The 57,671-nt window shown below is 38.1% G+C and carries 55 protein-coding genes, 2 pseudogenes and 1 CRISPR repeat array (2 of these 58 cut by a window edge); of the genes and pseudogenes, 44 read left to right on the forward strand and 13 right to left on the reverse strand.

What is annotated here, in order from left to right; all coding sequences use genetic code 11:
- On the reverse strand, positions 1 to 16 hold the 5' end (the start) of the coding sequence (locus tag OSO01_RS04505) for an RrF2 family transcriptional regulator (RefSeq protein WP_147209117.1). It extends 425 nt beyond the left edge of the window; only the first 16 of its 441 coding nucleotides appear in the window; its start codon is at positions 14 to 16; its stop codon lies off the left edge, out of view.
- Between the two features lie 158 nt (positions 17 to 174).
- Between OSO01_RS04505 and hmpA the strand changes: the two genes are divergently transcribed.
- Positions 175 to 1,392, forward strand: coding sequence for an NO-inducible flavohemoprotein (hmpA, locus tag OSO01_RS04510; protein WP_147209119.1), 1,218 nt, complete (start codon positions 175 to 177; stop codon positions 1,390 to 1,392).
- Between the two features lie 149 nt (positions 1,393 to 1,541).
- On the opposite strand, the gene OSO01_RS04515 is transcribed toward hmpA, so the two are convergent.
- Entirely contained in the window at positions 1,542 to 2,147 is a 606-nt protein-coding gene (locus OSO01_RS04515) for a TetR/AcrR family transcriptional regulator (protein WP_147209121.1), read from the reverse strand.
- A 216-nt stretch (positions 2,148 to 2,363) separates the two neighbouring features.
- On the opposite strand from OSO01_RS04515, the gene OSO01_RS04520 reads away from it, so the two are divergent.
- Positions 2,364 to 3,095, forward strand: coding sequence for an SDR family NAD(P)-dependent oxidoreductase (locus OSO01_RS04520; RefSeq protein WP_147209123.1), 732 nt, complete (start codon positions 2,364 to 2,366; stop codon positions 3,093 to 3,095).
- A gap of 23 nt (positions 3,096 to 3,118) precedes the next feature.
- Positions 3,119 to 3,892 (forward strand): SDR family NAD(P)-dependent oxidoreductase, encoded by a 774-nt coding sequence (locus OSO01_RS04525; RefSeq protein WP_147209125.1) that lies wholly within the window; start codon positions 3,119 to 3,121, stop codon positions 3,890 to 3,892.
- Between the two features lie 119 nt (positions 3,893 to 4,011).
- Here OSO01_RS04525 and OSO01_RS23245 read toward each other — a convergent pair whose 3' ends face one another.
- Positions 4,012 to 4,158, reverse strand: coding sequence for a hypothetical protein (locus OSO01_RS23245; RefSeq protein WP_186813555.1), 147 nt, complete (start codon positions 4,156 to 4,158; stop codon positions 4,012 to 4,014).
- Between the two features lie 104 nt (positions 4,159 to 4,262).
- On the opposite strand from OSO01_RS23245, the pseudogene OSO01_RS04530 reads away from it, so the two are divergent.
- The 4 genes and pseudogenes from OSO01_RS04530 to OSO01_RS04545 all read left to right on the forward strand — a co-directional run bounded on the left by OSO01_RS04530 (position 4,263) and on the right by OSO01_RS04545 (position 9,969).
- Positions 4,263 to 5,740, forward strand: a pseudogene (locus tag OSO01_RS04530) (UDP-N-acetylmuramoyl-L-alanyl-D-glutamate--2,6-diaminopimelate ligase).
- Positions 5,741 to 5,897: 157 nt separating this feature from the next.
- Complete coding sequence (locus OSO01_RS04535; protein WP_147209127.1) at positions 5,898 to 7,649, forward strand: sensor histidine kinase; 1,752 nt, start codon at positions 5,898 to 5,900, stop codon at positions 7,647 to 7,649.
- Complete coding sequence (locus OSO01_RS04540; RefSeq protein ID WP_147209129.1) at positions 7,637 to 8,368, forward strand: LytR/AlgR family response regulator transcription factor; 732 nt, start codon at positions 7,637 to 7,639, stop codon at positions 8,366 to 8,368. The genes OSO01_RS04535 and OSO01_RS04540 overlap by 13 nt, the downstream gene beginning before the upstream one ends.
- Positions 8,369 to 8,517: 149 nt before the next feature.
- Complete coding sequence (locus OSO01_RS04545) at positions 8,518 to 9,969, forward strand: carbon starvation CstA family protein (protein ID WP_147209131.1); 1,452 nt, start codon at positions 8,518 to 8,520, stop codon at positions 9,967 to 9,969.
- Between the two features lie 651 nt (positions 9,970 to 10,620).
- Here OSO01_RS04545 and OSO01_RS04550 read toward each other — a convergent pair.
- A complete protein-coding gene (locus tag OSO01_RS04550) occupies positions 10,621 to 10,836 on the reverse strand; it encodes a hypothetical protein (RefSeq protein ID WP_147209133.1) in 216 nt (71 codons plus the stop codon).
- Positions 10,837 to 11,048: 212 nt separating this feature from the next.
- On the opposite strand from OSO01_RS04550, the gene OSO01_RS04555 reads away from it, so the two are divergent.
- Positions 11,049 to 11,360: a YrhK family protein gene (locus OSO01_RS04555; RefSeq protein ID WP_147209135.1), complete on the forward strand. Its 312-nt coding sequence runs from the start codon at positions 11,049 to 11,051 to the stop codon at positions 11,358 to 11,360.
- Between the two features lie 46 nt (positions 11,361 to 11,406).
- Here OSO01_RS04555 and OSO01_RS04560 read toward each other — a convergent pair whose 3' ends face one another.
- The 4 genes from OSO01_RS04560 to corA form a co-directional block, all read right to left on the reverse strand.
- Positions 11,407 to 12,216, reverse strand: coding sequence for a creatininase family protein (locus OSO01_RS04560; RefSeq protein WP_147209137.1), 810 nt, complete (start codon positions 12,214 to 12,216; stop codon positions 11,407 to 11,409).
- On the reverse strand, positions 12,217 to 13,623 hold the full coding sequence (locus OSO01_RS04565; RefSeq protein WP_186813556.1) for an APC family permease: 1,407 nt from the start codon (positions 13,621 to 13,623) through the stop codon (positions 12,217 to 12,219).
- An 87-nt stretch (positions 13,624 to 13,710) separates the two neighbouring features.
- A complete protein-coding gene (locus OSO01_RS04570; protein WP_147209141.1) occupies positions 13,711 to 14,478 on the reverse strand; it encodes an IclR family transcriptional regulator in 768 nt (255 codons plus the stop codon).
- Between the two features lie 126 nt (positions 14,479 to 14,604).
- Positions 14,605 to 15,555, reverse strand: a complete 951-nt coding sequence (gene corA, locus OSO01_RS04575; protein ID WP_147209143.1) for a magnesium/cobalt transporter CorA — start codon at positions 15,553 to 15,555, stop codon at positions 14,605 to 14,607.
- 235 nt (positions 15,556 to 15,790) lie between these two features.
- Between corA and OSO01_RS04580 the strand changes: the two genes are divergently transcribed.
- The 19 genes from OSO01_RS04580 (at position 15,791) to OSO01_RS04665 (ending at position 37,209) form a co-directional block, all read left to right on the forward strand.
- The gene (locus tag OSO01_RS04580) at positions 15,791 to 16,969 is read left to right on the forward strand and encodes a M20 metallopeptidase family protein (protein ID WP_147209144.1); all 1,179 of its coding nucleotides are present in this window, start codon (positions 15,791 to 15,793) and stop codon (positions 16,967 to 16,969) included.
- Positions 16,969 to 18,252: an amidohydrolase gene (locus OSO01_RS04585; RefSeq protein WP_186813557.1), complete on the forward strand. Its 1,284-nt coding sequence runs from the start codon at positions 16,969 to 16,971 to the stop codon at positions 18,250 to 18,252. The genes OSO01_RS04580 and OSO01_RS04585 overlap by 1 nt, the downstream gene beginning before the upstream one ends.
- 9 nt (positions 18,253 to 18,261) lie before the next feature.
- Positions 18,262 to 19,800, forward strand: coding sequence for an AbgT family transporter (locus tag OSO01_RS04590; protein ID WP_147209148.1), 1,539 nt, complete (start codon positions 18,262 to 18,264; stop codon positions 19,798 to 19,800).
- Positions 19,801 to 20,074: 274 nt separating this feature from the next.
- A complete protein-coding gene (locus OSO01_RS04595) occupies positions 20,075 to 20,944 on the forward strand; it encodes a MurR/RpiR family transcriptional regulator (protein ID WP_147209150.1) in 870 nt (289 codons plus the stop codon).
- A 6-nt stretch (positions 20,945 to 20,950) separates the two neighbouring features.
- A complete protein-coding gene (locus tag OSO01_RS04600) occupies positions 20,951 to 21,937 on the forward strand; it encodes an N-acetylglucosamine kinase (protein WP_147209152.1) in 987 nt (328 codons plus the stop codon).
- A complete protein-coding gene (locus tag OSO01_RS04605; protein WP_147209154.1) occupies positions 21,938 to 22,963 on the forward strand; it encodes a serine hydrolase domain-containing protein in 1,026 nt (341 codons plus the stop codon).
- Between the two features lie 38 nt (positions 22,964 to 23,001).
- Entirely contained in the window at positions 23,002 to 23,889 is an 888-nt protein-coding gene (gene murQ, locus OSO01_RS04610) for an N-acetylmuramic acid 6-phosphate etherase (protein ID WP_246145049.1), read from the forward strand.
- Positions 23,890 to 23,973: 84 nt separating this feature from the next.
- Positions 23,974 to 25,269: an ABC transporter substrate-binding protein gene (locus tag OSO01_RS04615; RefSeq protein ID WP_147209158.1), complete on the forward strand. Its 1,296-nt coding sequence runs from the start codon at positions 23,974 to 23,976 to the stop codon at positions 25,267 to 25,269.
- 159 nt (positions 25,270 to 25,428) lie between these two features.
- A complete protein-coding gene (locus OSO01_RS04620; protein ID WP_147209160.1) occupies positions 25,429 to 26,724 on the forward strand; it encodes an ABC transporter substrate-binding protein in 1,296 nt (431 codons plus the stop codon).
- Between the two features lie 373 nt (positions 26,725 to 27,097).
- Positions 27,098 to 28,021, forward strand: a complete 924-nt coding sequence (locus OSO01_RS04625) for a carbohydrate ABC transporter permease (protein WP_147209162.1) — start codon at positions 27,098 to 27,100, stop codon at positions 28,019 to 28,021.
- 21 nt (positions 28,022 to 28,042) lie between these two features.
- Positions 28,043 to 28,867 carry a carbohydrate ABC transporter permease gene (locus OSO01_RS04630; protein WP_147209164.1) on the forward strand — a complete coding sequence of 275 codons (825 nt, stop codon included), beginning with the start codon at positions 28,043 to 28,045 and terminating at the stop codon, positions 28,865 to 28,867.
- Positions 28,868 to 29,653: an HAD family hydrolase gene (locus OSO01_RS04635; protein WP_147209167.1), complete on the forward strand. Its 786-nt coding sequence runs from the start codon at positions 28,868 to 28,870 to the stop codon at positions 29,651 to 29,653.
- Between the two features lie 378 nt (positions 29,654 to 30,031).
- Positions 30,032 to 31,261, forward strand: coding sequence for a helix-turn-helix domain-containing protein (locus OSO01_RS04640; protein WP_186813558.1), 1,230 nt, complete (start codon positions 30,032 to 30,034; stop codon positions 31,259 to 31,261).
- Positions 31,261 to 31,389: a hypothetical protein gene (locus OSO01_RS23900; RefSeq protein ID WP_281289820.1), complete on the forward strand. Its 129-nt coding sequence runs from the start codon at positions 31,261 to 31,263 to the stop codon at positions 31,387 to 31,389. Before OSO01_RS04640 ends, OSO01_RS23900 begins: the two co-directional genes overlap by 1 nt.
- Before the next feature lie 253 nt (positions 31,390 to 31,642).
- Positions 31,643 to 32,002 (forward strand): hypothetical protein, encoded by a 360-nt coding sequence (locus OSO01_RS04645; RefSeq protein WP_147209171.1) that lies wholly within the window; start codon positions 31,643 to 31,645, stop codon positions 32,000 to 32,002.
- 159 nt (positions 32,003 to 32,161) lie between these two features.
- Positions 32,162 to 33,322, forward strand: a complete 1,161-nt coding sequence (locus OSO01_RS04650; RefSeq protein ID WP_147209173.1) for an FAD/NAD(P)-binding protein — start codon at positions 32,162 to 32,164, stop codon at positions 33,320 to 33,322.
- Between the two features lie 182 nt (positions 33,323 to 33,504).
- Positions 33,505 to 33,998: direct repeats of the CRISPR family, unit length 32 nt; unit sequence ATTTCAATCCACGCACCCACATAAGATGCGAA.
- Between the two features lie 641 nt (positions 33,999 to 34,639).
- Positions 34,640 to 35,308, forward strand: a complete 669-nt coding sequence (locus OSO01_RS04655; protein ID WP_147209175.1) for a response regulator transcription factor — start codon at positions 34,640 to 34,642, stop codon at positions 35,306 to 35,308.
- Positions 35,305 to 36,672, forward strand: a complete 1,368-nt coding sequence (locus OSO01_RS04660; protein WP_147209177.1) for a sensor histidine kinase — start codon at positions 35,305 to 35,307, stop codon at positions 36,670 to 36,672. The genes OSO01_RS04655 and OSO01_RS04660 overlap by 4 nt, the downstream gene beginning before the upstream one ends.
- A gap of 45 nt (positions 36,673 to 36,717) precedes the next feature.
- Positions 36,718 to 37,209, forward strand: a complete 492-nt coding sequence (locus OSO01_RS04665) for an NUDIX hydrolase (RefSeq protein WP_147209179.1) — start codon at positions 36,718 to 36,720, stop codon at positions 37,207 to 37,209.
- Between the two features lie 107 nt (positions 37,210 to 37,316).
- Here the strand turns inward: OSO01_RS04665 and OSO01_RS04670 are convergent, their stop codons facing one another.
- Complete coding sequence (locus OSO01_RS04670; RefSeq protein ID WP_147209181.1) at positions 37,317 to 38,387, reverse strand: DUF4179 domain-containing protein; 1,071 nt, start codon at positions 38,385 to 38,387, stop codon at positions 37,317 to 37,319.
- On the reverse strand, positions 38,371 to 38,913 hold the full coding sequence (locus OSO01_RS04675) for a sigma-70 family RNA polymerase sigma factor (protein WP_246145050.1): 543 nt from the start codon (positions 38,911 to 38,913) through the stop codon (positions 38,371 to 38,373). Before OSO01_RS04675 ends, OSO01_RS04670 begins: the two co-directional genes overlap by 17 nt.
- A gap of 177 nt (positions 38,914 to 39,090) precedes the next feature.
- Here OSO01_RS04675 and OSO01_RS04680 point away from each other — a divergent pair, with 177 nt between their 5' ends.
- The 15 genes from OSO01_RS04680 to OSO01_RS04750 all read left to right on the forward strand — a co-directional run bounded on the left by OSO01_RS04680 (position 39,091) and on the right by OSO01_RS04750 (position 53,789).
- Entirely contained in the window at positions 39,091 to 40,002 is a 912-nt protein-coding gene (locus OSO01_RS04680; protein ID WP_147209185.1) for an ABC transporter ATP-binding protein, read from the forward strand.
- Positions 39,999 to 40,709, forward strand: coding sequence for an ABC transporter permease (locus OSO01_RS04685; protein WP_147209187.1), 711 nt, complete (start codon positions 39,999 to 40,001; stop codon positions 40,707 to 40,709). Before OSO01_RS04680 ends, OSO01_RS04685 begins: the two co-directional genes overlap by 4 nt.
- Positions 40,710 to 41,438: an ABC transporter permease gene (locus tag OSO01_RS04690; protein WP_147209189.1), complete on the forward strand. Its 729-nt coding sequence runs from the start codon at positions 40,710 to 40,712 to the stop codon at positions 41,436 to 41,438.
- 108 nt (positions 41,439 to 41,546) lie between these two features.
- Complete coding sequence (locus OSO01_RS04695) at positions 41,547 to 42,527, forward strand: zinc-dependent alcohol dehydrogenase family protein (RefSeq protein WP_147209191.1); 981 nt, start codon at positions 41,547 to 41,549, stop codon at positions 42,525 to 42,527.
- A 91-nt stretch (positions 42,528 to 42,618) separates the two neighbouring features.
- Complete coding sequence (locus OSO01_RS04700) at positions 42,619 to 43,512, forward strand: AraC family transcriptional regulator (protein ID WP_147209193.1); 894 nt, start codon at positions 42,619 to 42,621, stop codon at positions 43,510 to 43,512.
- 680 nt (positions 43,513 to 44,192) lie between these two features.
- On the forward strand, positions 44,193 to 44,492 hold the full coding sequence (locus OSO01_RS04705) for a Dabb family protein (protein WP_147209195.1): 300 nt from the start codon (positions 44,193 to 44,195) through the stop codon (positions 44,490 to 44,492).
- A gap of 102 nt (positions 44,493 to 44,594) precedes the next feature.
- Complete coding sequence (locus tag OSO01_RS04710) at positions 44,595 to 45,212, forward strand: NUDIX hydrolase (RefSeq protein WP_147209197.1); 618 nt, start codon at positions 44,595 to 44,597, stop codon at positions 45,210 to 45,212.
- A gap of 207 nt (positions 45,213 to 45,419) precedes the next feature.
- Positions 45,420 to 46,190, forward strand: coding sequence for an HAAS domain-containing protein (locus OSO01_RS04715; RefSeq protein ID WP_147209199.1), 771 nt, complete (start codon positions 45,420 to 45,422; stop codon positions 46,188 to 46,190).
- 88 nt (positions 46,191 to 46,278) lie between these two features.
- Positions 46,279 to 46,767 (forward strand): nucleoside 2-deoxyribosyltransferase, encoded by a 489-nt coding sequence (locus OSO01_RS04720; RefSeq protein ID WP_147209201.1) that lies wholly within the window; start codon positions 46,279 to 46,281, stop codon positions 46,765 to 46,767.
- A 176-nt stretch (positions 46,768 to 46,943) separates the two neighbouring features.
- Positions 46,944 to 47,423: a GNAT family N-acetyltransferase gene (locus tag OSO01_RS04725; protein ID WP_147209203.1), complete on the forward strand. Its 480-nt coding sequence runs from the start codon at positions 46,944 to 46,946 to the stop codon at positions 47,421 to 47,423.
- A gap of 16 nt (positions 47,424 to 47,439) precedes the next feature.
- The gene (locus tag OSO01_RS04730; protein ID WP_147209204.1) at positions 47,440 to 47,892 is read left to right on the forward strand and encodes a DinB family protein; all 453 of its coding nucleotides are present in this window, start codon (positions 47,440 to 47,442) and stop codon (positions 47,890 to 47,892) included.
- 156 nt (positions 47,893 to 48,048) lie between these two features.
- Positions 48,049 to 49,041 carry a LacI family DNA-binding transcriptional regulator gene (locus tag OSO01_RS04735; protein ID WP_147209206.1) on the forward strand — a complete coding sequence of 331 codons (993 nt, stop codon included), beginning with the start codon at positions 48,049 to 48,051 and terminating at the stop codon, positions 49,039 to 49,041.
- A 101-nt stretch (positions 49,042 to 49,142) separates the two neighbouring features.
- Positions 49,143 to 50,798, forward strand: a complete 1,656-nt coding sequence (locus OSO01_RS04740) for a glycoside hydrolase family 13 protein (RefSeq protein ID WP_147209207.1) — start codon at positions 49,143 to 49,145, stop codon at positions 50,796 to 50,798.
- Between the two features lie 16 nt (positions 50,799 to 50,814).
- Positions 50,815 to 52,260, forward strand: a complete 1,446-nt coding sequence (locus OSO01_RS04745; protein WP_147209209.1) for a PTS transporter subunit EIIC — start codon at positions 50,815 to 50,817, stop codon at positions 52,258 to 52,260.
- A gap of 53 nt (positions 52,261 to 52,313) precedes the next feature.
- Positions 52,314 to 53,789 carry a glycoside hydrolase family 32 protein gene (locus OSO01_RS04750; protein WP_147209211.1) on the forward strand — a complete coding sequence of 492 codons (1,476 nt, stop codon included), beginning with the start codon at positions 52,314 to 52,316 and terminating at the stop codon, positions 53,787 to 53,789.
- Positions 53,790 to 53,878: 89 nt separating this feature from the next.
- On the opposite strand, the pseudogene OSO01_RS04755 reads toward OSO01_RS04750, so the two are convergent.
- The 3 genes and pseudogenes from OSO01_RS04755 to OSO01_RS04765 all read right to left on the reverse strand — a co-directional run bounded on the left by OSO01_RS04755 (position 53,879) and on the right by OSO01_RS04765 (position 56,209).
- A pseudogene (locus tag OSO01_RS04755) lies at positions 53,879 to 54,232 on the reverse strand (NIPSNAP family protein).
- 92 nt (positions 54,233 to 54,324) lie between these two features.
- The gene (locus OSO01_RS04760) at positions 54,325 to 55,128 is read right to left on the reverse strand and encodes a GNAT family N-acetyltransferase (RefSeq protein ID WP_186813560.1); all 804 of its coding nucleotides are present in this window, start codon (positions 55,126 to 55,128) and stop codon (positions 54,325 to 54,327) included.
- A 106-nt stretch (positions 55,129 to 55,234) separates the two neighbouring features.
- Positions 55,235 to 56,209: a glycine betaine ABC transporter substrate-binding protein gene (locus OSO01_RS04765; RefSeq protein WP_147209214.1), complete on the reverse strand. Its 975-nt coding sequence runs from the start codon at positions 56,207 to 56,209 to the stop codon at positions 55,235 to 55,237.
- Between the two features lie 352 nt (positions 56,210 to 56,561).
- Here OSO01_RS04765 and copZ point away from each other — a divergent pair, with 352 nt between their 5' ends.
- Together copZ and OSO01_RS04775 are read left to right on the forward strand one after the other, a co-directional pair.
- On the forward strand, positions 56,562 to 56,768 hold the full coding sequence (gene copZ / locus OSO01_RS04770; RefSeq protein ID WP_147209215.1) for a copper chaperone CopZ: 207 nt from the start codon (positions 56,562 to 56,564) through the stop codon (positions 56,766 to 56,768).
- Between the two features lie 123 nt (positions 56,769 to 56,891).
- On the forward strand, positions 56,892 to 57,671 hold the 5' portion of the coding sequence (locus OSO01_RS04775; protein ID WP_147209217.1) for a heavy metal translocating P-type ATPase. The gene runs 1,647 nt beyond the window's last position; the window shows 780 of its 2,427 coding nt (coding positions 1–780); its start codon is at positions 56,892 to 56,894; its stop codon lies beyond the right edge, outside the window.

Consider the following 57,671-nt stretch of genomic DNA (forward strand, 5'->3'; position numbering starts at 1 on the left):
ATTTTTTTAAGTTCATAGTATCTCTCCATTTGTTAATTATTTCACATAATTGTAACATAAAATTGTCTTTGACACATTGAATTCACATTTTAACAGGAATAGAATAAAAGATGTATTTTAAATACATGTTTTATTTATTAGTATTAATAATATATAACAAAGGAGCGTTTTTAAATGAGTACTGCAGTTGGATTAGATCAAAAAACAATTGAAATTATTAAATCGACTGTTCCTGTATTACAGGAGCACGGGGAAGCTATTACAAAACACTTTTATAAAATTATGTTAGAGAATGAACCAGAATTAAAGAATGTCTTTAATCAGACAAATCAGAGGAAAGGAGCACAGTCAAAAGCATTAGCTGGGGCAGTATATGCAGCGGCAGCAAATATCGAACATTTGGAGAATATCCTGCCTAATGTGAAGCAAATAGCGCATAAACATACGAGCTTAAATATAAAGCCGGAACAATATCCTATTGTAGGGAAATACCTGTTAATAGCGATTAAGGAAGTACTTGGAGACGCTGCCACAGATGAAATTATCGAGGCATGGGGAAAAGCTTACGGCGTTATTGCAGATGTTTTTATCAGTGTGGAAAAAGAAATGTATGACGAAAAGCAAAATGCTTCTGGGGACTGGGTTGGATTTCGTGATTTTACAGTCGCTGAAAAAATCCCGGAAAGTGAAGTTATTACTTCCTTTTATTTAAAACCTGCAGATAATGGAGAAATTCCATCTTATCGACCAGGTCAATACATCACTATAAAAGCACAAATTGATGGTGAGCCTTATGATCATCTACGCCAATATAGTTTATCTGCAGCGCCTGGTCAGAATTTCTTACGGATCAGTGTGAAGCGGGAAAATGAACATAATCCTGAAGGCATTGTATCGAACTATTTACACAATCAGGTACAAGAAGGATCTGTAGTTTCGATCAGTTCGCCATCTGGAGATTTTGTATTGAATGATGCAGAGCAAAGATCGTTAGTGTTAATTAGTGGAGGGGTCGGCTTAACCCCATTAGTAAGTATGCTGGAAACTGTTGTAAAAGAGCAGCCTGAAAGAAAAGTTATCTTTATTCATGCGACAAGATCACGGGCTTATCATGCAATGAAAGACAGAGTAGCATCTATTGCAGAAGCAAATGAGCAAGTGACCCATTATACAGTTTATGAGGATAATTCCAACGCCGATGCGTGTGATAAACAAGGATTTATCGATTATGATTGGTTAAAAACAGTTATTCCAACTACAGACGCATCCTTTTATATGTGTGGGCCTAAAGGATTTATGAGTGCAATAAATGGCCTTTTAAGAAAATTGAATGTTGCGGATGATGATATTCATTTTGAATTCTTTGGACCTATGGATGAGCTTGCGAATTAAATAATAAGACTGATGAGACTGGCTTATGAAGAGAGTCTATTTTAAGAGTTATGGTTAACTTTTGAGTAGGCAAATATCTTCTTAGGCTGGTCTTTTTTTATGGCTTTGTTTTAAAATAAAAATAACAGAAATGCAGGACATCCGCTTATCTAATAATTATTTAGTTTGTATTTTGAAACTGGATGATAATTTAAGATTTTAATTAATTGATTTGTCATATCCTCCACTGGTATCTGGAAGTCACTTTTTATCCAATTTATAATTAATCCCCAAACACCGTAAGCACGATAAGTAATGAACAATTCATCATCCATATCCAACTCTTGATTTGCGTAGTTAGAGATGTCATTTTTGTGCAGCTGGATTAGTGTATTGATAAATTGTGACTGGAATCCGGGGATACCTTCTGAATCTTTCCATAGCTGATAGAAATTAATATTATCCAGTATGTGATAAAAAATAATTACATTGGAAGAGGATAAACTATCTACCGTAAGCCATTTCTTATTTTTGTAGGGAAAACGGAAGGATTCAGTTAAATCTTCCAAGATAGAATGGATTAAATCATGGACTAATGTTTCTTTATCTTGATAATGTCGATAGAATGTTGTTCGATTATAATCCGCAGATGTTACGATATCTGTTACTGTAATACGGTGATAATCTTTTTCATTCAATAACAAAATGAATGCATTTTGCATGTTCTTTTTAGTTCTTCGAATCCGTCGATCTTCTGCTTCACTGTCTGTAACCATAAATATATCCTCCTTAATGATAGATTGGCAGTGCAACAGTATTTCTAAATATGTTGACTAACCATACAGATTTCTTTTTTTTAATGATTGAATATGTGAAGTGAGCATTTATACTTAAGTTAAGATTAATATTGTAAGCGTTTGCTAATATTTATTCTACACGTATTCATTGAGTTACTCAATTTACAGACATATTAATTAGGGAGGTAATAACGTATGGACAGATTGAAGGGGAAAGTAGTAATTGTTACAGGTGGTGCAAGAGGAATGGGAGCTCAGCATGTTAGAAGAATGGTGGAAGAAGGAGCAAAAGTCGCGGTTACAGATATATTGGGGGAGGATGGGAGAAAATTAAAACAGGAACTAGGTAGTAATGTTCTCTTTATAAAACATGATGTTACCAAAGCAGAAGATTGGGAAAAGGTGGTGCGGGAAACAGAAGAAGCCTTCGGACCAATCAATGTTTTGATTAATAACGCGGGGATTGATATTTCTGAAATTGATTTAGAAGACTACCCTGAAGAAACATACCGAAAAGTGATTGATGTGAATCAGGTTTCTGTATTCTTGGGAATGAAGCATGCTGCTCCATCGATGAAAAAAACTAAGGAAGGATCCATTGTTAATATATCCTCATTGGCCGGAATTATTGGAGCATATAAAAAAGGTGCGTATACAGCCTCAAAGTTTGCTGTAAGAGGTATGACAAAATCGGCAGCACTGGAATTAGGCGAATTTGGAATTCGGGTGAATTCAGTCCATCCGGGATTTATAAGGACGCCAATGACAGAGCATCTGATTAACGATGAATTGGTTAGTATGTTTCCTTTAAGAAGAGCTGGAGAACCGGAAGAGGTAACCAATCTGGTCATCTTTTTGGCATCGGATGAGTCAAGTTATATGACGGGATCAGAATTAGTAATTGATGGCGGTCTAAGTGCGCAATAAAAAACGGGATGGAGATGAGTTAGATGGACAGATTAGCTGGAAAAGTAGCTATTATCACAGGAGCTGCAAGTGGAATGGGGCTGGCTGGTGCACAATTATTTTCTGAACAAGGAGCAAAGGTAGTCGCTACAGATGTGGAAGTAGATTTATTAGAGAAAAAGGTAGACGAAATTGTTAAAGGCGGCGGAGATGCTATTGCCTTAAGGTTGGATGTATCGGACCAGAAATCATGGGATTATGTGATTGACAGAACAATGGAGCAATACGGGAAAATAGATGTATTAGTAAACAATGCAGGTATTCATATGGCAAAAGGAATTCTCGAAGCTGAGCTGGATGATTGGAATAAGGTAATGGCGATAAATACCACTGGAGTGTGGTTAGGGATGAAAGCTGTGATCCCGCATATGCAAAAGCAGGGTGGCGGATCTATTGTGAATACCTCTTCTATTGCTGCGATTGTCGGCGGGATTGGTGATGCAGAAGGAGCCGCATATAGTGCTTCTAAGGGAGCGGTACGATCTTTGACAAAGCATGCGGCACAATGGTTTGGTGAAGATAATATCCGTGTGAATTCGGTTCATCCTGGAGCTATTTTTACCGGGATGGCAGAAAAAACTGGTATTAAATCCCGGGAACAAATGGGAGAAAATTTTAAGGGAAGAACTCCTTTAAAGCCTTATGCTGGAGAGTCTTTGGATATTGCTAATGCATATCTGTATTTAGCATCGGATGAATCAAAGTATGTAACAGGCTTAGAATTGGTAGTTGATGGTGGATGGACAACGAGTTCTTAATTAAGAGAGTTATAACAGGCGGGCTTCTCGTATAAGATGATGAAAAAAGTTTGCCAATGAAGAGTAAATAAGGTGCTCCATTTATAAGATGAAAAAAGTTAGCTATAAATGGAGCATAATTATAAAGATTTATCTTCTTTATCTTCATTATGACATGAAAAACAGACCAGTGTATGATCCTCTTGCACAACACCTTCTAAAAAGCCGTTATGACAGTAAACGTTTTTCTCGCAAACACCACAGATGCCTACAAATTCCTTCTCCATAGTCAGATTCTCCTTTCCCTTTTCATATAGTATAATTATAACAATAAACACCTGAAAAATATTCATATTATGATAGTATTTAAGTGTTAAAGGAGGGCGAATGAGTGCAGTTAAAAGAACTGATTAATTTACTGGCGGTAAAAGAAACGGAAGGAAATACGGATGTTCTTGTCACAGGATTCACATGGATTCCAGAAAAATTGAAAAAGGGAATATTTTTATTTGTGTGCCTGGTATTAAAGGATTTCTGGCAGATAGACATGATTATATAGAAGAAGCTGTTTCAGCTGGAGCAGCGGCAATTGTTGTTGAAAAAGAAGTGGATAACTATCCTGGTGTTACAAAAATATGGGTGAAGAACGCCCGATATGCAATGGCGGTAATGTCAGCTCATTTTTATGATTAACCTTCCAGTCAGCTTAAACTCTATGGGATTACAGGAACAAACGGCAAAACAACAACATCTTACATAATAGATACGATATTTTCTAATCATAAATTAAATATGGGGTTGATGGGGAATAATGGAGTGAAAATCAAGGATAAATTAAATCCTGTCCAAATTAATACACATGAACCGCCAGCATTGCAGAAGAATTTAAGAGAAATGGCTGACCAGGGAGTAGACTGCTGTGTGATGGAAGTAAGTTGTCAAGGGCTGGATATGAGCAGAGTGATAGGATGTCGTTTTAAAGTGGGTATATTTACAAATCTAACCCAGGATCACATAGATTATCATAAAGATTTTGAAAAGTACAAAGAGGCGAAAGGGCTTTTGTTTTCCAGATTGGGGGATAATAGTTCGGATAAAAATAAATCTTATGCCGTTTTAAATGCAGATGATCCTGCCTCAGCATATTTTAGCAAGATAGCATCAGCTGAAGTCATAACCTATGGTATTGATAATAAAGCAGATGTTTCTGTAAAAAATATTATTATGGGAGCCGGTGGTATTTCCTTTAAAGCAGAAACCTTCAAGGGGGAAATAGATATTCATTTAAAGCTGATTGGCCGTTTTAATATTTATAATACATTAGCTGCCATTACAGCAGCTCTACTGGAAGGTATCTCACTGGAAAGTATTCGTGACAGCTTAAAACAATTAGATAGTGTTCAAGGAAGAATGGAATCAGTTGATGCCGGCCAGCCTTTTTCGGTACTTGTTGATTACGCTCATACACCAGACGCTTTACAAAATGTATTGACCACCTTAAAGGAAGTTGCTGAAGGGCGTGTTATTACCGTGTTTGGCTGTGGCGGGGATCGTGATCCTGATAAGCGGCCAATAATGGGAAGCATTGCAGGTGCTTTCAGTGACTATGTAGTAATTACTTCAGATAATCCAAGAACAGAAGAACCATCAAAAATAACAGCACAGATAGCGGAAGGGATAAATGATAGTAAATATCAATGTAATCTTGATCGTAAAGCTGCTATTGAAACAGCTATAAAAATGGCTCAGCCAAAAGATATTGTACTTATTGCCGGAAAAGGACATGAGACATATCAAATTATCGGCGACCAAACCACCTATTTCGATGATAAAGAAGCAGCAACTGCCATTTTAAAAAATATCTCATAATATAAGACTCTATTTGGCAGAAAGCGTGCAGTTTTTGCTGAATAGGGTTTTTTTGTTTATCCTGATAAATGCTGTGAGCACCAATTTTCAAATTTCTAGGAAACTGCTATAATAATGAGAGCGTTTTCGAGAGGGTAAAACGGAAAGGGGCTTTACGATGTTCGAATTATTAATTACGTTAGTAGAACGGGTTGGAATTATTGTAACGATAGCCTTTGTCTTAACAAGGCTTCGCTTCTTCCGAAAAATGTTTTATCAGGATCAGCTGAATCGCCAGCAGAATCTCACTGCAATTATGTTTTTCGCCTTTTTTGGGATTATTGGAACATATACAGGGTTGAATGTGAACACAGACAGCCTGCAGTTTAACCGCTGGGCAACGGGATTATTGACAGAGGAAGCCATTGCGAACTCGAGGGTTATCGGTATTGTCATTGCTGGTTTGCTGGGCGGACCCAAGGTTGGTATTGGGGCTGGGATAATTGCTGGGGTACACCGTTTTACTCTGGGAGGATTTACTGGGATTGCTTGTGGTGTGGCAACCATGATCGCAGGAGTTATCTCAAGTTTGTTTTACAGGAAAAATAAACGAATTAAGCTAAAAACGGCTTTTTTTGTGGGAGCCTTTGCTGAAGCTGTACAAATGCTGGTGATAGTAGCTTTAGCTCGTCCGATAGAGCAGGCATGGGCTTTAGTCAATTTAATAGGGTTACCAATGATATTGGCAAATGGCATTGGCTCAGTACTGGTTCTGCTGGTTATAAAAAGTGTGCTGAAGGAAGAGGAAAAAGCTGGTGCGGTACAGGCTCAAAAAACGTTAAGAATTGCTGATCAGACGCTCACGCATTTACGGAATGGTCTACATATGGAAGCTGCAGAGGCAGTTTGCCGTATTATTCATAAAGAATTGAATACAAGCGCAGTATCGATTACTAATAAAACAGAGATTCTTGCGCATATCGGTCTTGGACATGACCATCATCATCAGGAAAATCCGATTCAGACAAAGATTACATTAGACGCAATAGACAGCGGGAAAATCCAAATGGCAACAGCAGAATCGATTCATTGCACAAAGGATAATTGTCCGCTGGAAGCTGTTATTATTGCTCCTCTTAAAGAACGGGGAGAAATAATTGGTACACTGAAGTTCTATTTTCAATCAGAAAATGATTTAACCAATGTGAATATGGAGCTTATTTCTGGGTTAAGCTCCATGATTAGTCATCAACTGGAAATTGGTCAGGCCGAGCGGGTATATCAATTGGCGAAAGAGGCAGAAATTAAAGCACTTCAAGCACAGATTCATCCTCATTTTTTATTTAATACACTAAATACGATTGTATCACTAATCCGTCTTCATCCGGTGAAGGCCAGAAAAATGCTTATTTCTCTGTCTCATTTTATTAGGCAGAATTTATCTGCAGCTACGCAAAAAATAACGACTTTAGAACAGGAGCTGAAGCAGGTTCAAGCCTATTTATCCCTGTATGAGGAACGTTTTAAGGATAAGCTGACAGTCAAATATATGATTGATGAAGAGGTATTATCAGAAATCATTCCTCCTTTAACCTTACAGCCAATTGTTGAGAATGCAATCATGCATGGATTTAAAGATAAGGATAGTGACTGCATTTTAAAGGTTGTGATTAAAAAACAGCAAGAAGGTGTGTATATCGGCATTAAGGATAATGGCAAAGGAATAGAGAAGGAAGTTGTCAATCAAATACGGCGTAAACCAATTGATTCAAAAACTGGAAGCGGGTTGGCGCTATACAATGTCAATCGGCGGTTAAATATTCTTTTTGGAGAAGAGGCTTTGCTTCAGATTGAAACAGGGCAGGATGAAGGAACAAATATATATTTTGTCTTATCGCATAAGGAGGGGAAAGAGCAATGGGTCAGCTGATGAATGTACTAATCGTTGATGATGAACCGTATAATCGAGAGGAGTTAAAGCATTTATTGAGTGATTTCCCGCAGATACAATCCATTAAAGAAGCAGAATCAGGAGAAGAGGCTATTATGAAAACGATGCAGCATCAGCCTGATGTTATCTTCTTAGATGTGGAAATGCCAAAGGTGAGCGGGATGGAGGTAGCAAAGGCAATCAAAAAATTAAAAAAACCTCCGTTTGTGGTATTTGCAACTGCGTACCCGCAATTTGCTGTGGAAGCTTTTCGATATGACGCAGTAGATTATTTGTTAAAACCATATGATGAAGAACAGCTTGGGGAAACAATCCAGAGGCTTGAGAAAAAAATTGGTGTGGAAGAACAGGGGAATTCGGGAAAGATGCTTGGGAAGCTGGCAGTAGATGTGGAGGGAGATATTCATTATTTAGAACTCAATGATATTTTATATATGTCACGAATAGAGAAACGCACAAAATTAGTTACCAGGCAGGGTGAATTTGATACAAAAATGCCTCTGAAGCAGTTGGAAAACCGCTTGCTGGCATATGGGTTTTTCCGGATTCATAAGAGTTTCTTAGTTAACCTGGAGCATATTCAGCGGTTAACACCATGGTTTAACGGAGCGTATCACTTACAGCTGGAGGGAAGCAAAGACACGTTATCTGTCAGCAGAAACTATGTAAAGGCATTACGGACAAAATTAGAGATTTAATTTTTCTTTCGGTTGCATCTTAATGACTTAAAAGAACATGATAAATCTAAAAAACAACCTTTTGTTCCTGATTTCTCCTCTTTTGATCTTGTATATTTTATACTTTATGAAAGCGTGTTCACTGTAAAGCTTATAAAGGGGGAGAAAATTTGTATACATTTCTGGCGGGAATTGTTTTATTAATTATTGGATATTTTACGTATGGGAAATTTATTGAGAAAATGTTTGGGGTAAAGGAAGATCGTCCAACTCCTGCTTATGTTAATGGAGACGGTGTGGACTATATTCCAATGAGCACGCCGAAAAATTCACTGATTCAGCTTTTGAATATTGCAGGGACGGGTCCGGTATTTGGTCCGATTATGGGAGCGTTATATGGGCCGGCTGCATTCATCTGGATTGTAGTAGGCTGTATTTTTGCAGGGGCAGTGCATGATTATTTAACAGGAATGATCTCCATTCGTAATCGAGGAGCACATTTACCGGAGCTTGCGAGTAAGTTTCTGGGGAAGGTTATGAAGCATGTTGTAAATGGGTTTGCAGTATTACTGTTATTATTAGTTGGGACCGTATTTGTTTCTACTCCGGCAAGTCTGCTTCATTTACTTTCAGATGGACGTGTAGCATTATGGATTTTTATTGCATTTATTTTTGTTTACTATATTTTAGCTACATTACTTCCTGTTGATAAAATTATTGGCAGACTTTATCCTTATTTTGGCGCTTTGCTTTTAATCAGTGCACTTGGTGTAGGAATTGGTCTGGTTGTTACAGGAGCTCCAATTCCAGAGCTTTCCTTCCAGAATTTCCATCCTGAGGGAGCTGCAATTTTTCCATTATTATTCTTTACCATTTCCTGTGGTGCTTTATCCGGCTTTCATGCCACACAAACACCAATTATTTCACGTACCACAAGAAGAGAAAAAGAAGGACGCAAAATTTTCTACGGTATGATGATTGCCGAAGGGATTATTGCAATGATCTGGGCTGCAGCTGCTATGAGTATGTTCAGCGGTTATAATGGATTAAACGAAATTTTAGCAGCGGGCGGACCTGGGGCTATTGTAAGTGAAGCTTCGACAACATTACTGGGAGCCATCGGTGGAACACTTGCTGTGCTTGGTGTCATTGTACTGCCAATAACTTCCGGAGATACAGCTTTTCGAAGTGCGCGTATGATTATTGCAGACTATTTAAAAGTTGCGCAGAAAAAGTTTTCTAGCCGCTTGTGGATTGCATTGCCGTTATTCGCAGTATCTGTTGTTTTAACGCAAATTGATTTTAATTTATTGTGGCGTTATTTTAACTGGGCAAACCAATCGACGGCAGTAATTGCTCTCTTTGTAGCATCGATGTACCTCTATATTGCCAGAAAGAATTATTTTGTCGCGCTGATACCGGGAACTTTTATGCTGATTATGGTGATTACCTATATTTTATCACAGCCAATCGGATTTAATTTACCTATGAATATATCATGGGGCGGTGGATTCGTGGGTGCAGCGATCCTGGTTGTTCTATTCTTTAAAGCTGCTGTTAAAGCACGCGCTAATAATATTCCGCTTGAAGTGGATGTTTCGGATTGGAAGAAAGCTTCTTAAAACAAAGGAAAAGATGCCTGGAGATAGGCATCTTTTCCTTTGTTTGTATTCAATTCGTTGAAAAAGCTTTCAACGTAAAGGTCTTATGCCGGTGAGAATCCTGTTTGCACTCAATTCGTTTTTCCTTTGAAGCTTAACGGGTTCATTATCCTCCATCGTAGCACGGTATAATGTAATATTCTCATCCAAAGAGATAGTCCAGGCAGCTGCGTTATCCTTTTTTAAAACAATGGCCAGAGTTCCAAATTGTTGTGTGTTTTCCCGATCAAAATGTTCTGTTTCGCCATTAGCTGTGATTGTAATCCCCTCTGGATCGCTGGTTAAATCTACATTTTTACCTTGCCATGCACCATGTGTCTGTGCTCCTATGTAATAGTAGCTTGTTCCATTCCATCACCTCTGTCTCCGTAAGTAGCAATAAATTGCTGGATAGAATTACCGATTGTTTGATAAGTGACAGCAGCAATAACGTTTTCGCCAGCCATTCTACTTTCACCTCACCTGCAACTGTAGAAGGAAGTCTCTCCTGTGCGCGGGCAAAAAATGCCGAAGTAAGGACGATAATAGATCATCTCATTTGTTTGCATATTCTCTTTGATAGATAAAACATGCTGTTTATCAGGAGAAAGGACTGTCACGCTTTTAACAAGCTCATTGCTGCTGGAGAGCATGGTTAACTGACCTGCTATCAAAAGAACCGTAATGCCGATACTGATTAGCTTGAATCTTTTGGTGGTAAAGAGCAAAAGAAGAATAGCCAGTAACTGGAGAGGCCATAAAAAAAGCCGGTTTTTGGTAAACAATAAAACTGGTAATTGTAAATATAATAATCATTAAACCGGATATACTCAGTAAAAGTGGTTTCATAAAATGTGCTCCCAACGTATTTGCTTTTAGACTGATCAACCAGCCTGTAGTCTATAGTGATCGATAATGCAACTTAATAAATCATAACATGAATAAGAATCAGGATGAAAGAAGGCAAATTTAAAATAGACACTGTTTTCAGTTATTCAAAGTATAAAAATTTACATCTTTCCTAATAATGGGTAAGGTAGTTCGGAAGGAGGGAAAACAGTATGTCGTTTAATAAGTATAACAGGGAACTGGATTTGCATCTGGAGCGGGTGGAATTAAAAGTAACCTCGATTTATAAGCTGCTCTATCAGATTAATGATGTGATTCTTGGATTAGTTTTCCTGATGGGAAGCATTATGTTCTTTAAAGACAGTACAATGTTTGCAGGAACTGTCTTATTCGTAATCGGTAGTATTCAAATGCTGATTCGTCCTGTTATTTCGATTGTACATGATTTCCATTTGTCGGTTCGGGGGAAAATACTTCTCATAATAAAGAATCTAATAAATCCTGCAGCCGTTAAGTTAATTTGAACGGCTGCAGGATTTTTCAGAATCTGTTCGTGAAAGAAGTTTTGTTTTATAAAGGAATATCTTTTTTTCGGATTTCTACATCTATCTTTTCTTCACAATAGGTTACAAATTCAGCGATATTGGCAATCATAGTATCATGATAGATTTTTCCTTTTACTGCGTCTGCTTTTGTAGCATCCCCCATGATACCGATTCCTTTTGTTGCCTGCCTGTATGTGCCGACATCACTGGCAGTAATCATTTTATCACCGGAGACATGAGGGTCATGCTGCATAAAACGATGGTGCTTCGGGATATTAATTTCAGCTTTTTCTGGTGAACAAAGGTCAGGGAAGAAATGGTACATTTGAGAGGCTTCGAGTTCTTCTGCATGACCAATACCTCCCTCTGCAACTTCACTGAGCTCCTTTCCTTTTTCAGCATTAATATAGAAAGGATCAGCTATTGCCAGGAAAGCACCTGTCCGGTTTCGTACTTTTGTCATACCAATTTTAATTGGAGGTAAGTTGGCCTCACGATGTCCATTGATTAAAATAATTTTACTGAATCCATGATATATGAGACTTTCACACATATCTTCAACAATGCTTGTTAATGTTTCAGGGCGTAATGTAATAGTTCCTTTATAAGCCATATGATGCGGCGCCCAGCCTGTCCATACTGGCGGAGCAATCAGTGTGCCAGTTTCCTTGGCAACATCTTCGGCAATTTGCTGGGATAGATAAGCATCCGTTCCCAACGGAAGATGCTTGGCATGCTGTTCTACACTTCCAAATGGCATCATTATCGTACTTTTTTGCTTTAAATAATTTTCTACATCTTCCCATTTATTTTCCTGTAACCATAATTTTTTCATTTAATTCGACTCCTTTTCTGTATTACGTGTTAATTCTTTCATCTGCTCTTCATCTAACAAATCCCAGCGGTCTTTGGAATAGACGAAATACCAAATAGTTAATAAAACAATCCATGAAAAGCCGATCAGCAAAGGCAACGGTTCAATATATGTGAGAATCCATATACAGGCAATAGCTGCTAATATCGCTAATATTGGAATGTTCCTAATATTTATAGGATAACGAAAGCTGGGAGTGAGTTCTTTTCGGGTCACCCGTACTATCACCAGAGCTATATTCATAAGTGCCATCATAAACCAGTTTGCAAATACGGCTGCACTTACTAATAAATTGATTGCTTTGGCATATCCCAGTACAGTCGTCATTGTTGCTAGGAGGGCGATAATACCAGTAAAGATAATAGCCGTATATGGTGCTCCTGATTTTTCTCCCACCTTTGCAAAAATACGGGGGAATGCATTTTCACGTGCGCCGGCATAAAGCATTCGTGAAGATCCGAGTAAGCAGCCGAGTGTAGAAGTCCCTGTTGCCGTTAATGCAGCAATGGCAATTAATACTGCGCCGATACCCGGCAGTACATTTTCAATTGCTAGAGATAAAGGAGCACTGGAGGCCGCCAACTCTGCCGGGTCTGCTGATGATACCACACCATACCCCGTTACAATATATAAAATAACAACAGTGATGAGAGCAGAAACTTGTGCCAGCGGCAGATTTCTTCTCGGATTTTTGGCCTCTTCACCAAGTGTTAAAACGGCTTCAACCTGCATTTGTCCAAATGCGATCAAAGCAGTAGCTGCAAAAACACCGCTCCACCCATTAGGTAAAAAATTATTGTGTTCAAATGGTCCCAATGGGTTAGCTGAAATGGCAATAACAGCAATAGCAAACAATGCAACTACTTGAATAATAGAGAAAAATGTGTTTACCTTTCCGGTGGCTTTGATTCCCACTAAAAGCAGCCCGGTGATAACGATGGAAATAACTGGTGCAACAATTGTTGGGGGCAGGTTCGGAAAAATGAAATTAAAATACCCCGCAAAGCCCAGATTTACTGCACCAGCAGCAAAAGAAAATGATAAGAAGTATAATCCTGCACACCATAAAGCAACTAATTTTCCTAAGTGAGAGGATATTGGTGCAAAAGCAAACTTAGAATAGGCATACGAAGCCCCTTGATAAGGCCAGATAGAAGCTAATTCCGCGTAGCTCATAGAGGAGAGTGTCGCAACTACTCCTGCAATAATAAAGGCAATAAATAAACCAGGACCAGCTTCGGCCACTGCGGGTCCAATAACCGTGAATATTCCTCCGCCAATGAGAGCACCTACTCCGACACTCCATAAATCAACAAATCCCAAGCCGCGTTTCAGATTGCTTGTCGTGCTGTTATTTGCAACGGCCATATAATTTAACCTCCATCTCATATAATGATATTTGAAATCCATTATATAAGAATCAGAAAAATAAATCTATTGAATATATTAAAATTTTCACTTTTTTATTGAATCCTGGATTTCTTTTGCTGTTTCTTTCAGTATCTTAATATAATAAAGTTCATCTTTTTCAAAATCTGTATCTAATCCAGCTATACTTAGAGCAGCCAGAATATTATTAGTTACCGGTTCAAAAATGGGGACGGCGATCCCAGTTGTTCCTTCGATAAGCTCTCCTCTGCTGATACTATAACCTGTCTCTATAATTTGCTGAATTGCTTTTTCCGTCTCCTCTATACCAGCTGGTGTTGCTGGTGTGAACTTTGTCCATTTTGCTTTATGGAGGATAGCGATTCGCTCGCTTTCCCCCATATAAGCTAAAAGTGTTCTTGGGCATGAAGCTGCGTAGAGAGGAGCCCTTCTGCCAATAGCAGGATATAGTTGTATAGGCCGCCAGGATGGGACTTGTTCTATGTATAAAGCATCATGCCCATCCTGGACAGCTAATTGTATATTCAGGTTCCACTCATTACGAAGCTCTTCCATTCTGCTTCTTGCATAATCTCTAATATTAAATTGGCGATGTACCATCATTCCTTTTTCAAATAAAGAGAAACCAAGACTATACCATGTTTTATGGGCAGTTTTGGTTCGTTTAATATAGTTGTAATCTTCTAATGTAGCAAGCATACGGAATACTGATGACTTTGGGATTCCAGTAGTTCTCGCCAAATCTTCAGCGGTCATCTGAAACTTTTTTTCTGAGAAGCAGTTAAGGAGCTGCAGTGCTTTTTCAATGCTGCTTAGTGATTTTTTGTCATTCATAGAGATCCCCCATTTGATTGGATTTTCTTATTTAGATAAAGTATATCATTCGTATTTATTGGAAGGGTAGAGAAAGAAGGGGATTCAAAATAAAAAAAGAAAGACATAAAAATTGTCTCCCTTCTATTAAAACCATTTCTTAAATTTAAAATAAATAATAAGTATAACACTGATAAACAGCATAACAGCAAGAACTGCAAAATAGCCAAAATCCCATTGTAATTCTGGCATATTCCGAAAGTTCATGCCATAAATTCCAGTAATTAATGTCAGAGGAAGAAAGATAACAGAAACCAGCGTTAATATTTTCATAACATTATTTAAGCGGTAGGAGTTTAAAGAATCATAGTTATCCCGAATATCTCCAGTCATTTCCTGTGCGGACTTAATGATATGCATCTGTTTAATAATATGGTCCTCAATATGGTGTATATACATTTTCTGCTTCTTTGTTTTTATGAAGGATGTTTCGTCTTTTACATGCTGAATAAGCTCCTGCATCGGTACGGTGACGCGTTTGAGTTTAATAATAAGCGAACGGATCTGGAATACATCCTCCATCAGCTTGTTATCTGTAGCATCATTAACATGCCGGTCTTCAAAAGAAAAAACTTCGTCTTCGATATGGTACACGTATTCAAAATAACTATCGACGATAAGATCTAAAATAATAAAAGCGATATCTGCGGGTGTAACAAGCTGGGAAGGGTAGCGCCTCTGAATAGCTTTTTCTATATTGCCCAGCTTTTTCAGCCTGTCCTGATGATAGGTTACAAGGATATTATCTTTCATAAAGAGATTAATAGCTTGTGCACGGTAATCTTTTGGATTTATCAGGTGTAAGACTAAGAATTGGTATTCTTGATATTCTTTAAATTTTGGACGTGAAACAGTCTTTATCGTATCTTCTATGGCCAGCGTATTAAAATGAAATTTGGAAGCAAGCAGTTCGCTTTCCTCTGAGGTTGCATTAATAAAATCGTACCATATAAAAAGCGCATCGTCTGGTACAGCATTGGTATTTTCTGTTTGCTCCCATTCTTTTGAAGCTGTTTGATAATGTATGAAGATTGGCATAGTAAGCTCCTTATTTGTGGAATGAAATAGCTCTCAGTAATTAGTAGTCTTTATTATATAACAAAAAATAATTACATTGGAAGAAGGTGAACAAATCAATTTTTAAATGGTATGCTGAAACAGTCCTTAATTATAATAATAAAGAAGCAGGGCTGTGTTAAGTAAATTGACATTTGGAGTTGTGTTCATTAGACTTAAAACAGAAATTTCCAAATATATAAAGAGGAGTGATGTTATGTCAGTTCGCACTGATATTGTCGGAGATGTTATTAAATTTCGCCGTTTATTACATGAAAATCCAGAATTAAGTGATAAAGAATTTGAAACATCCAAAATAATACAAGAAGAGTTAGATAGATATGGAATACCTTATACAGCTGGATATGCGGGAACAGGTGTATTAGGAGTAATTGAAGGATCTCATCCGGGTAAGACAGTTGGGCTGAGAGCAGATATAGATGCTTTGCCAATTGATGAAATATCTGGAGAATCCTTCAGCTCTAAAAATCCGGGGGTTATGCATGCTTGTGGTCATGATGCTCATACAGCAATGCTTATTGGTGCGGCTCGTTCACTATTGGCCAGGAAGGACGAGATTTTTGGGAAGGTCTTATTGATTTTTCAACCTGCTGAAGAGAAGTCGCCGACCGGCGGTTCCCAAAAGATGATGGATGATGGTGTTTTTGATGTGCATGAGCCGGATGTATTAATCGCCCAGCATGTATGGCCAGGCTTGCCGGTAGGTACATTTGGCGTGATGGCTGGACCAATTATGGGTAACTCTGACCGATTTAAATTAACTATTAAAGGTTCTGGCGGACATGCCTCGATGCCACATGATACAGTTGATGCTATTATTGTGGCTAATCAGGTGATCAATGCATTGCAGACAATTACAAGCAGGAATGCAGATCCCTTTGAACCAGCTGTAGTGACAGTCGGAAAGATTACAGCGGGGACACAGCATAATGTTATAGCCGAAACAGCAGAAATTCTTGGGACGGTCAGAACACAATCTGATAAAACGAAACAAATGATTAAGCAAAGATTCATTGAGATAGTAAAAAATGTTACAGCGGCTATGGGAGCAGAAGTCGAAATTGAATACCTGGACGGTTACCCGGCCACAATAAATACCCCAGAGTGGGCTGAACAAATACGAAAGACCGTAACCGGTCTGTATGGGGAAGAAGCTGCTCCAGTACTGAATCCGAGTCTGGCAGGAGAAGATTTCAGCCGCTTCCTGCAAAAATATCCTGGTGTCTATTATTGGCTGGGGAGCTCTGTCGGTGAAGGCCAGAAGCCATTACACAACCCGGCGTTCCGCTTCAATGAAGATGCTGTAGAATACGGTGTTACGACAATGACACAAGCAGCTATCGATACACTACAGACACTCAAGGGGGATAAATAATGCATAAAGAACTGCAGGAGTTTGCTGTTGATGTACGCAGGAAGTTTCACATCTTTCCAGAGGTTGGATTTACGGAGTTTATCACTACTTATGAAATTTATCAATTATTGCAAAGTCTGTCTTTTGATTTATATATTGGAAGAGAAATATTAGAAAGCGATGAACGCTATGGAGTTCCAACAGCGGGAGAAATCGAAGCAAGTAAAGAAAGGGCAATAGCATATGGTGTTCCAGAAGCTTTTGCTGAAAAGCTTGATGGCGGTCATACAGGAGTAGTGGCAGTATTAGATACTGGAAGAAAAGGTCCGCACATTGCGATGAGATATGATATTGATGGCTTGCCTATCACTGAGTCCGATGAAAAAGGACATGTGCCATTTGATAAAGGCTTTCTCTCACAGCATCCAAAGGAAATGCATGCATGTGGGCATGATGGGCATATTAGCATTGGTCTTGCTGTTGCAAAATACCTGGATGCACATAAGGATGAGCTGACAGGGAAATTCACGATTATCTTTCAGCCGGCTGAGGAAGGCTTAAGAGGAGCAAACAGTATTGTTCAAAAAGGCTGGCTGGATAAGGTAGATTATTTTATGAGTGGTCATCTGGGCATTAATTCTTTACAGGCAGGCAGTATAGCAGCAACAGCTGATCAATTACTGGCAAGCACAAAATTTGATGTAACCTTCACAGGAAAATCTGCACATGCAGGTGTAGAGCCCAATGAAGGGAAAAATGCCTTAACTGCAGCGGCAACAGCATTGCTTCAATTAAATGCTATCCCCCGGCATAGAGATGGGACAACAAGAATTAATGTAGGTCGTTTATCTGGGGGCAGCGGACGGAATGTGATTGCAGATGAAGCTGTAATGCTGGTGGAAACACGGGGAGAAACGACAGAGTTAAATCAATATATGTACGATGAAGCAGTGAGAATTATTCAGGCAGCAGCTGCCATGCACGATGTCAAAGCCAGTATCCGGTTTATGGGGCAGGGATTGGGATCTAAGTGTGACGCAGAATGGATTCAAATTGTAAAAGATGCATGTGAAAAAAATTTAGATGTAAAAGAAATTTATGATGTGCTGCCATTGAAAGCTTCTGAAGACGCGTCATATATGATTGACCATGTTCAGAAAAATGGCGGGCTTGCCACATACATGGTTTTCCCTAGTTTGTTACCGGCCGGGCATCATCATCCAAATTTTGATATAGATGAAGACGCTGTTCGGACAGCTGTATCAGTATATATTGATATCATAAATTATTTGCAGCATAAGTGAGGTGACAGTATGTCCGAAGAAAACAAAAATGGAAATAATACAGATAACGGAGAACAGCAAAGCAAAGGCCTTTTAAATGTTATTGAAAAAATAGGTAATAAGCTGCCTGAACCGTTTTTTATATTTATTTATCTAGCTGGAATTGTAATGATTTTATCGATGATTTTTCATTGGTTCGGAGCAACGGTTGAGCACCCGGGGACGGGAGAAATGCTCGAAATTAAAAGCCTGCTGTCTTTTGAGGGGTTAGAATTTATACTATCCTCTATGATAAGCAACTTTACAGGGTTTGCTCCTTTAGGGCTTGTGTTGGTAATGATGTTTGGTATCGGCCTTGCTGATAAAGTTGGATTGTTGGAAACGGCAATTAAAAGCTCGATTCTAAAGGCTCCGAAGTCTTTAATAACCTATGCAGTAGTATTTGTTGGTATTCTAGGGAACATTGCTTCTGATGCGGCATTTGTCCTTATTCCACCGTTGGCAGCAATGGTCTTCTATACCATTGGCAGGCACCCTCTTGCTGGATTGGCGGCAGGTTTTGCGGGTGCCGGCTCCGGATTCACGGCAAATATCCTTGTGACAGGTACAGATGCACTCTTATCCGGAATTACAACAGAAGCAGCAAAATCTATTGATGAAAGCTTTATTGTGACACCTGTCGATAACTACTTCTTCATGGCAGCCTCTGTTTTTATCATGACAATTGTCGGAGGATTAATAACTGATAAATTGGTGGAGCCAAGACTTGGAGAATACAAAGGAAATGTTGAGAAAGAAGTCAATGAAGTGACAGCGCTGGAATTAAGAGGCTTACGGAATGCTGTTATAGCTGCTCTGATTTATATAGCTGTTGTACTGCTTTTAATTTTCCTTCCCGGCTCCAGCCTGACAAATGAAGATGGCGGACTTATACCATCCCCGCTTTTAAGTAATATCGTGCCAATCATCCTCTTGTTATTTATTACGGTAGGTTCAGCATACGGAATAACCACCAAAAAAATTAAATCACAAAATGATGTTGTAACCTATATGGCAGAATCCATTAAAGGGATGGCAGGCTATATTGTATTAATATTTGCTGCAGCTCAATTTATTGCTTATTTCAATTGGAGTAACCTGGGAACATGGATTGCTGTAAATAGTGCAGACGCATTGATTTCTATTAATTTAACAGGGCTGCCTATTGTTATTGCATTCTCAGTGCTAATGACCTTACTGAATTTAATTATATTTTCCGGCTCTGCACAATGGGCTTTAATGGCACCAATATTTGTACCAATGTTTATGCTGCTGGATTATAATCCGGCATTTATCCAGGCGGCGTATCGTATTGCTGATTCATCAACGAGTGTTATTACACCGCTGAACCCATATATTCTGCTCGTACTTGCAGTGATGAGGAATTATCAGAAGAATACAGGTCTGGGTACACTTATTTCCATGATGCTCCCATACGCACTTTCATTCTTTGGAATATGGGTGGTTATGCTGATTATCTTTGCGCTTTTAGGAATTCCGTTTGGGCCGGGAGTCGGCGTAAACATGTAATGGTAAATTGTAAAATGAAAATATAAAAATATTAGTCGTAGGAAACCCGGTCTGCTGTCGAAGTTGTGAAGCAGACCGGGTTTTGTTTTATGCTCTTGTAAGGCAGGCAGCTTTTGCATGTTGTAATAACAAATTTTCAAAAATATAAAATCTGCATTTATATGTGATGAAATACTATATTTGAAATTTAATTTTAATATTATAAAAATATTGACATTAAATTTCAACTGTAATATACTCCATATAAATCATATGTGAAAGGGTTTACAAAACTATGAATAATGATGGTCTAATTCGAATAAGAGAAGCGATGAATCACATAAAACCGGCTGAAAAAAATGCTGCAGTTTATATATTAGAAAACCCTGAGGAGATTGTACGGTTATCGATTAAAGAGCTTTCGAACCGGAGTGGCTCAAGTCAGGCTGCAATTACACGTCTTTGCAAGAATATAGGAGTTTCCGGTTTTCAGGATTTAAAGCTGCGAATTGCTGGAGACCTGCAGACCAGTGAATTAAATATCTATAACGGTAATGAAATTATATCTGATGAAAATGTCAATTCATTGATTGAGAAAGTTTCACAAAAAAATATTGAGTCAATCAGACAGACATTAAAAATTTTAGAAATAAATAGTGTAGAGAGAGCGATTGAAGCTTTAAATAAAGCAAACAGAATTGATTTTTATGGAGCGGCAGCATCACAGGTTATTGCTCAGGATGCACAGCAGAAGTTCCTGAGAATTAATAAATACTGTACCGCATACGAGGATGCACATTTACAATTAACTTCGTCGGTGACGCTTAGAGAGAATGATGTTGCTGTCGGAATTTCTTATTCAGGAGAGACCAAGCATGTACTCTCAGCAATCAGGAATGCGAAACAAAATAATGCTGTAACAGTGGCAATTACAAGATATGGAAAAAATACGTTATCTGAATTAGTGGATATTCATCTATGTGTTTCATCCGTAGAGTCCGATCTGGTTCGAAGTGCAGCAACAGCATCAAGAATTGCACAGCTTAATATCATTGATATTTTGTTTACGGGTGTTGCTTCAAGGAATTATGATGCCACAATCCATTACCTGAATCAGACGAGAGAAGCTTTACAAAGAGAATTTCGAAATCCTAAAAAAGGGTGAAGAGAGATGTATATTTTAGGAATTGATGGCGGCGGTACAAAAACCAAAGCAAGTTTATTTCATGAGGAGAAAGGATTCATATGGGAAGAGGAGGAAGATGCTGCAAATCCGCATAGCACCAGCTATGCGCATTCTGTGGAGGTAGTTAATCGTCTTATAAACAAAGCATATGAAGCTCATTTTTTATCTGAAAATACGGAATTATCAATCGGTCTGGGGGTTGCAGGACTGGGAAGAAAAGCAGATCAGATTAAATGGTTAAAGTACTTTCAAGAATCCTCTCTGTGTTTACATAAAATAAAAGAATTCGTAGTTGAAAATGATGGAAAAATAGCCCTTTATTCAGAAACACTTGGCAGGGATGGCATCGTATCTATTTGTGGAACAGGGGCAATCACCATTGGCGTCCATCAAGCAAAAACAGTCCGTGTCGGAGGATGGGGACATTTAGTAGGCAGTGATCCAGGCAGTGGTTATCATATAGGCTCCCAGGCTTTGATAGCTGTATTTGATGAATTAGATGGATTAGGGCCTGAAACAATGCTGACAAGTCTCATCCTAGAAGGGGAGACTATTAACAGAATGGAAGATTTGGTTCCTATTCTTTATCAGGATTTTGAGAAGCAGCGGATAGCAGCGTTCGCAAGTTATGTCTTTCAGGCAGCAAATCAAAAAGATGAAGTTGCTATAAATATTATCAGAGAGACTGCTAAGGGGATAGCCCGGCGCGGGGGGATTTTATTTCAAAAATTGTTCCAGACAGATGTAAAGAATATTCCATTTGTACTGGCCGGAGGAATTTTTCAAAATGATTTTATAGTCAAAGAAGTAACAGCTGAATTAGCTGCGATTTCATCAGTAAAGGTAATCAAAGCACAAAGGCATCCCGTTGTCGGAAGTATTGTGCTCGTTCTTAAACAGCAGGGTTATTCTGCAGAACAAATTGAAACAATGCTTACAAATACAAGTGGCCGGCAGAAAAGAGGTTTGTAAATGAATGCTTATGAACAGTATTTGGAGGAATTGATAGCGAAAGATGAAATTCCTGGAGCAGTTTATCTTATTCAGCACGGGAAGCAGAGAAAGACATTAAGCAGTGCAGGCTCATTTTTAAACAATCAGGGGGAACGTATTCCAGTTACAGCAGATACTTATTTTGATTTAGCTTCCTTAACAAAAGTCATGTGTACACTGCCTAGTATTTTATTTTTATATGAACAAGGGGAATTGGATATAGATGATACGGTGAGTAAATATCTTTCCGAATTTCCTCTGGAAGACATTACTATCCGCCATTTCCTGCAGCATATATCAGGCGTTTCTGCAGATTTAGCCTTTAAAAACCGCTATCAACAAAGAGATGTATGGAAGGAAGTTCTGAATTGCAAAGCAGTTCAACCTCCTGATACCCAAGTATTATACAGTGATATCGGCATGATTATACTGGGAAAATTAATAGAAACAATAACGAAGCAGAAGCTGAATGTATTTGCCCAAAAAGAGTTATATCAACCATGGAGCATGACAGATACGGACTTCCTGCCTGAACAGATTGAGAAAAATAAAATTGCAGCCACTGAGAAAGTTAATGAGAAATATGTGCATGGTGAGGTTCATGATGAAAAGGCATTCCATCTGGGAGGGGTCAGCGGTTCGGCAGGTTTATTTTCAACTGTTAAGGATGTAGCAGCCTATGCAAATTACTGGCTGTATCCGGAAACACAGTCGGTTTTAAAACCCCAGACAATGGCTTTAATCAAAGAAAATGTGATTCAAAATCGGGGTCTGGGCTTTGAAGTATTATGTGACAAATCTATTGGAGCAACTTGCGGTCCAGCCTGGTCCAACGGTTCTTTTGGCCATACCGGGTTTACTGGAACAAGCCTATGGATTGATCCAAAAGAAGAAATTATTACCGTCTTGCTAACTAACATGGTCCATTACGGGAGGGAGCATCGATTACCTGAAATCAGAAGAAAGTTTCACACGCTGGTTTATGAAACATTAATCAGCCAGTAAGCTGCCAGGATATTTCAGAAGAGAAGGGATGTATGTGTATGCAGACAGAGATGAGAAATAAAGAATCGAACCGCCTACATGAAAAGTCAACTTATGAAATTTTACAGATGATGAATAAACAGGATAAAACAGTTCCTGGTGTTGTAGAGAAAGCTTTGCCGCAAATAGAGAAGGCTGTAGAAGCTATGGTAGAAGCAATTGAGAAAAAGCATAAAGTAATCTATTTAGGATCAGGAACAAGCGGCAGGCTGGGTGTTTTGGATGCATCTGAATGCCCGCCAACTTTTGGTGTAGCTCCTGATGTTATTCAAGGGATTATCGCTGGTGGAGATAAAGCACTGCGTATTGCTATCGAAAATGCAGAAGATGATGATCAGCTTGGTGAGCAGGATGTAAGGGAAGCTGCCAACCTGGGTGATGTAGTTGTAGGGATTGCATCAAGCGGGCAGACTCCTTATGTGCTGGGAGCAGTAAAGAAGGCAAAAGCATTAGGATTAAAAACAATTGGAATTTCCTGTAACGAGAATACTAGATTATCAGAGGAAGTGGATATTGCTATTGAGCTTCCTGTAGGCCCGGAAATTTTAACCGGATCAACAAGGTTAAAGGCGGGAACAGCTCAAAAACTGGTGTTGAATATGCTGTCTACAGTAACCATGGTGCGGACGGGAAAAGTATATGAAAATCTGATGATTAATTTACAAGCCAAAAACAAGAAGCTGCGAAATAGAGCTATATCTATTATTAAAGAATTGACTCAGGCAAGCGATAAAGAGGCCGGCCAGGTCTATGACAAAGCAGATGGAGATACGAAAGCAGCTATACTGATGCTGATGTTTGATGTTGATGCAAAAATAGCTCAAGAAAGATTGAAGAAGCATCAGGGGAACTTTGTTAAAGCGTTGAGTGAATGGAGCAAAGAGTAGACATACATGGGAGGATAAGCATATTGCTGCTCCGGATAATTTAGGAATTATACAAATCTTAATAATTAATAGGAGGTTTTAGTAATGAAGAAGAGTCTATTGCTTGGAATGTTTTTAATTATATGCAGCGGAATACTTGCTGCATGTGGAAACGGAGACAGCTCCGGCAGCTCGAATGAAAATGCAGTAGAACTAGAAATGTACAGCTGGAGAACAGAAGACAGGTCTGCATATGAGGAGATAATTGCTGCATTTGAAGAAGAGAATCCGGGTATTAAAATTAAATTCAATCCGTTTGATTCTACGGAATATAATACGATTTTAACCAACGCACTGGTTTCGGGAACAGGACCTGATATTGTGCAGCTGAGACCATATTCAGGTGCCCAGACAATTGCCGATAATGGATATTTAGTGGCTTTAGATGATATAGAAGGCATTGAAAACTTCGATGATTCTTATTTAGAGGCAGCACAGGGAAGTGACGGAAGTACTTATGGAATACCATTATCTTTAAATGTAGGTGTCATTTTTTATAATCAGAATATTTTTGAAGAGTATGGTTTAGATGTTCCAGAGACATGGGAGGACTTTGTAAGCGTTAGTGAGGAATTATTGGCTAATGATATTATTCCTGTAGCTCAAGGGGGAAGAGACGCATATTTATTATCGATGCTTCACGGTGTTATTTCGCCGACAGCATACGGAGGTAACGAATTTGTAGATGAATTAACAGAAGGAAATACTGATTTAACGGACGAGCGCATGCTGGCATCCCTGGATCGAATGGAAGAAATTACAGCATTTTTGCCGGATGATTTTATTGCTTTAGATGATAATGACGCACAAGCTCTATTTTATGCGGAAGAAGCAGCGATGTATATTAATGGAGACTATCGATTAGAAACCTTTGAAAATAACATTCCAGATATTCCTGTTGGTGTTATTACTGGATTCAAGGAGGAGGATGCAGAAGAACCGCTGGTAATGGACTGGGTGGACAGCTCTTACGGAGTCGTTGAAGGGACAGAGCATGAGGAAGAGGCTCTGAAATTCATGGAATTTATGGCATCGCAGGAGTTCGGACAAACGTTCAGCGATAGCTTGAGTCGTGTTAGTGCTGTAGATGGAGTAACAGCTACACACGAAATTGTTCAGCAGGTGACAGAGGCTTCAGAAGCAAATTCTACACCTTACCTTATGCTTGTCCATTATGGAGAGGGCTCGCCGACATCAAAAACTATTTTTGAAGACGGACTGCAGGGAATGTATCTGGGAGAAATTACGAAAGAAGCCCTGCTCGAACAAACACAGGAAAACGCTGAAAGAGCTGCAGAAGAGGGAGTAGAAGAGTTAGAGATGATTGAAGAAGATGAGTAAAGGTAATTGGAGAACTTTGGGTCTTCCGTTATTGAGAATAAGCAGTCAATAAATTTTCTTTAATATTTTGGCAGCGCTTCTAAAAAAGCGTCCTGCAGCGTTTATTCATCTCAGAAGAAAGAGTCGCGCTGTGATAAAACACAGAGGAGGTTTTCAATAATGAAGAAAAAGCTGTTTATTGGAATATTCTTTATCTTATTCAGCGGGATAGCTGCTGGATGCGGAAGCGAGGATAGTTCCGGTAATTCAAATGAAGATGCCGTAGAACTAGAAATGTATAGCTGGAGAACAGAGGACAGATCTGCATATGAGGAGATAATCGCTGCTTTTGAGGAAGAAAATCCAAATATTAAAATTAAATTTAATCCATTTGAAGCTACGGAATATAATACTATCTTAACCAATGCCTTAGTATCAGGAACAGGACCTGACATTGTGCAGCTCAGACCTTATACTGGTGCCCGGACAATTGCAGACAATGGATATTTAGTGGCTTTAGATGATATAGAAGGTATTGATAACTTTGACGAATCATATTTAGAAGCTGCGCAGGGAAGTGACGGAAATACCTATGGAATACCTTTGTCTTTAAATATTGGTCTGATCTATTACAATATAGATATTTTTAATGAACATGGGCTGGATCCCCCTGAAACATGGGATGATTTTATAGAAGTCAGTCAGGAATTAAAGAATAATGGCGTTACACCATTATCTGTAGGCGGGAGAGAAGCATGGCTGTTATCTATGCTGCACGGGGTTATAACTCCAACGGCATATGGAGGTAATGAATTTGTATCAGATATAACAGAGGGAGCAGCCGATTTAACAGATTCTCGAATGATGGAATCCTTAGATAGAATGGAAGAGCTTACAGAATATATAGCTGACGGCTTTATGGCTTTAGATGATGCTGATTCACAAGCATTATTTTATACAGAAGAAGCAGCAATGTATGTAAATGGAGATTTTCAATTAGAAGTATTGGAAAATAGTAACCCTGATCTTTCCATAGGCGTAATTCCCGGATTTAAGGAGGAAGGTTCAGATGATCCATTAGTCATGAATTGGGTGGATGGTTCATATGGCGTTGTAAAAGGTACAGAACATGAAGAAGAAGCCCTGCAGTTTATGGAATTTATGGCCAGCCCGGAATTCGGGCAATTATTTACTGATAATTTAAGCCGGGTTAGTGCTGTAGAGGGCGTAACTGCATCACATGATATTGTCAAACAAATTATGGAGGCTTCGGAGGCTAATTCAACTCCTTATCTTATGCTTGTTGAGTATGGTTTAGGTTCCCCATCAACAAAAGGTATTTTTGAGGACGGATTACAGGGGATGTATTTAGGGGAGGTCACAAAGGAAGAATTGCTTGAACAATCACAGGAAAATGCAGAGAGAGCTGCAGAAGAGGGAGTAGAGGAGTTAGAGATGATTGAGGAAGATGAGTAACGTAAATAGGATGTTCAAAAAGTCCAATAAAGATGACACGGCGATAAGAGGATCTTCTACTAAGAGCGCCCACGTCGTGTGGGCAACGTAAAAGCCACCACAACACGTGAGAAGTGCGTCGACTAACTTTTTCCGATGGGACTGGGACTGCGATTACTCGTCCCATCGAAGAGCTTTTGCGATTACTCGCTCCACCGAGAACATTTGTGGACAATACAGAAGTCACCACATCCTGTGGAAGTCCGTTCGTAAAAAATTAGTCGCCTTGAACTTCTTAATCCTAGTTACAGGACTTTTTGAACACACACTTAAATAAAAAACGAATACACAATCAGCTTTGGTTGTGTATTCACCTTTTGGGAGGGTGGACTCCATGGCTAAAAATAAGCAGAAAAATAGATATAAAAAGCATCTTGTTCATTTATTCATACTTCCTGCTGCACTGATTTATGGTGTTTTTCAGTTATATCCATTAATTTCGGCTGCCTTGAACAGCTTTTATTCGTTTAATGGATTTGAACGGATGGATTTTATAGGGTTTCAAAATTTTATAACGTTATTTACAGAAAAACCGTACAAGGATTTTTTCCTGAATGCATTTAGTCATAACTGGATTTATTTTTTCGTTACAGTACTTACCCAACTAGTTATCTCACTTATATTAGCTTTAATTATACATAGTAAAATTAAAGGTAAAGAGTTTTTTAAAAGCATGTTCTTCTTGCCGAAGCTATTGTCTGTTATTGTCATTGGGTTTTTATTCAGCCTAATTTTAAACCCGACCAGAGGTGCGCTTAACACACTGCTGGAAGCAATCGGCCTGGAGGCATTCACAAGACCCTGGCTGGGGGATATGAGTACTGCACTCTTAAGTGTTATCTTTGTTGACAGCTGGGCGTCCATCGGATTTTCTATGCTGATATTTTTAGCTGGTCTGCAGGCGATTGATAAGGAAATTTTTGAAGCGGCAAGAATTGATGGAGCTAATTCATTTACTGTTTTATTTAGAATTACGCTTCCTATGATTGGACCGGCCCTAATGATTATGACAGTGCTGACATTTATAGGATCATTTGAAACATTCGAATATGTATTTGCTATGCAGGGATCTTCGGGAGGGCCATATTATTCAACGGATGTACTGACAACCTTCTTTTACCGTTTAGCTTTCGGAACAGTTGATGGAGGGCAGGCAATTGGACTCGGTTCAGCAGTTGCAGTCGTTCTATTTATTATTATCGGCATGGCGACAAGTATCATTTTATTTGTCTTCAAGCGGAAAGACTTCGAAAGGTAAAATAGTGAAGGAGGAGAGAAGATGAAAACTAATCCGTTATTACAAATCATAAAGTACGCCGTCTTAGCATTATTTACGTTTGTTTTTGGCTATCCGATTTTTTTAATGATTGTTTCTTCATTTAAAGAAAATGCAGAGATTTTTACAAATCCTTTAAGTTTGCCAACTTCCTTCAATTTAGATAACTATATAGAGGTTTGGGAAGTCGTCAATTTTTCCAATTATATTATTAATAGTATCATTGTCAGTTCAGCTTCTGTATTTATTGTACTATTTGTATCGTCTTTGGCTGGATATTATCTTTCAAGATATAGATTTAAATGGAATCCTTATTTGTTAGCGTTTTTCATGATAGGGCTTATGCTTCCGATGAAGCTGGCTGTTATACCGCTTTATATGACGATGCTGAAATTAGGTTTAGTAGATACCCTATTTGCTTTAATTTTTATCTATGTTGCCGGTGGAATTCCATTCGCAGTATTTTTGTTCTATGGTTTTTTCCGTACAGTTCCAAGAGCCTTGGAGGATTCTGCGAGATTAGATGGCTGTAATGATTTTCAAGTGTATTACCGGATTGTACTGCCGATAATGAAACCTGCTATTTCAATTGTGGGTATTGTAAACCTGATTAATGTCTGGAATGACTTTTTCTATCCGTTAATATTTATTCGAACCGATTCATTATCAACTATTCCTCTGGGGATGTTAACATTATTCGGTGAGTATGATACACAATGGAATCTGCTGTTTGCGGGTTTAACTTTGTCGTCATTACCGATGATTGTCGCATTTTTATTCGCCTCCAGGCAGTTTATGGATAGCTTAACGGAAGGAGCCGTGAAATAAGTGGGAACAAAATGGATTACATTTGATCTTGATGAAACAATAATGCAAAATCCCTTCGGAAAATGGGTTTTTCCGGAGATTGTGAATATGTTGAAAAAGGAAACAGATACGGAAGAGGATATTCTGGATTTGATTGTCAGCGAGCACTTACAAAGAATGAGTGAAGAGCGATTTTTAGAAGCATATGATTGGGATGATATTATAACTGGCGTAGCAGGGAATTTAGGAGCAGGTTCAGTTATAGATATAGAAAGGATGGTTATCAAGCATTCTGAGTCTCCGAAGATTTATTTGCTGGAAGATAATATGCTGGACTATCTGAAACGAATCAAAGAAAAAGGCTTCCATCTTGCAGCTGCAACAAATGGTTATTCAAAGTATCAGCTCCCGGTATTGCAGAAACTGGGTCTCGATAGAGTATTTGATGAAGTGATTACATCCGATTCGGCAGGATTTGCCAAGCCGAATCCTGCCGTTTTGAAAAAACTGTCGGATGACGGAGAAATAACAGCGCACGTTGGTGATCGAATTGACCATGATGTATTATTGGCCAATAAATTAGGAGTTTTTTCTGTTTTTATTCACAGGGCCCTGCCAGCTGAAGTTTTAGCATACCCGATTGATGAAAGGGCAACACACCCAAGTTTTATTAAAATATGTGAAGAAAAATGGCATAAAGAAAACAGATTAAGAGAGATGCCGTTTCTTGAGAATGAATGCATTCCAAAAGTGGTGGTGCAATCTGTTGAAGAACTGGCGGAGAAAATCGGCTTTATTCTTAAATAATTAATTCCTGATAAAGAAATAAAAAGATGTTTGGAACAAAAGCAAATTGTATAGATATAAGGTATGAGAGGATATTAATGTATTAAAGTGTTTAAAAATAGAATACGGATTGAATGAATAAACTGCTGTTGTCAGAGAGCAGTTTATTTCTTTTTGCTTTAAAAATAGAAAAATAATGTAATAAATAAGGAGAAATTGAGAATTTGTGCTGAAAAATGAATAATATTGTCGTTTTGAGTTAAATTTTATACTTTTCTGAATGTAATTTGTTATTATTGTTATATAGACAAATTTTAATTTTAGCAATATACTTCTAATTTTTATTAGAAATATGTTACATTTAGAATAGGAGAAATTTCATACAGAGGAGAGAGAATGTTGGATTTAGGGCAAAAACTTAAATTTTTACGAAACAAACAAAAATCCAAGCAGCAAGAGATTGTTGAAGGTATTTGTTCTGTATCCTATTACAGCAAGATTGAAAACGGCAATGTCGTTCCTAATGAAGAGATCCTACAGCTGCTGGCCCGAAGATTTGGAATAAGTGTCCAAGAATTAGTTCAAACAGATGAAGCAATGAGTGATGAAGTAGTTCAGGAAGCAGAAGAAATTTATAATTTAATTAAAGAAAACCGGAAAGCCGCAGAAGAAGCCTATCAATTGTTTTTAGAAAAATACAAGAACTCACTGGATCCCGGTATGAAATTACTGATCAGTTTAATTCAATTACGGTTTACTTTGAGATTTTCAACACAGACAGAAGCGGAAGAAAAATTCCAGGAAGTTGAAGCTTTACAGGAGTATGGTAATCTGAAAATCATGCCGTTATTTAATAGAGTTTGTGGCTTATACCATTATGTATCCGGCAATTATGACGTAGCGCTTGAGCTATATCTGGGATTGGCAAATTCGCTGAATTATCCTTATAAAGCAGATATTCATTATGAACTCTCCCTGGTTTACAACAGGAAGGGCAACATATACAAATCGATTCAGCATTTAGAAACCGCTTTAAATAAATACTTACAGGAAATGAACTATAACCAATGTACAGTTTGTTATTTTTTGTTAGGTATTAACTACTATCAAATGAAAAATTTTGATGAAGCAATCGACTATTATTACCGTATAGAGAAGGTCGTAAAAGATGATACAAACCTGCTTCGCAAAGTTTATCATAATATGGGACTTGCTTTTGAAGATAAGAAGGATATCGAAAAAGCAATTGTTTACTATCAGAGAAGTCTCTCTGTCTCTAAAGATGAGCAATATAATATAAATACGATAGAGGCATTAGCCGATTTATATCTAAATATAAAGGATAAAGAAAAAGCAGCACAGTATATTTCCAAAGGAGAAACGATTGCCGATAAGTCTGATTTGAAGGAGCATGTTATTAAGTTTCAAGTGCTTCGATTACAATTGGAAGAAGAGGATATAAAAGAATATTTGGAAACTGTTGCTATTCCATTTTTTGAGAAGAGAAATGATACAGAAATTCTCATTCGATATAATGTATTACTATCAAATTATTATTCTCAAAATAAGCAGTATAAACAAGCTTATTTTAAGATAAAAAACGCTCTGGATATGAAAGGAGGGATTTGATGAAGAAATTATTAATTGCTGTATTAGTAGTTTTCTCACTTTTCAGCGTAACAATGACTGTAAGTGCAGGCGGCAGTGTTGAGTATCCTGATTCAACGCATAGTCTTAATCCTAATGATGATTTTTAAGTTCTGTTTATCGTAAATGAAGAAAAAGCTATCTGGGGCTATTAAATTAGCGTATGATAGCTTTTTTGTATTGTAAAATAAAATTTGATTCATTTTATGGAAGTAGGATAAAATAAAAATGTTTAAAGTTCATAACTAATTATAGAAGAATATGTTGTCTTTATTTATATTTCGTGGTAAAGTAATAATATTTCCGTTACAAATCGTAATTATTACGTTTTGTAACGAGTTGGTTTTCAGTGAGGTGCTTAAAATGGATAATTACTTAGATAAAAAGCTTTTGGAAAAGGTGATTAGCCGCTTCCTCTCAAAAGAGGAACGATTATTATATGGGAAAGTTATAAATATGGAAAATGTAATTTCTGAGAGAGCTTTGACACCGGAACATTTTGTTGATTTACTCCGGGCTGAAACGCCACACAAGCAAGTAGCTGTAGAATTTAACTTATCCTTACCTGAACTTTTAGAAGTATTAAAAGAGATTGAAGAGAAAATAGAGAACAGAATAGAAAAGGTAAACACAGAAACGCGTTGGATTGACTGTACAAACGCTGTTTCAGATGCTTTTGAGACAAATGAAAACAGGAAATATTTCTATACAGAAGGATTGTAAACAAAAAGAGACAGTGAAATGAGAGCTTAGAAAGAAAAATAGACATTTAGAGGCTGACAGAATAATTGATTAAGTATGTATGCCATACTAAAAAATTTTAATTATCAAATCGTAATGATTACGTTTATGGTTAGTGTGAAAAGGAAGAGAGGGATAGGCATGTATAAATGGGTAGTAATTGGTGGAGGAATTCAAGGAAGCTGCGTAGCTTCCCGTCTGCTTGAGGAGAAAAAAGCAGAGAGAAAAGATTTATTAATTATCGATTCTCATAAACAGCCGCTGGAAAGATGGAGAACAGTTACAGATAAGATTGAAATGGAATATTTACGCTCCCCTTTAGTTCATCATTTACATACCGATCCATACAGTTTAAAAAAATATTCTTCCGTAAACAATTATGCCTCGGGCTTTAAGGGGCGGTATCAGCGGCCGCGTTTAGACATGTTTAATCAGCATTGCCTAGATTTACTGGAAGAAACAGGTGTGATGGAATGTTGGCTGCAGGGAGAGGTAAATGGACTTAAATGGACAGAGCGGGGGTGGAAAGTTGGTATTAAGGATGGACGTTGTTTCTTTAGTGAGAGGGTGGTGCTCGCTATGGGTGTTAACCATACGCCGCATTATCCATCATGGGCTGAGAAGTATAGAGATAATAAAGCGCTGGAGCATATATTTGAAATGAACAGCAGGCTCCCGGATACAGGAGATGTAATTGTTATTGGCGGCGGCATGACTGCAGGACACCTTGCTTATGCACTTACTCAAAAAGAATCCATTCATTCTGTTACCATGGTGAAACGGCATCCGTTACGTATTCATCATTTTGACAGCGATCCTGGCTGGCTTGGACCTAAATATTTGAATAAGTACCATAAACTGACCAGCTATAAAGAAAGACGAAAAACTATACAAAAAGCAAGGAACCGTGGTTCTATCACCAGGGATTTATATTTAAAACTGTTGAAGCAGGAGAGATTGGGAAGACTAGATATTCATACAGGCTGTATTGAGGACATAAGAGAAGATACTGATGGGAAAATGCAGCTTTTTATGGAAAATCAAGAAAAGCTGAAGGAAAGCTCTATTATGCTGGCAACGGGTCCAGCAATTGCAATGCCAGGCAAGGAATGGCTAGATCCAATAATTAAGCAAATGGGATTGCCTTGCGCGCCATGCGGATTTCCGGTTGTTCCGAAGTCACTTGAATGGAAAAATGGACTTTTTGTAGCTGGAGCATTAGCCGAGCTGGAGATTGGGCCGGTTTCTAGAAATATTGCTGGTGCAAGAAAGGCTGCAGAGCGGATATTGCGTTATGGTTAGGAAAAAAGAATAAAAATATTAAGTCCATCCTCATTATTAGTTTATTGTATGAGGATGGTTTTTTAATGGAATTATTTTATCTTGAGTTGGAAGTTTTGATTGTGTTATATAGGGTGTATTTCAATTTATGCACTTACACAAAGTGCTAAGAAATATTCTCTATCTCTATGTCATGCGCTTTTATTTCAATCCACGCACCCACATAAGATGCGAAAGTTATGCCCATTTCAGGTACTTGTTCATCTGTATATTTCAATCCACGCACCCACATAAGATGCGAATGTTATTGCAGTCGGAGATAATCCGTTATTCGTTATTTCAATCCACGCACCCACATAAGATGCGAAAAAGGCACGGAAGATGACCGTGACCTCTGGCCGATTTCAATCCACGCACCCACATAAGATGCGAAAAGTAGCCAGCACCATACGTGATTCGGTATTCCTATTTCAATCCACGCACCCACATAAGATGCGAATAACCAGCGCAAAAATGGCTGGCGATGGTGGAGATTTCAATCCACGCACCCACATAAGATGCGAAAACATGATTATAATTCTTAGATTGAGTTCTTGTGATTTCAATCCACGCACCCACATAAGATGCGAAACCCGGCTAAGCGATTAAGTCAACGCGGTATTTGGATTTCAATCCACGCACCCACATAAGATGCGAAAGCGTACATAATAAAGCTATGTACAGCAAGTCTTTATAAACAATAAAGTGCTAACCAGAATCTAACTTCCCGCCTTTTGATTCATTTTTATTTGAAACCTCATGAAATCCTTATAAATTAAGAGGTGCTAACCTCCCTAGTAATTCATGTTTGCTTCAGGTTAGCACCTCTTAAAGAATAATTTGCTTGAAATATATTCATAAAATGTTTTTCTCTATTCTGATAAGTTCTGCATAACCAATTAATATAATTCTACTTTATCATAAATACAAATGATAATCATAACTAATTACCCCACATACATACCTTGAACGACTTACCAATTTTATTTCCATCTACGCATCTATGTAGAATTTGAAAGCATATTAACTGCTTAAAAAATAAGATACCATCATACATTTTTGTCCATTTAAAGTAAGAAAGGTCATTGCAGAGAAAGAAGAATAAAGTATAGACAAGCTAAGTGTATTATTTAAATTTTGTTTAAAAATGAAGGATTTTCGTCCGCTTCCTAATAACTCTTGTTATGATTATTAAATAGGGATTACAACACTTTATGAAATTCTTTTAAAATAATTCAGCAAACAAATGAAATAGAAGCAATAATACTAATAAAAATTAGATGCCAATGGGGTGGGGAAATGGCAAAAACCCTATACATCGAAGACGAAAAAGAAATCGGACAATGGGTGACAGAAGATTTAACAGGAAGAGGTCATGATGTAACTTGGCTAACATCCGGAAACCAATTAGAACAATATTTAAATAATATAGACCTTGCTATTTTAGATATTATGCTGCCGGGACTTGATGGTTTCTCAATCGGAAAACGGATCAAAAAAGCAAACCAGGATACGCCAATAGTGATGTTATCCGCACGCTCTGCAGTGGAGGACAAACTGGAGGGGTTAAGCTTTGCGGATGATTATGTTACAAAACCATTCCATCCCGACGAATTGGCTGCACGTGTGGATGCCTTGCTCCGCCGTTTTCAAAAAGAAGAAGGTATTCTCGAAATTAGACATCTGCAAATAGATACGAAATCGTTGATTATTATCAATAAGCAGACAGAGAAAGAAATTTTACTGACCGGGAAGCAGTATCAGCTATTTCAATACTTCCTTCGTCATCTGAATCAGATTTTAACGAAGGAACAGCTTTATGAAGGTGTATGGGGAGAGCGTTTTATGGAAGGGGATAAAACATTGATGGTGCATATCCGCTATTTGCGTGAGAAAATTGAAGAAAATCCAGCGAAACCGACTATTATTGAAACCATTCGCGGGATTGGTTATCGGGTGAAAAAATGAAACGGTTTTTGAAGTCCTTATTAGCGAAATATATATTGATTATTCTCATTGCACTTTTTTTATTTCAAGCCGCCTATATTACTATTGTTATTGTTTTCTTTAATCTGATGGGAGATCCGGATTCGCCCGGAAATGGCCAGGAGTCGTATGACGAAATAGAAGAAAACTGGCATCAGGAAGCCAGTCAAATAATATCAGAAGATACCATTGCTCATGTATTTGAGGAATGGCAGGAAGTGTATCCGAATGCTTCTATGTTTTGGGTAGATGGAGACGGAGTTTTGAATCTACAAAGCAATCTTCAGGAAAATTTACCGGATGAATGGAACGTTACCTATACCGCACAATTTTTAAAAAATCATTATGATGAAGATCCATTTACTGTCGTTGCTTTTGTAGGAGGCCATGAGGAAGAGGGGTTTATTGTTTTCCAGCTGCCTCGGGACATGCTTAAGTCCGAGGGGCAACGACTGAACGAAGAATATGGATGGACAATTGTTATATTGACAATTGGCGTTGTATTTTTATTTATATTTCTTTCCTTATGGTTTTTCAGAGGGATCCGTAAACGTCTTGTCCATCTGCAAGAAGCAATGGAAATTCGGGATACGGATGGACTGCCGATTCTTATTGAAGAGAAGAAGCAGGATGAGATTGGTGATTTGGAGAAGTCCTTTAATCGAATGGTGCAGGAATTAAGAGAAAGCAGGGAGCGCGAACAGGAGGAGGAGCAGCTGCGTAAAGAGCTGATAGCCAACTTATCGCATGATTTACGTACACCTTTAACCAAAATAAACGCACAGGCCTACACATTGCAGAAAATGGATTTACCAACAGAAGCAAAGCGTTCTCTTAAGCTGACGTCCACATCTATTGAAGACGTGGATAGATTAATCGAAAATCTAATGTCTTATACATTGCTGATGGCGAGTAAGTATAGGAAGGATTTAAAAGAAATAAATATTATCCGATTTCTCCGTCAATACCTGGCAGCCTGGTATCCAGTTTTTGAAAAGGAAGAATTTGAAGTTGATATTGACATAGAAGCCTTTGAACAGAATAAATGGGAAATTGATCCATTATGGTTCAGCCGGATTTTGGATAATCTCCTGCAAAATGTTCTTCGTCATGCAACAGATGGAAAATATATTGCTGTGTGGACAGAATCAACAGAACATTATGATGCCATTGTGGTTACAGATAAAGGGAAGGGTATGCAGGTGGATACAGAGCAAAAAGGAGCAGGAATCGGTCTTTCCATTGTTGATATGATGGTAAAGGGGATGCATCTGGATTGGGAAATTGATTCGACAGAAAAAGGAACAACGATAAAGATTATCAGGATGAAAAGAGCAGGCAATTAGTCTTTTTATTTTCAGCTAAAAAAATTAAGGAAGGGAGGAATCTCGGTGACAAGTATTTACACCTATTGGGGAAATGGTGAAGTAAAACTAACCTGGATACAAGATAACAATCTGCCTGAAAGTAAGCTTATAACAAGTGTACATGGTTTATGCTTCAAAAACGATAAGCTGCTCCTTGTAAATTTAAATGATAGAGGCTGGGATATACCCGGGGGACATATTGAAAAGAGAGAGGCACCTGAAGCGTGTTTTAAACGTGAAGCATATGAAGAAGGCTATATTACAGGGAGTTGTTCTCTCTTAGGATATATCGAAGTAAATCATACCGAAAATATCGAATGGAATTCGGATAGACCATATCCGAAAGTCGGTTATCAGGTGTTTTACTGTATGGATGTTCAGCGAGTTTATGAGTTTAAGGGTGCTTATGAATCAGGAAAAAGAATCTGGATAGATCCGGGAGAAGTAGAAAATTACAATAATAATTGGAGTACGTTGCATCAAAATATTTTAGATAAAGCCACACAAAGTAATTAATATACGATTCTTTTACAATAGAATAGTAAAAAGCAGTGAAATCCTTACAAGGTGGAGGTCACCGCTTTTTACTGTTTAAAGTATTCAGATATATTTCCGATAATAGTCTATTTTGGTATTTCAATGATAATAGGTTCAAATTCAACATCTTTAAAAGAATCTTTTTTTTCTATTTTAATCTCTTCCCCGTTTTTATCAAACTCCACGCCTCTAAATAAGTAAGGAATAATTGTCAACTCTGTAACATTGGAATCAATTGGACCAAACAGTTCAATATTTTTAAATCCCGGATTATTATCAAAAAACCAGCTTTCTCCACTTCCGGAAAAGGACGTAATTTCATTGCCATCCTGATCAAACAAATTTATTCCAATACGACCTACCCGGTTAATACCAAAATTTGTTTTTTCATCAAGGCTTTCATAAGATATGCTGACGCCTAGTTCGCTGAGAGACAGATCTGTAATAGTAAGGTTAATTCCGTCAGCACTTTGGGAATGCTGGACAGGAATGGTTTGAATGTTCTCCATTTTTTCTACAGGAGTTGAAAAATTCCAAGCTTCTTCATTCTCCCCATGTAAAATCACTCCCAGTTCAAATTTATCCGGCATTTCTTCTGTTACCTTTATTTCCTGAACTGCTGTCCGGGTTGTTGCTGATTGACTAGATTCCATATACATTAATGAACCCATACTTGGTGATTCTCCATTAATGGTAAACTCCATACCAGCACTAGTATAATTCTCTTCAAGTGGTTTTTTTGATTCAATAATATAACTAACGCTAATATTATTCTGGTCATACAAGACTTCATCGAGTGTTACAGAGATTCCGTTAACGGTCTGGGTTTCGCCAATTTGGCTGGTTAATCCCTGCTTATGGGCTTTTTCGAGGTTAGCTAGGTTCGAATTTTCAAATACAGAACCGATAATAGGAATCTGAGACAGGCTGCTTGCCAGCGCTGGTGAATAGTATGATGAACCAACTAATATGACAAAAATAACTGCCACACTGCCAAAAGCATAGAATATTTTTCGTTTAATCTTGTTTCTTCGGCGCTGCTGAGGATTCACTGTCCCTTTCCTGCGTTGTTTTTCTGCTTGTTCTATACCCATTTGAATAGCTGAACGTACTTGTTCTTTAGGGAAAGGTTCTAATTGCTTATGTCGATTGTTCATTTAACTTATAACTCCTTTCTATTTCGATTCTTAATTTTTTCTTTGCTCTGCGTAAATATGTTTTTATTGTTCCTGCAGGCTTCTCCATAACCTCTGCAATATCCTGAATTGACAGGTTGTGGTAATAAAATAAGATAATAGAAGTCTGATAGGATGCTTTCAGCTTGGATAACGCTTCACTCAGATGAAATGATTCTATTTCTTGCTCCTGCTTGCTCTCTAATCGAAATAACAATTCATTTTCTTCAAAAGGAATAATTTGATTCCGTTCTTTTAAAAGCTGGTAACACTCGCGTATCAGGATGCGGAATAGCCATGTTGAAAAATATTCCGGATTTCGTAATTGACCAATGGATAGAAATGCTTTACAGGATGTTTCCTGAATAGCGTCCAAAGCATCCTGTTTATTGTTAACGTAAGAGAGCGCTTTGTAATACAGCATTTGTTCTTCCAGGAAGAGCAGTTCTTCAAAAGCCGCAGCATCTCCATTAATAGCTTTTTTCACGGTATGTATATTGTGCTTCACTGTATAATTCCTCCCCTCATTTATTAGAGTCATTTAGGGATATAAAAAGTTTCACTTTCTTTATTTTCTTGAAATATTTTTTGTCTTATAGTACCCGGCTTTTTAACCAAACTTTAAACAAAGTCCATACTTCATTTTAACCTTGCACCCCTATCCTTGAAAGTAGAGGTGATAAGGATGGAATATATCGTAGAAACGAAGCATTTAACAAAATCATTTGGAAAAGAAAAAGCAGTATCAAATTTGGAAATGAAGATACCTAAGGGAGAGATATATGGATTTCTTGGTCCAAATGGAGCTGGAAAAACAACAACCATCCGCATGCTGTTGGGACTAATGCGTCCGACTTCCGGATCTGTACAGCTATTTGGAAAAGATATGAAAAACAATCGGATAGAAATTTTGAAAAATGTCGGCTCGCTGGTAGAAAATCCTTCCTACTACCCGCATTTAACTGCCAAGGAAAATTTAGAAGCAAGCAGAAAAATTCTTAACGTGCCAAAGAAGAGAATTGATGAAGTACTTCAACAGGTTCGCCTGCATGAGGTTGCCAATAAAAAAGTAAAAGGATTTTCGCTTGGAATGAAGCAGCGACTCGGGATTGCCGCTGCCATGCTGCACCAGCCGGAGCTGTTGATTTTGGATGAACCTACAAATGGTTTAGACCCGTCTGGCATTATTGAAATGAGGCAGCTGATTCAGAGTCTTCCGGAAGAATATGGTATGACAGTGCTGATATCCAGTCATCTACTGTCTGAGATTGATCAGATGGCTACCAGAGTAGGTGTTGTATCTAAGGGGAAAATGATCTTTCAGGACTCGATCGAGACCATGCGTAAATTTGCTCAAGCTTCTATCCAGGTGAAGGTGAATGATAACGAAGCAGCGTGGCGTTCTTTGCTTGCCAATGGACAAAAAGCGGATTTAGAGAAAGAAAGTGTGACCTTGCAGGCGGAAGATGATGAGCAGGTAGCAGCTTCCATTCGCTATCTTGTTCAGCTGGGGTTCTCTATTTATCGGGTACAGGAGGAAAAAAGGTCTCTGGAGAATATATTCTTAGAGATGACAAAGGAGGAGCAGGCAGGATGATCCTTTCACTGGTAAAGGCGGATTTTTTAAAGATAAAGCGTAAAGGAATGTGGCTGTTGTGTCTGATTGGTCCTTTTGGTGTTGTAGCTTTACAGATGGTCAATTACGGCGTGAGAAAGGATTATTTGTTTGATCAGATGGATGATCGCTGGCTGTATTATATTTTGAACATCAATTCATTTACGCCGCTTGCAATTGTTTTAGGAATTGTGATTTTGACATCCTTTATGGCAAGCATTGAAGATGAAACAAACGCCTGGAAGCAGTTAGTTGCTTTACCTGTTTCCAAACGGGAGGTGTATTTATCTAAATTTACGGTAGTCAGCTGTGTCTTATTTTTATCCTCTGTTCTCTTATTCCTTTTTATGTCCGGTTATGGACTGACGCTGGGGCTAGGGGCTGATATACCATACTTGCGGTTAATGGAGTATAGCTTCTTGCCTTTCTTTGCTGCATTTCCCGTATTGGGACTGCAGCTTTGGGTGGCTACTGTCAGTAAGAATCAGGCTATCCCTGTCACACTAGGGGTAGTAGGAGTGATTTTAGCATATTCTGCCCCGTTGTTACCTGATTGGGTGATTTGGAAATGGCCGGCACTATCTAATGATTGGGATCATTCATATATCAATGCCCTGTTAGGAATCGGCTTTGGATTGGTACTGTATTTGCTGGGGATGATTGATTTTAAAAGAAGGGATGTTAAATAAATGTTTTCCGTGATAAATTCTGAGTGGTATAAGCTGCGAAAATCAAAAGTACTATTTCTTCTATTAGTCGCTCCGCTGATTGGATTATTTATTGGGTTAGCCAATTCCTCCATCGAAATAGAAGAAATCAATGCTTGGCATGAAAAGCTGGTTATGATGAATTTTACTTATGCTATCTTATTCCTGCCCTTGATTTCAGGTGTCTTAGCCAGTGTGATTTGCAAGTACGAGCATCAGGAAGGAGGCTGGAAACAGCTGATGGCGCTGCCGGTAACGAGGGGGAAGGTCTTTCTTTCTAAATACCTGTTGCTGATTCTTCTGATGCTTGCTATGCAATTAATGTACTTGGTTTCTATTTATTTAGTGGGTGTGATAGAAGGGATTACAGATCCTTTTCCAATGGATATTGTTTGGAAGTCTATTTTCGGAGGCTGGGTGGCAACCTTGCCGTTAATTGCTTTACAGTTATGGGTTTCGATTGCATTCAAAAGCTTTGCCGCACCATTTGCGATAAATGTTATTTTTACATTACCAACGATTTTAGTCATTAATTCGGAGCGGTTTGGGCCATATTATCCATGGGGACAGCCATTTTTAATGATGAATATTGGCGGAAGTACAGGGGATGTATTTTTTGTACCTTGGGATCAGATTCTAACCGTTGTTGGCAGCAGTTTTCTAATATTTTTTATTGGAGGCTATCTATATTTCCAGAAAAAGGCTATTTGATAGTGAAATATTTAATAATTGTATTTGAAAAAAGGAATGGCACTCACGCTGTTATTCCTTTTTTCGTTATAATAAAAGAAAAAGTCATACAGGAGAGGACATTTTAAAGTGCGAAACAGGTATATTTATTGTGATAAATTTGGTAATCCTAATGAAGTATTAGAGATGGGAGAAAAAGAAATTTGCCCGCCAAAAGGAGATGAAGTGCTGGTTAGGATGTTAGCCAGACCAATTAATCCATCCGATTTAATCCCGGTAAGAGGAAGCTATTCACACAGAATTTCTCTTCCATATATACCTGGTTATGAAGGTGTTGGAATTGTAGAGGATGTTGGAGCTTCAGTAAGTACAGATCTCATTGGAAAACGAGTTCTGTCGTTACGAGGCGAGGGGACATGGCAGGATTTTGTCATAGCTCCGGCAAGGTTTGTTGTATCTGTGCCAGAATCTATGGATAATATAATTGCTGCACAGCTGTATATTAACCCTGTTACCGCATGGGTTACACTGACAGAAATATTGAAATTACAGCCTGATAGTGTACTGCTCGTTAATGCTTGCGGATCAGCGATAGGGCACTTGTATGCGCAGTTTGCCAGAATTTTAGATTTACATTTGATTGCAGTTACGAGAAATAATAAACATACACGGAGACTTTTAAATCTTGGTGCTTTTGAAGTGGTGGATACATCCAGTCAATCGCTTTATGAGGCTGTGATGAAAAAAACAAATGGAAAAGGAGCAGATGCAGCGATTGATTCGCTGGGCGGAAAAGCAGGAACGGATTTAGCCGGCTGTTTGCGGAGTCAGGGACAATTCTTAAGTATCGGCTTGTTGTCTGGGGAGCAAATGAATTGGGGAGCTTTTGCAGATAAGGTGAAAATGAATATTTTTCATTTAAGGCACTGGAACAAGAAGGCAGGTCACGATGAATGGCAGAGAACCTTCCAGCAAATCATAAACCTTGTGGAGAAGCAAGAGCTGTTGCTTAGCTTTGAAAAAGCAAAATATGAATTAGCAGATATAAAACAGGCTGTTGATGCAGCTGCTGATGGCAGAAAAGGAAAAGTGATTTTATCCGGAAGCTGATGCTTCGTAACCGATAAAACTCGTTCCTTTTTTATCGAGTGATTTATGCAAGCAGCCTCTATACTTGAATTAATGGAAGGAGGAGAAGGAAATGCAAAGCAGAATGAATGAGGCGTTACAGTATATTGAGGAGAACCTGGATGTGGAAATCGACGAGAAAGAAATTGAGAAAATTACCGGTACATCGATTTACCACTTCCGGCGAATGTTTTCTTTTTTAGCAGGGATGACATTGACTGCTTATATCCGTAACCGAAAGCTTTCCAATGCAATGTTTGATTTGTTACGGGATGATGTTAATGTGACAGATACTGCTTTTAAATATGGATATAATTCTGTTGACGGTTTTTCCAGGGCATTTCGCGAATGGGCTGGATTTAACCCTTCTGAAGTGAAAAATCAGCAAAAAAAGCGTCTTAAAGCCTTTCCGAAGCTCACCTTTCAATTAACGATTCAAGGAGGAGCAGAAATGAATTATCGAATTGTTGAAAAAGAAGCATTTAAAATTATTGGTATAAGTAAAAAGGTGCCCATGCAGTTTGAAGGAGTTAATCCGGAAATTGAAAAACTGGCGAATAGTATTACAAATCAGCAGAAAGAAAAGATGCATCAATACGCTAATATAGAGCCTAAGCAAGTAATTAATGCTTCTTATAATTATGATGAAGGCAGCAGATTACGTGAGGGCAAAGAAGTGCATGAGAAAGGCTATTTAGAGCATATGATTGGCGTATTGACAGATGAAGAAGGACCCTTTGAAGGGCTGGATGTGCTGGAAGTGCCTAATCATATTTGGGTCCTTTTCTCATCACAAGGGCCATTCCCTGAAACAATGCAGCAAACATGGGCGAAAATTGCTTCAGAATGGCTTCCTTCCTCGGATTATCAGTTAGTTGATGCGCCGGGAATTTCTTTTGTAGAAGATTATAGCGATCTAGAGAATGTATATAGTGAGATTTGGATGGCTGTGCAGAAAAAAGGTTAGCAGCGCCTCTAACATGAAAAGACGAGATACCTTGGCACCTCATCATTTTATGTTGGAGGTGCTGGGTCATGAGCATCTATATAAGATGCGACTACATGGTGTACCTATTTTATAAGCACTACGAAATTTCAATCCACGCATCCATATAAGATGCGACGCAGACAGTACCCTTGTAACGAGCGCAGCACTTGATTTCAATCCACGCATCCATATAAGATGCGACGCAATAAAAGTCAGACCCAGAGTAATTATGCTGATTTCAATCCACGCATCCATATAAGATGCGACGATGTTAATATCGTCAAAGGTGCGAACTCTGTTAATTTCAATCCACGCATCCATATAAGATGCGACAGCACACATAAAACACCTTAATACAGCAAGGCCTAAAGACGAAAAAAGTGCTAACCTAATCAAAGTTTGAAATTATTTCCTTTTATTATTAGGGTATTTCTCTAAACCCCTTGCTATAAAAAGGGTGCTAACCTCCTTAGTAAGCTATGTTCGCTTAAGGTTAGCAACCAATGTTAATTTTAAATTCCTTACTTATACCTTATCATTCTAAAAAAATCATATCAAATGATTCTAAAAATTAGAGAATTATATAAATAAGTTATCTATGTGAAGGAAGCAAGACTATGATAAACTTTAACTATAAAATGAACAGGGAGCTGTAAGCCATGATAAAACATATTGTACAATGGAATCATCGTGACAATTTCAGTGAAGCAGAGAAGAAAGTAAATGCAGAGAAAATCAAAAATGAATTAGAAAGTTTAAAAGATAAGATAGATGGTGTTGCTTCTATCAACGTCATTATTAATCCTTTGGCGACAAGCGATCGTGATATTATTCTGGATAGCGAGTTTGAGACGGAGGAGGCATTACAACAATATCAAATACATCCAGAGCATGTGCGTGTGTCAAGCTTTGTGAAAGAGTGTGTGCAGGATCGTGTCTGTGTAGATTACCAGCTATAATCATAGATAAAAGCAGTATAGAAAGTTGTTCTATACTGTTTTTTTACATAGAAATATAGTGTTATTTACAATCAATTAATTAAAAGAAAGGATGCATTTCAAATGAGTGATAAGTGGTTAGAATGGGCGAAGCAAATCCAGGCTATTTCTCAGGCGGGATTGACTTTTACAAATGATATGTATGACAGAGAACGGTATGAACAGCTGCGTACGTTAAGCATTGAAATTATGAATGAATATACAGGATTAGATTTCGAGTCCATTCGTGATTTATTTGCTAATGAGGTAGGTTATCAGACTCCGAAAGTCGATGTGCGGGGTGTTGTTTTTAAAGATAATCGTATTTTAATGGTCCGTGAAAAGCATGATAGTGCCTGGGCGTTACCAGGTGGCTTTTGTGATATTGGTGAATCTCCAAAAGAAAATGTTACCAAAGAAATTCAGGAAGAAGCAGGCTTTCACGTACAGCCAATGAAGCTGCTGGCAGTTTTTGATACAAATAAACATCCACACCCGCCACAGCCTTATCAGTATTATAAATTGTTTATCCAATGCGAGATTATGAGCGGGGAAGCCAAATTGGGAATGGAAACAAAAGGAATTGATTTTTTTGCTGAGGATAACCTGCCTGATCTCTCGTTAAATCGGAATACAGAAACACAAATCAAATGTTTGTTTGAATTTTTGAGAGATCCGAAGAAGCCGACCTTGTTTGATTAATATCGTACTGTCTTAAAAATTACTTCTTCAAGTGAGGAGTAATTTTTTTTCTGTCCGAATTTCTTGTAAAACAAGGTGAAGTCCTTTAAAATGAGGATGTTTTGTAGGAGATATCTGCTTAGCCAGAGGAAAATAATACAATTTAAAATCTAAATAAGTGATTTTAAAATATCAATGCGTTGATAGATCATAGAAGGGGGCATTGAAATGGACCGGACGAAATTAAGCTCGGAAAGTAATCGATTTATAGAAAAGCTGCGGCTGTATTTATTTTCTCAGGGCATAGAACAATCTGATATTGAGGAAGCTGCAGATAATTTAGCGCAGAAGCTTTATGAGATGGAACAAAATAATGAGTCTATTAAACAAATTACCGACAAATCCCCGCAGGAATATTTAGATGAGCTGAAAGAAGAAGTGAATAAAAAGAAGAACACATCTGTATCCTGGCTGATTCCATATATCCTTATAGGTGCGATTATTTTTATGGTATTTGGTGACGTTTTACGAGGTGTATTATACGGAGAAATTGTAGCATATAGCCTTTTTAGAATCCTAAGTACAATTGTAATTGGACTTTTATTTATTATTGGCTCTGTTTTTGCGGTAAGATACACCTCTAAAACGCAGTTGTCTGTATCTAAAGAATATATAATTCTGGCGATTCCAGCAGTTGTTGGTATGCTTTTATTTGTAGCAGCTTATTTTATGGATGGTTATGTGGAAACCTCCCTTGTTACAATTCAATTCTTAGGAAATATGATTTTATTGGGGATAGTGACAGCTGCAGCAGTACTAATGTCTGTTTGGGCGAAAACATGGATATTACCTGTTATCTTAATTGCCTGGAATTTTCCGCCGATGATTTTGGAGAATACGCCGCTTGGAGTTGATATGCAGGCTTTCCTGAGTATTATCCTGACCTTTTTAATTGTTGGAGTTTATATCTATTTGGAGTTTCAGAAAGACCAGCAGTGATAACCAGGCAAGGATAATTCTGTTAAAATATGAAGGAATGAACGTAAGAAATAAGTAAAAGAACTAGACTGGATAAGAGGTGCTTGAAATGAAAGGTTATTTAGCAAATGGATTATTTTCAATAGGTGACCGTTATGTAAATGAACAGCTGGCAAAAGCGATTCGTGAGGCTGTTCCGGAAATAGACTTATATGTACCGCAGGAAAATGCGGCAATTAATGATAAGACTGCATATGCAAATAGTGAGATCATTGCAGAAGCAGATTTATCTAAGCTGGAAGAAAGTGATTTTTTAATTGCAGTACTGGATGGCGTAGAAGTAGATTCTGGTGTAGCGGCTGAAATTGGAGCTTTTTCAATGCTTAAACGCCCAATTGTCGGGGTATTTACCGATACCCGCCAGCAGGGAAGAGATAATCAGAAAAAGATTGACGCGCTTATAGAAGATGGTTTAGAAAATCAATTTGTGTATCGTAATTTATTTTTGGTAGGGTTAATAAAAAGAAATGGCGAGATTACCTCTTCCTTGGAGGAAGCAGTGGAAGCTGTTTTAGAGATAAAGAATAAACGTATATAATGATTGTAAGAGAAAATCTAAATTGTCATTCAGAGCTTTATATGGATTATGGTAGGTTTTCTCTTTTTTTATATACACAGTATGAAAATATTTAAAAAATTCTAAATTTAATAGACCTAAAATAACAAAAAGATGTTAAACTGGAAACTAAGTTACATTTAATAAGGAGAATACATATGGAAAAGACAGAAGCAATAACGTTAAAACTCCTAACAAAAACGTACATAGATGATTTGAATCAATTCGAGCTTCCGGAAGAGCAGCATCAATTTACTGCACTGCCTCACGAGATTTCAGACCTGACGGAAGGTCAATATGGTGTCATGATTATGAATGGAGAAGAACCGGTCGGTTTTTTCCTGCTGCATCAGACGGATCGTGTAAAAGAATATTCTGCGAATCATAAAGCTATTCTTTTAACTGCTTTATCTATCAATCAGGTTCATCAGCGGAAGGGTTATGCCAGAAAAGGAATGACATTACTTAAGGATTTTATACAAGATGTATTTCCTGAATGTGATGAGATTATATTAGCTGTCAATCATAAAAATATACCAGCACAAAAGCTTTATCATAATGTCGGTTTTGCAGATACGGGTAAGCGGAAGGAAGGTCCAAAGGGCGAGCAATTTATTATGGCTTTACAAGTATTCTAATTTAAGGAGAGGTTCTATGAGCAAAGTATTTACGGAGTACAGGAAGACAATTGATGAGGTTTCCAAGCTAAAAGAAGCGGATGAACAAATACTGATCACACCGGTTAAAGAAAATGCCTGGTCGATAAGAGAAATTATTGGTCATATGTATTATTGGGATGATTACAATCTTCAAAACATGGTATCTCAGATGCATCATAGAGCAAATCTGCCGGCATTTCCGGATCATGATGCTCAGAATGAAAAGGCTATTCAATCTCTCGAAGGCCAATCTGTTTACCAAATAGTAGATTTATTTATAAAGCGGAGAGAAGAATTTTTAGATGCAGTAAAAAAAGTAGATAAGCAGGACAGGTTTACTATTGGAACCGGGAAAAGAGCTTTTTCGGCTGAAAGCTTTGTGAAAATATTTGTGAAGCATGATGCACATCACTTAAAGCAAATAGAGAATTTTTTAGCTGTTGGTTGATAGAACATATGAGGAACTTTCTGGAGATGGAGAGTTCTTTTTTACGAAAAAGTATAAGAGGTACTGGTTACAGAACAATTCGTGAAAATAATATGGCAATGGAGTATAATATCTTTATAATAGATGATTATTCAAGGTTGAAAGGACAGACATTCAATGGCTACAATTCGTGATATTTCTGAAAAAGCTGGAGTGGCAAAAAGTACGGTATCCAGATACTTAAATAATGGTTATGTCAGTCAAGCGACAAGAGAAAAAATTGAAAAAACAATTGAAGAATTGGAATACGTTCCGAATTCATACGCACAAAATTTGCGTTTAGAGAGTAATCCGACAATTGGTGTGATTATTCCCAGATTTGACTCTTATTCGGTAATAACGACACTGCAGGGAATTGATAAGGAATTAAAGCAGCTGCAGTATAATATTTTAATTGAAAATACAGACAGAAGTCCTGAAAGAGAAATTGAATATTTAAAGCGTCTGGCAAAGATGAAAGTTTCAGGAATTATATTTCTGGCGACAAAATTAACAGAGGAGCATATTCATACGATTGAATCCATTGAAGTACCTGTTATTGTGATTGGTCAAGAGGATAGACGTCTGAATTGTATTGTTTATAAGGACTATGAGGCAGCTTTTGAGCTGGCAGAGTATTTAACTGCTTACGATTTTAATAAAATTGCTTACCTTGGAGTAGATGAAGAAGATGAAGCAGTTGGTGTTTTAAGGAAAAAGGGATTTGTCGAATGTTTTATGAAAGAGGGGCAGGAAAGGCTCTCTATTTATTATACTGACTTTTCCATCGAGAAATCAATTCATAAAACAAGGGAGTTATTAAACGAAATCAAGCCGGATTTATTGATTTGCGCAACGGATAATATTGCGATCGGCGCAATGAAATCCATTTATGAAAAAAAACTTCGTATTCCTGAAGATATTTCTGTGACTGGTTTTGGAGATTATCAGATCTCCAGTTATTTAACGCCTGCATTAACAACGGTTCATTATGATTATAATAAAGCCGGACATATCGCTGCAAAAAGTATTGTCAGAATGAAAGGACAGAAATTTCATCCCACAACAACATACGTGGATTATCAGGTATTGCCAAAAAACAGTATTGACAAAGCGAAAAGAAAGCGATAAACTTTCTCCATAATATATATTAAATTTAATCAATGTGGAACCGATTCCCTATAAAGCATGTGGAATCGGTTCCGTAAATGAAAATAAGGAGGACTTTCCTCATGGAAACAAAATGGTGGCAGGATGAGGTAGTTTATCAAATTTATCCAAAGAGCTTTTATGATTCTAATGGCGATGGTATCGGAGATTTGAAAGGGATTACAGAAAAATTGGATTACTTGAAAGAGTTAGGGATTACAATGATTTGGATATGTCCGATTTTTTCATCTCCTATGGTTGATAACGGATATGATATCTCTGATTTTGAGGGGATTAACCCAGAGTTTGGAACAATGGATGATTTCAATCAGCTCTTAGAAGAAGCGAAGAAACGCAATATTAAAATTATATTGGATCTTGTAATTAATCATACTTCGGATGAGCACCCATGGTTCCAGGAAGCACTAAAAAATCCAGCCAGCAAGTATAGAGATTACTATATTTTTAAAACAGGTGCAGAAGGCAGCCCGCCGAACAACTGGCGTTCTATTTTCGGAGGATCGGTTTGGGAGAAGCTCCCTGAAGAAGATCTCTATTACTTGCATGTTTTTGATAAAAAACAGCCAGATCTTAATTGGGAAAACAAAGAAATGCGTGAAGAATTATATGGGATGATTAATCGCTGGCTCGATAAAGGTGTAGCAGGATTCCGAATTGATTCTATCACTTTTATTAAAAAGGACAGTGACTATGCAAGTCTTCCGGCAGACGGAGCGGACGGTCTTGTTTCCTGCAAGCATAAAACAAGAAATCGTCCAGGGATCGAAAACTTTCTAAACGAATTGAAAGCGAATACGTTTGAAAAGTATGATGCTGTTACTGTTGGTGAAGCTCCAGGAGTGAAGTATGAAGATTTTAATCAGTTTATAGGGGAAGATGGTTACTTCTCCATGATTTTTGATTTCCATTATGCCGATATTGATGTGGAATCAGGATCAGATTGGTTTAAGCGTACAAATTGGACTGTTCCAGAATTTAAAGAGCTATTATTCAGATCTCAATTCGCACTCCAGAAAGCTGGATGGGGAGCAAACTTCCTGGAAAATCATGATCAGCCGCGTGTGCTGTCCAAGATGGTAAGAGAAGAAGAATGGCAAACACCTGAAACCGCAAAAACATTTGGAATGCTATATTTCTTTTTGCGGGGAACACCATTTATCTACCAGGGACAGGAGCTTGGAATGAAAAACTTTCACCGTTCAACGATAAAGGCTTTTAATGATATTTCCAGCATTGATAATTATCACCGTTCTATGCAGGAGGGATTTTCAGAAGAGGAAGCACTTCAATTTGTTAACCTGCGGAGCCGTGATAATACAAGGACACCATTTCCTTGGAACAACGAGGTGTATGGCGGATTTACTACTGGAAAACCGTGGCTGGACATGACAGAAGAATACCCGGAAATTAATGCAGTAAATAATTCTGTTTATACATTTTATCAGCAGATGATTCAGTTAAGACAGGATAGTGAATTAAGCGGTATATTAACTTTTGGGAATATTAAAGAAGTAAAGGATGTACCGGAGGAAGTAATTGCCTATGAGCGTGTCCATAAAGATAAAAGATTGACGGTACTGGTTAATCTAAGCACAGAGAAGAAAAAAGTTCTATTAGACCGTCCAATGGTGGATATCATTTTATATAGCCAGACGAAGCCTTCGATAACGGGGAATGAAGTTGTTTTAGAACCTTATCAGGGAATCGCCGTCAGCTGAGAAGGAGTGAAATAGCATGTCTAATGATAAATATAAACAAACAGGCGAAAAAATTATAGAGATTATTGGTAAAGATAATATTGAATCCATGACGCATTGTGCAACGAGATTGCGCTTTAGCGTCAAAGATAAGGATTCTATCGATAAAGAAGCAATTGAAGACATTGAAATGGTAAAGGGTGTTTTCTATAATTCAGGACAATTTCAAGTCATTCTTGGGACAGGAATTGTTAATAAAGTGTATAAAGCCGTTGCTGGTGACTCTAATGAAGAAGAAAAACAGTCAGATAGTCAAAATGCGGAAGGTCAGAAACCAAAAAAAGGAAAAATACAGCGTGGAGTAAGAACTCTGGCGGATGTATTTATTCCAATTATTCCGGGGATTGTGGCAACAGGACTATTTCTTGGATTAAAAGGTGTATTGTTGAATGAATCTGTTTTAGGATTCTTTGGAACAACACCGGATGCTATTCCGGAATCAGTATTAGCGCTGATTACTGTGCTGACAGATACTGTATTTGCTTTTCTGCCGGCATTAATCTGCTGGTCGGCCTTTAAGAAGTTTGGCGGAACCCCGATCATAGGATTTGTTATTGGTCTGATGCTTGTTTCGCCTGCTTTGCCGAATGCTTATGCAGTGGCAGATGCAACATCCAATGTAGAGCCCTTGATGGCATTCGGGTTTATTCCGATTGTCGGTTATCAGGGGAGTGTTCTGACCGCACTTGTTGTCGGTATTGTAGCTTCAAAAGTAGAAATAAAACTTAGAGCAAAAATGCCAGATTCACTGGACTTAATGTTTACACCATTCTTCGTTATTATCGTTGGCGTTTTAGGTGGACTATTGGTACTTGGGCCAGTACTTCACATTGTAGAAAATGGTCTTGTTTATGTGGTAACTGGATTAATTCACGTACCATTTGGAATTGGCGGATTTATTATTGGATTAATTTATCCGTTAGCCGTTATTACAGGAATGCACCATCTGTTCTTAATGATTGAAACAACTTTACTTGCTTCTACCGGCTTTAATCCGCTTATTACATTATGTGCAATGTATGGGTTTGCCAATGCAGCGGTTTGTTTTGCTATCAGTTTCAGAAGTAAGAAAAAGAATATGAAAGTAATGGGCACCAGTGCGGGGATTACCCAGCTCTTAGGCGTCAGCGAGCCGGCTCTTTTCGGGGTCATCATCCGCTACGGAACCCGGCCGTTAACAATTATGCTGCTCTCTTCCGCATTAGGGGGAATGGTATTATCCATCCTGGGTGTACAGGCTAATGCATATGGTTTGGCTGTTATTCTGTCACCATTAATGTATATTTACAGCGGGTATCAATTTGTAACGTATATTATTGTCGGGATAGCTACCTTTATTTTAGCGTTTGTCCTTGCTTATCTATTTGCTGTTCCAAAAGAGCTGTTAAAGCCGGATGAAAATACAGCAATAAATCATTCATGAGAGATTTAAAACAGCCTGGATAAAGGATTTGGAAGGGAGCATTTGAGAATAATATGGATTGGACAAGAGAAATGAGGTATCGTCATTACCGTGAAATGACGGATGCAGAGGAAAAAGAATTACTGGAAAAAGTGAACAGCAGCATCTGGAGGCAGCAGTTTCATGTACAGCCTCCTTATGGGCTGTTAAATGATCCGAATGGCTTTGCTTACTATCAGGGAAAGTATCACTTATTCTATCAATGGTTTCCATTTGGGCCTGTTCATGGCATGAAGCATTGGTATCATGTAGAATCAGATGATTTGGTCAATTGGAAAGATAATGGGCTGGCGCTGGCTCCAGAATATGATTATGAGAGTCATGGAATCTTTTCAGGTACAGGTATTGTTAAGGATGAACTATTATATTTATTCTATACAGCGAACAAACGTGATGAGAACTGGAATCGAGAATCTTCCCAAGGCCTAGCTGTTATGGACAAGAATGGCAGGATTGTAAAAAAGGAGAAGCCGGTAATTTCGGCACAGCCGGCAGGATATACAGCTAATTTTCGGGATCCAAAGGTATGGCAGGACAAAGATAGCGGTAAATTTAATATGATTGTCGGTGCAGAAAGAGAGAATCATACAGGCTGCGCGCTGCTCTATAAATCGGATAATTTGTTGAACTGGAGCTTTCAAGGAGAATTAAAAATGGATTTTGAACAGTTTGGTTATATGTGGGAATGTCCGGATATCTTTCAGATTGAAGGAAATGATGTGCTGATACTATCTCCTCAAGGGCTTGAACCAGAAGGAGATTCCTATCATAATGTGCATAATTCCGGATGCTTTATTGGTTATTTTGATAAAGAAAAAGATTATTTTCAAAGTGATGCTTTTCAGGAACTGGATGCAGGATTTGATTTTTATGCGCCACAGACAACGCAGACGCAGGATGGACGTCAGATTTTAATTGGCTGGATGGGACTTCCTGATACAGCTTATCCTTCTGATAAAGATATGTGGGCCAATTGCTTAACGATTCCGAGAGAACTGCAAATAAAAAATAATAAAATCTATCAGGTTCCAGTGAGGGAAATGATTAAAAAAAGAGATTCTCTGACAGCATGGCAGGGAAATCTGATTGACGAAGAAATAACGATGGATGACTTTTCAGGCACTGTTTACGAGCTGAACTGTGATATGAGAACAGAAGACGGTAATGCAGGATTAAAGCTGCGTACTGGAAAAGAAGAAGAAACCTTACTTTATCTGGATACAAAGCGTCAAAAAATAGTACTTGATCGTACAGCTGCAGGAGTTCCGGCAGCTGTGGATTATGGTACTGTTCGTCAGACTTCCTGTACAGATAATAAAATTTCTTTACGTATTTTTATGGATACGTCTTCCATCGAGGTGTTCGTTAATGAAGGTGAAGTTGTATTTACCGCAAGAATTTTTCCACAGGGAGAAAGCAATGGGATCAAGCTGTTTGCTGAGGATACGACAGCCTCTTTTGATTTGAAAAAATGGGGTTATACTTCTTAATTATAAGTGCAAAGGTTACAGGAGAATAAACTGAAAGAGCTTCAGTGAGCATGCCGGGCCGGTATTGCTCACTGGAGCTTTTTTATAAGCTATGACTGCTTTTGTTCATCAAGCGTAGATTGCAGCATTTCATTTTTAACTTCTAAAATATAATTCTTCAAAACATAATCCTTTCCACCATACTGGTCATACCACTCCCGGACTCGTATTACATGCTCCTTGTCTGCCCGAATAGCCGTTTCAATTCGTAAATAGTCATCGTAGCTGTCATATTCCCAGATAGCAAAAATTTCTGAGATATTGTCTTCATTTTCTATCATCTAGCGTCCAATCAGACGGGATCCATGCTTTAACTGGTTAGGGAGATTTGTTTTCTTGAAATGTGCATTTAGTATTTCTGCGAATTCAGATTTTACCAGGTAGTATTTTCGTCTGTAAAACATTGCTTCAGCTCCTTTGAATCTGTCCTTATGAAAATAAACTTTTGAATGAAGTATACCATCTTGAAAAATCCTAAATCATCTTTTTACCTGGCCTATTCAAAGTTCACAAATACCTTCAACATATCAATCGTATCAAATCCAAGTTTCCGGTAGATATTTTCTGCTTCAGGAGATGCTTGTAAAGTGCAGTACGCTGCACCTTCTTCCTTTGCTGTGCTTAGCAGATGATTCGTTAATTTTGTTCCAAGGCCATTACCTCTTTCACTCTCTAAGGTGGCAATATCGTATAAGCCTGCAATACCGTCTGAAAAGAGTATGGAGCCTATCGCTGCAGGTCTGCCTTGATGATAGCCGATAATATGCTGGAAATTATTATCCTCTAAAAGAGAAGAATGAGCAGCTTTTTCAAAATAGGTTTGAAGTTGTTTTTCTTCATTGGTGCCTGTATATAAACTGGAGAGAATATTACCGAAAGTAACGAATTGTTCAGGACTTGCGGCTTTTTCAAAATGAAAGTCTGCAACTGCATTGGAAACAACGGGCTGGAAGTCTTCAAGATCTGCAATCATACCTAAATAATCTGTTCCATAGTCGTTTAAGCCCGCTTCTCTAAATAAAGAAATAACATCTGTCTGCTGCTCCCAGCACCATACGTTTATGGGGTATTTTCTGCTGTTAAAATAATCAATGATTTCTTTAAAAGTACTATGATTTAGGGGATAACCGGTTTCCGGGAGTGTGACGACATTGAAATTATAGGATGAAAGATGCGCGTCTGTATAAGTAAAACCGTCTTCTGTTTCATGGATTTTTGCTTCCTTTAGGATAGCTGCTCTTGCTTTTATTTTTGCATTCAGGTTGTTGATCATAACTTGCTTTTGTTCAGATTGATTCATGCTTTCTGCTCCCTTATCTTGGAATAAAATGCCACAGTCTTGGATGAATTTCATCTCAACTACTGTGGCATCGGCCAAACTTATTTTTATTAAAATGATGTGATGTTTACTCTAAAGCTTCTTTTACTTTTTCCTCTGCTTCATCTGTCACCCATTCTGTCCAAAGATCTTCATGCTCTTTCAGGAATCTTTCAGCAGCTTCTTCTGCACTCGCATCTTCCTCCTGAATATATTGCAGTGCATCACTGGCAATTTCACTGGAGGTTTCGTAGTGACTTAAAAACTCTACAACTTCTGGTGCCCAATCCTCTAAATCATTGCTTACAGTAATATCAATATCTTGCGCGCCCATTTCAGAAAATGGTCCTTCCGGGTCTTCTTCCAAAATTGGTGTCATATCGTACATGCCCATGACCCAATTGGGTTCATAGTTATACCCAATCCATGGATCTCCACTTTCATAAGCATCTAACAAAGAAATATTAATTGCTGATTCTGAACCAGGGCGGAAGTAGTTATAATATTCATCTAAACCGTATTCATCAATTCCATCTGAGAGCATTTTATCGACTTCCCAGCCGGATATAGCACCGACAATTCGTCCTTTACTGCTATCATCAGGATCTTGGAAAACCTCCCAATATTCTGCTAAATCCGTAACGTATTCCAAGTCTGGTGTCATCGGTTCAATGCCGCGTTCCGGATCACCTTCAATCATATAAGTAGGAACATACAGACCTTGAAAGTTATCGTCAAAATTGACAGAAACCTTTTGATAATCACCATTTTCCAACCCTTCAGCGTAAGATTCCCCAAGATTTTGAGTCCATACTTCCATATGTATATTAATTTCCTGATCCTTCATGCCGGTCATTAATGCAGCTGCTGATCCCGTCATTGTTTCTGTATCATAACCATATCCATTGGAAATAATAAAGCCAGCGACTTCATTATGGAATCTTAAACTGTCCCAGCCTTCGTCGGCTAAAACAATTGCCCCTCCTTCATTTGTCTTTTCTCCACATGCGGCAAGCAGAATGAAGGAAAATCCCATGAGCAAATAGCTTAATTTCTTTTTCATAATAAAATTTCTCCTCACTTCTCTATAACTATAATAAAAAATCTTGCGGTAAATAGACCTATCTTTAAGAATAACGGGAACATAGAGGAGGAGCAACCGGACAAGGACCTTTATATAGGTTATAAAATGCCGTTAAGCTGCGAATAAACGAGATTTCTTTTAGATAATCATATAATACAGGTATATTTGTCGGAATATCGTGAATTATAAGGGATTTATGTATTCATCAAAGGATTCGCTTGGTACATCATCTTCAAATCAGGTATAGGATAATTTAAAAAATAAAATTTCTTGACAATACCTATGAGGGGTATGTTAAGATAGATATATAAGTTAAGAGGAGGTTAATAAAATGACTAATGAAACAATTCAAGTTCAAGGTATGTCATGTGGTCATTGTGTCAGCTCTGTTGAAGGAGCAGTTGGTGGATTAGATGGTGTAGATACAGTAAATGTTCATCTTCAGGAAGGAAAAGTGGATGTTTCCTTTGATGAAGGGAAAGTAAAGCTGGACGAAATTACAGAAGCAATTGAAGATCAGGGATATGACGTTGTATAAATAATAAAATATCTCGTTTCGAAAGCTTTTTAGATAAACAATAAAGGATCGTGCAATATATTTTCTGCACGATCTCCTTTTTAAATAATTACATACCCTGTATAGGTATGGGAGGTGGTTCGAATGGAAGCTAAAAAAGAAGTCACATTGCCTATTGAAGGGATGACATGTGCAGCCTGTGCAACCCGGATTGAAAAAGGTTTAAAACGGGTAAAAGGGGTTGAAGATGCTAATGTCAATTTTGCGATTGAAAAATCAACAATTCACTATAATCCGGAACAAACATCAGTAGAAGCGTTTGAGAAGAAAATTGAGCAGCTGGGCTATCATGTTCAGCATGAAAAACAGACCTTTGATGTAGCAGGAATGACATGTGCAGCCTGTGCCAACCGGATTGAGAAACGTTTAAATAAAATGGATGGTGTAAGTGAAGCCAATGTCAATTTCGCATTGGAGAACGTTGCAGTTGAATATAATGAAAATCAAGTAACTGTGCAGGATATGATGGAGGTTGTCAAAAAGCTTGGCTATGCGCTTAAACCTCAAGTATCCAAGGAAGAGACAACAAACCGGAAGGAAGAGGAGATTCGTCATCAGACCGGAAAATTTATCTTCTCTGCTATTTTAACACTTCCATTATTATGGACGATGGTGACGCATTTTTCCTTTACCTCATTTATTTATTCACCGGATATGCTGATGAATCCATGGGTACAGCTAGCACTGGCAACACCTGTGCAGTTTATCGCAGGGAAGCAGTTCTATGTAGGAGCTTATAAGGCGCTGAGAAATAAAAGTGCAAATATGGATGTTCTCGTCGCATTGGGAACCTCAGTAGCCTATCTCTATAGTATTTTTCTCGGAATAGAATGGCAAATAAACGGTGCGGTTGGTATGCCTGAG

The sequence above is a fragment of the Oceanobacillus sojae genome, assembly GCF_007991515.1.
In the GTDB taxonomy this organism is placed as follows: Bacteria; Bacillota; Bacilli; order Bacillales; family Amphibacillaceae; genus Oceanobacillus; species Oceanobacillus sojae.

Bases quoted from the DNA above. Each gene is read 5' to 3' on its own strand.
- OSO01_RS04630 (WP_147209164.1), top strand. From the start codon at position 28,043: ATGAAAACTAATCCGTTATTACAAATCATAAAGTACGCCGTCTTAGCA.
- OSO01_RS04710 (WP_147209197.1), top strand. From the start codon at position 44,595: ATGAGTGATAAGTGGTTAGAATGGGCGAAGCAAATCCAGGCTATTTCT.
- OSO01_RS04650 (WP_147209173.1), top strand. From the start codon at position 32,162: ATGTATAAATGGGTAGTAATTGGTGGAGGAATTCAAGGAAGCTGCGTA.
- corA (WP_147209143.1), bottom strand. From the start codon at position 15,555: ATGCCAATCTTCATACATTATCAAACAGCTTCAAAAGAATGGGAGCAA.
- OSO01_RS04760 (WP_186813560.1), bottom strand. From the start codon at position 55,128: ATGAATCAATCTGAACAAAAGCAAGTTATGATCAACAACCTGAATGCA.
- OSO01_RS04615 (WP_147209158.1), top strand. From the start codon at position 23,974: ATGAAGAAGAGTCTATTGCTTGGAATGTTTTTAATTATATGCAGCGGA.
- OSO01_RS04605 (WP_147209154.1), top strand. From the start codon at position 21,938: ATGAATGCTTATGAACAGTATTTGGAGGAATTGATAGCGAAAGATGAA.
- OSO01_RS04625 (WP_147209162.1), top strand. From the start codon at position 27,098: ATGGCTAAAAATAAGCAGAAAAATAGATATAAAAAGCATCTTGTTCAT.
- OSO01_RS04550 (WP_147209133.1), bottom strand. From the start codon at position 10,836: ATGAAACCACTTTTACTGAGTATATCCGGTTTAATGATTATTATATTT.
- OSO01_RS04715 (WP_147209199.1), top strand. From the start codon at position 45,420: ATGGACCGGACGAAATTAAGCTCGGAAAGTAATCGATTTATAGAAAAG.
- OSO01_RS04600 (WP_147209152.1), top strand. From the start codon at position 20,951: ATGTATATTTTAGGAATTGATGGCGGCGGTACAAAAACCAAAGCAAGT.
- OSO01_RS04750 (WP_147209211.1), top strand. From the start codon at position 52,314: ATGGATTGGACAAGAGAAATGAGGTATCGTCATTACCGTGAAATGACG.
- OSO01_RS04590 (WP_147209148.1), top strand. From the start codon at position 18,262: ATGTCCGAAGAAAACAAAAATGGAAATAATACAGATAACGGAGAACAG.
- OSO01_RS04765 (WP_147209214.1), bottom strand. From the start codon at position 56,209: ATGAAAAAGAAATTAAGCTATTTGCTCATGGGATTTTCCTTCATTCTG.
- OSO01_RS04705 (WP_147209195.1), top strand. From the start codon at position 44,193: ATGATAAAACATATTGTACAATGGAATCATCGTGACAATTTCAGTGAA.
- OSO01_RS04560 (WP_147209137.1), bottom strand. From the start codon at position 12,216: ATGAAAAAATTATGGTTACAGGAAAATAAATGGGAAGATGTAGAAAAT.
- OSO01_RS04670 (WP_147209181.1), bottom strand. From the start codon at position 38,387: ATGAACAATCGACATAAGCAATTAGAACCTTTCCCTAAAGAACAAGTA.
- OSO01_RS04535 (WP_147209127.1), top strand. From the start codon at position 5,898: ATGTTCGAATTATTAATTACGTTAGTAGAACGGGTTGGAATTATTGTA.
- OSO01_RS04720 (WP_147209201.1), top strand. From the start codon at position 46,279: ATGAAAGGTTATTTAGCAAATGGATTATTTTCAATAGGTGACCGTTAT.
- copZ (WP_147209215.1), top strand. From the start codon at position 56,562: ATGACTAATGAAACAATTCAAGTTCAAGGTATGTCATGTGGTCATTGT.
- hmpA (WP_147209119.1), top strand. From the start codon at position 175: ATGAGTACTGCAGTTGGATTAGATCAAAAAACAATTGAAATTATTAAA.
- OSO01_RS04570 (WP_147209141.1), bottom strand. From the start codon at position 14,478: ATGAATGACAAAAAATCACTAAGCAGCATTGAAAAAGCACTGCAGCTC.
- OSO01_RS04685 (WP_147209187.1), top strand. From the start codon at position 39,999: ATGATCCTTTCACTGGTAAAGGCGGATTTTTTAAAGATAAAGCGTAAA.
- murQ (WP_246145049.1), top strand. From the start codon at position 23,002: ATGCAGACAGAGATGAGAAATAAAGAATCGAACCGCCTACATGAAAAG.
- OSO01_RS04620 (WP_147209160.1), top strand. From the start codon at position 25,429: ATGAAGAAAAAGCTGTTTATTGGAATATTCTTTATCTTATTCAGCGGG.
- OSO01_RS04680 (WP_147209185.1), top strand. From the start codon at position 39,091: ATGGAATATATCGTAGAAACGAAGCATTTAACAAAATCATTTGGAAAA.
- OSO01_RS04730 (WP_147209204.1), top strand. From the start codon at position 47,440: ATGAGCAAAGTATTTACGGAGTACAGGAAGACAATTGATGAGGTTTCC.
- OSO01_RS04690 (WP_147209189.1), top strand. From the start codon at position 40,710: ATGTTTTCCGTGATAAATTCTGAGTGGTATAAGCTGCGAAAATCAAAA.
- OSO01_RS04735 (WP_147209206.1), top strand. From the start codon at position 48,049: ATGGCTACAATTCGTGATATTTCTGAAAAAGCTGGAGTGGCAAAAAGT.
- OSO01_RS04565 (WP_186813556.1), bottom strand. From the start codon at position 13,623: ATGGCCGTTGCAAATAACAGCACGACAAGCAATCTGAAACGCGGCTTG.
- OSO01_RS04515 (WP_147209121.1), bottom strand. From the start codon at position 2,147: ATGGTTACAGACAGTGAAGCAGAAGATCGACGGATTCGAAGAACTAAA.
- OSO01_RS23900 (WP_281289820.1), top strand. From the start codon at position 31,261: ATGAAGAAATTATTAATTGCTGTATTAGTAGTTTTCTCACTTTTCAGC.
- OSO01_RS04595 (WP_147209150.1), top strand. From the start codon at position 20,075: ATGAATAATGATGGTCTAATTCGAATAAGAGAAGCGATGAATCACATA.
- OSO01_RS04520 (WP_147209123.1), top strand. From the start codon at position 2,364: ATGGACAGATTGAAGGGGAAAGTAGTAATTGTTACAGGTGGTGCAAGA.
- OSO01_RS04660 (WP_147209177.1), top strand. From the start codon at position 35,305: ATGAAACGGTTTTTGAAGTCCTTATTAGCGAAATATATATTGATTATT.
- OSO01_RS04525 (WP_147209125.1), top strand. From the start codon at position 3,119: ATGGACAGATTAGCTGGAAAAGTAGCTATTATCACAGGAGCTGCAAGT.
- OSO01_RS04540 (WP_147209129.1), top strand. From the start codon at position 7,637: ATGGGTCAGCTGATGAATGTACTAATCGTTGATGATGAACCGTATAAT.
- OSO01_RS04585 (WP_186813557.1), top strand. From the start codon at position 16,969: ATGCATAAAGAACTGCAGGAGTTTGCTGTTGATGTACGCAGGAAGTTT.
- OSO01_RS04645 (WP_147209171.1), top strand. From the start codon at position 31,643: ATGGATAATTACTTAGATAAAAAGCTTTTGGAAAAGGTGATTAGCCGC.
- OSO01_RS04745 (WP_147209209.1), top strand. From the start codon at position 50,815: ATGTCTAATGATAAATATAAACAAACAGGCGAAAAAATTATAGAGATT.
- OSO01_RS04655 (WP_147209175.1), top strand. From the start codon at position 34,640: ATGGCAAAAACCCTATACATCGAAGACGAAAAAGAAATCGGACAATGG.
- OSO01_RS04580 (WP_147209144.1), top strand. From the start codon at position 15,791: ATGTCAGTTCGCACTGATATTGTCGGAGATGTTATTAAATTTCGCCGT.
- OSO01_RS23245 (WP_186813555.1), bottom strand. From the start codon at position 4,158: ATGGAGAAGGAATTTGTAGGCATCTGTGGTGTTTGCGAGAAAAACGTT.
- OSO01_RS04725 (WP_147209203.1), top strand. From the start codon at position 46,944: ATGGAAAAGACAGAAGCAATAACGTTAAAACTCCTAACAAAAACGTAC.
- OSO01_RS04700 (WP_147209193.1), top strand. From the start codon at position 42,619: ATGCAAAGCAGAATGAATGAGGCGTTACAGTATATTGAGGAGAACCTG.
- OSO01_RS04555 (WP_147209135.1), top strand. From the start codon at position 11,049: ATGTCGTTTAATAAGTATAACAGGGAACTGGATTTGCATCTGGAGCGG.
- OSO01_RS04740 (WP_147209207.1), top strand. From the start codon at position 49,143: ATGGAAACAAAATGGTGGCAGGATGAGGTAGTTTATCAAATTTATCCA.